The 48,548-nt window shown below is 62.4% G+C and carries 74 protein-coding genes and 2 tRNA genes; 74 read left to right on the top strand and 2 right to left on the bottom strand.

Annotated features, from left to right (window positions below; translation table 11 throughout):
• Positions 1-103: 103 nt before the first annotated feature.
• The 12 genes from ACR652_RS24705 to ACR652_RS24650 all read left to right on the top strand — a co-directional run bounded on the left by ACR652_RS24705 (position 104) and on the right by ACR652_RS24650 (position 9,808).
• Positions 104-1,720, top strand: coding sequence for a hypothetical protein (locus ACR652_RS24705; RefSeq protein WP_434509122.1), 1,617 nt, complete (start codon positions 104-106; stop codon positions 1,718-1,720).
• Positions 1,717-1,950 (top strand): hypothetical protein, encoded by a 234-nt coding sequence (locus ACR652_RS24700; protein ID WP_434509121.1) that lies wholly within the window; start codon positions 1,717-1,719, stop codon positions 1,948-1,950. Before ACR652_RS24705 ends, ACR652_RS24700 begins: the two co-directional genes overlap by 4 nt.
• A complete protein-coding gene (locus tag ACR652_RS24695) occupies positions 1,938-2,666 on the top strand; it encodes a hypothetical protein (protein ID WP_434509120.1) in 729 nt (242 codons plus the stop codon). Before ACR652_RS24700 ends, ACR652_RS24695 begins: the two co-directional genes overlap by 13 nt.
• Positions 2,667-2,731: 65 nt before the next feature.
• Positions 2,732-3,499, top strand: a complete 768-nt coding sequence (locus ACR652_RS24690) for a hypothetical protein (RefSeq protein WP_434509119.1) — start codon at positions 2,732-2,734, stop codon at positions 3,497-3,499.
• Between the two features lie 2 nt (positions 3,500-3,501).
• On the top strand, positions 3,502-4,950 hold the full coding sequence (locus ACR652_RS24685) for a hypothetical protein (protein ID WP_434509118.1): 1,449 nt from the start codon (positions 3,502-3,504) through the stop codon (positions 4,948-4,950).
• The gene (locus ACR652_RS24680) at positions 4,950-6,383 is read left to right on the top strand and encodes a hypothetical protein (protein WP_434509117.1); all 1,434 of its coding nucleotides are present in this window, start codon (positions 4,950-4,952) and stop codon (positions 6,381-6,383) included. Before ACR652_RS24685 ends, ACR652_RS24680 begins: the two co-directional genes overlap by 1 nt.
• Positions 6,380-7,888 (top strand): hypothetical protein, encoded by a 1,509-nt coding sequence (locus ACR652_RS24675; protein WP_434509116.1) that lies wholly within the window; start codon positions 6,380-6,382, stop codon positions 7,886-7,888. The genes ACR652_RS24680 and ACR652_RS24675 overlap by 4 nt, the downstream gene beginning before the upstream one ends.
• Entirely contained in the window at positions 7,885-8,181 is a 297-nt protein-coding gene (locus tag ACR652_RS24670; RefSeq protein WP_434509115.1) for a hypothetical protein, read from the top strand. Before ACR652_RS24675 ends, ACR652_RS24670 begins: the two co-directional genes overlap by 4 nt.
• Before the next feature lie 13 nt (positions 8,182-8,194).
• Entirely contained in the window at positions 8,195-8,374 is a 180-nt protein-coding gene (locus ACR652_RS24665; protein ID WP_434509114.1) for a Thivi_2564 family membrane protein, read from the top strand.
• Positions 8,374-8,832 carry a hypothetical protein gene (locus ACR652_RS24660; protein ID WP_434509113.1) on the top strand — a complete coding sequence of 153 codons (459 nt, stop codon included), beginning with the start codon at positions 8,374-8,376 and terminating at the stop codon, positions 8,830-8,832. Before ACR652_RS24665 ends, ACR652_RS24660 begins: the two co-directional genes overlap by 1 nt.
• Positions 8,829-9,311: a hypothetical protein gene (locus ACR652_RS24655; RefSeq protein ID WP_434509112.1), complete on the top strand. Its 483-nt coding sequence runs from the start codon at positions 8,829-8,831 to the stop codon at positions 9,309-9,311. The genes ACR652_RS24660 and ACR652_RS24655 overlap by 4 nt, the downstream gene beginning before the upstream one ends.
• Complete coding sequence (locus tag ACR652_RS24650; RefSeq protein ID WP_434509111.1) at positions 9,308-9,808, top strand: hypothetical protein; 501 nt, start codon at positions 9,308-9,310, stop codon at positions 9,806-9,808. The genes ACR652_RS24655 and ACR652_RS24650 overlap by 4 nt, the downstream gene beginning before the upstream one ends.
• Positions 9,809-10,352: 544 nt before the next feature.
• Here ACR652_RS24650 and ACR652_RS24645 read toward each other — a convergent pair.
• Together ACR652_RS24645 and ACR652_RS24640 are read right to left on the bottom strand one after the other, a co-directional pair.
• Entirely contained in the window at positions 10,353-10,850 is a 498-nt protein-coding gene (locus ACR652_RS24645) for a hypothetical protein (protein ID WP_434509110.1), read from the bottom strand.
• Positions 10,847-11,347 carry a hypothetical protein gene (locus ACR652_RS24640; RefSeq protein ID WP_434509109.1) on the bottom strand — a complete coding sequence of 167 codons (501 nt, stop codon included), beginning with the start codon at positions 11,345-11,347 and terminating at the stop codon, positions 10,847-10,849. Before ACR652_RS24640 ends, ACR652_RS24645 begins: the two co-directional genes overlap by 4 nt.
• A 476-nt stretch (positions 11,348-11,823) precedes the next feature.
• Between ACR652_RS24640 and ACR652_RS24635 the strand changes: the two genes are divergently transcribed.
• The 62 genes from ACR652_RS24635 (at position 11,824) to ACR652_RS24330 (ending at position 48,511) form a co-directional block, all read left to right on the top strand.
• Entirely contained in the window at positions 11,824-11,979 is a 156-nt protein-coding gene (locus tag ACR652_RS24635; RefSeq protein WP_434509108.1) for a ribbon-helix-helix domain-containing protein, read from the top strand.
• A gap of 216 nt (positions 11,980-12,195) precedes the next feature.
• Entirely contained in the window at positions 12,196-12,435 is a 240-nt protein-coding gene (locus ACR652_RS24630; protein ID WP_434509107.1) for a hypothetical protein, read from the top strand.
• A gap of 150 nt (positions 12,436-12,585) precedes the next feature.
• Entirely contained in the window at positions 12,586-12,996 is a 411-nt protein-coding gene (locus ACR652_RS24625) for a DUF7448 domain-containing protein (protein WP_434509106.1), read from the top strand.
• Between the two features lie 32 nt (positions 12,997-13,028).
• The gene (locus ACR652_RS24620; RefSeq protein WP_434509105.1) at positions 13,029-13,331 is read left to right on the top strand and encodes a hypothetical protein; all 303 of its coding nucleotides are present in this window, start codon (positions 13,029-13,031) and stop codon (positions 13,329-13,331) included.
• A complete protein-coding gene (locus tag ACR652_RS24615; RefSeq protein WP_434509104.1) occupies positions 13,328-14,017 on the top strand; it encodes a PD-(D/E)XK nuclease family protein in 690 nt (229 codons plus the stop codon). The genes ACR652_RS24620 and ACR652_RS24615 overlap by 4 nt, the downstream gene beginning before the upstream one ends.
• A gap of 224 nt (positions 14,018-14,241) precedes the next feature.
• Positions 14,242-14,442: a hypothetical protein gene (locus ACR652_RS24610; protein ID WP_434509103.1), complete on the top strand. Its 201-nt coding sequence runs from the start codon at positions 14,242-14,244 to the stop codon at positions 14,440-14,442.
• A gap of 46 nt (positions 14,443-14,488) precedes the next feature.
• Positions 14,489-14,776, top strand: a complete 288-nt coding sequence (locus ACR652_RS24605; RefSeq protein WP_434509102.1) for a hypothetical protein — start codon at positions 14,489-14,491, stop codon at positions 14,774-14,776.
• Between the two features lie 119 nt (positions 14,777-14,895).
• A complete protein-coding gene (locus ACR652_RS24600) occupies positions 14,896-15,168 on the top strand; it encodes a hypothetical protein (RefSeq protein ID WP_434509101.1) in 273 nt (90 codons plus the stop codon).
• A complete protein-coding gene (locus ACR652_RS24595; RefSeq protein WP_434509100.1) occupies positions 15,165-15,524 on the top strand; it encodes a hypothetical protein in 360 nt (119 codons plus the stop codon). The genes ACR652_RS24600 and ACR652_RS24595 overlap by 4 nt, the downstream gene beginning before the upstream one ends.
• A complete protein-coding gene (locus ACR652_RS24590) occupies positions 15,521-15,895 on the top strand; it encodes a hypothetical protein (RefSeq protein ID WP_434509099.1) in 375 nt (124 codons plus the stop codon). Before ACR652_RS24595 ends, ACR652_RS24590 begins: the two co-directional genes overlap by 4 nt.
• Entirely contained in the window at positions 15,895-16,104 is a 210-nt protein-coding gene (locus ACR652_RS24585) for a hypothetical protein (RefSeq protein WP_434509098.1), read from the top strand. Before ACR652_RS24590 ends, ACR652_RS24585 begins: the two co-directional genes overlap by 1 nt.
• Entirely contained in the window at positions 16,101-16,604 is a 504-nt protein-coding gene (locus ACR652_RS24580) for a hypothetical protein (protein ID WP_434509097.1), read from the top strand. The genes ACR652_RS24585 and ACR652_RS24580 overlap by 4 nt, the downstream gene beginning before the upstream one ends.
• A 187-nt stretch (positions 16,605-16,791) precedes the next feature.
• Positions 16,792-17,307 (top strand): DNA N-6-adenine-methyltransferase, encoded by a 516-nt coding sequence (locus tag ACR652_RS24575; RefSeq protein WP_434509096.1) that lies wholly within the window; start codon positions 16,792-16,794, stop codon positions 17,305-17,307.
• Between the two features lie 47 nt (positions 17,308-17,354).
• Positions 17,355-17,428 (top strand) — tRNA-Met (locus ACR652_RS24570).
• Between the two features lie 143 nt (positions 17,429-17,571).
• Positions 17,572-18,087: a DUF1376 domain-containing protein gene (locus tag ACR652_RS24565; protein WP_434509095.1), complete on the top strand. Its 516-nt coding sequence runs from the start codon at positions 17,572-17,574 to the stop codon at positions 18,085-18,087.
• Positions 18,088-18,127: 40 nt separating this feature from the next.
• Positions 18,128-18,343: a helix-turn-helix domain-containing protein gene (locus ACR652_RS24560; RefSeq protein ID WP_434509094.1), complete on the top strand. Its 216-nt coding sequence runs from the start codon at positions 18,128-18,130 to the stop codon at positions 18,341-18,343.
• A tRNA-His gene (locus tag ACR652_RS24555) sits at positions 18,344-18,416 on the top strand.
• A 47-nt stretch (positions 18,417-18,463) separates the two neighbouring features.
• A complete protein-coding gene (locus ACR652_RS24550) occupies positions 18,464-18,634 on the top strand; it encodes a hypothetical protein (protein WP_434509093.1) in 171 nt (56 codons plus the stop codon).
• A gap of 160 nt (positions 18,635-18,794) precedes the next feature.
• On the top strand, positions 18,795-19,364 hold the full coding sequence (locus tag ACR652_RS24545) for an HNH endonuclease signature motif containing protein (protein ID WP_434509092.1): 570 nt from the start codon (positions 18,795-18,797) through the stop codon (positions 19,362-19,364).
• A 247-nt stretch (positions 19,365-19,611) separates the two neighbouring features.
• Positions 19,612-19,863 carry a hypothetical protein gene (locus ACR652_RS24540; protein WP_434509091.1) on the top strand — a complete coding sequence of 84 codons (252 nt, stop codon included), beginning with the start codon at positions 19,612-19,614 and terminating at the stop codon, positions 19,861-19,863.
• A 232-nt stretch (positions 19,864-20,095) separates the two neighbouring features.
• On the top strand, positions 20,096-20,458 hold the full coding sequence (locus tag ACR652_RS24535) for a DUF1064 domain-containing protein (protein WP_434509090.1): 363 nt from the start codon (positions 20,096-20,098) through the stop codon (positions 20,456-20,458).
• Positions 20,458-21,177, top strand: coding sequence for a DUF5131 family protein (locus tag ACR652_RS24530; protein WP_434509089.1), 720 nt, complete (start codon positions 20,458-20,460; stop codon positions 21,175-21,177). Before ACR652_RS24535 ends, ACR652_RS24530 begins: the two co-directional genes overlap by 1 nt.
• Before the next feature lie 235 nt (positions 21,178-21,412).
• A complete protein-coding gene (locus ACR652_RS24525) occupies positions 21,413-21,652 on the top strand; it encodes a hypothetical protein (RefSeq protein ID WP_434509088.1) in 240 nt (79 codons plus the stop codon).
• Entirely contained in the window at positions 21,649-21,861 is a 213-nt protein-coding gene (locus ACR652_RS24520) for a hypothetical protein (protein WP_434509087.1), read from the top strand. The genes ACR652_RS24525 and ACR652_RS24520 overlap by 4 nt, the downstream gene beginning before the upstream one ends.
• The gene (locus ACR652_RS24515; RefSeq protein WP_434509086.1) at positions 21,862-22,119 is read left to right on the top strand and encodes a hypothetical protein; all 258 of its coding nucleotides are present in this window, start codon (positions 21,862-21,864) and stop codon (positions 22,117-22,119) included. It begins immediately after the preceding gene.
• Positions 22,112-22,741: a hypothetical protein gene (locus ACR652_RS24510; RefSeq protein ID WP_434509085.1), complete on the top strand. Its 630-nt coding sequence runs from the start codon at positions 22,112-22,114 to the stop codon at positions 22,739-22,741. The genes ACR652_RS24515 and ACR652_RS24510 overlap by 8 nt, the downstream gene beginning before the upstream one ends.
• The gene (locus tag ACR652_RS24505) at positions 22,738-23,046 is read left to right on the top strand and encodes a cyclic-phosphate processing receiver domain-containing protein (protein WP_434509084.1); all 309 of its coding nucleotides are present in this window, start codon (positions 22,738-22,740) and stop codon (positions 23,044-23,046) included. Before ACR652_RS24510 ends, ACR652_RS24505 begins: the two co-directional genes overlap by 4 nt.
• The gene (locus tag ACR652_RS24500; protein ID WP_434509083.1) at positions 23,039-23,293 is read left to right on the top strand and encodes a hypothetical protein; all 255 of its coding nucleotides are present in this window, start codon (positions 23,039-23,041) and stop codon (positions 23,291-23,293) included. Before ACR652_RS24505 ends, ACR652_RS24500 begins: the two co-directional genes overlap by 8 nt.
• A complete protein-coding gene (locus ACR652_RS24495; RefSeq protein ID WP_434509082.1) occupies positions 23,286-23,717 on the top strand; it encodes a hypothetical protein in 432 nt (143 codons plus the stop codon). Before ACR652_RS24500 ends, ACR652_RS24495 begins: the two co-directional genes overlap by 8 nt.
• Positions 23,714-24,058, top strand: a complete 345-nt coding sequence (locus ACR652_RS24490; protein ID WP_434509081.1) for a hypothetical protein — start codon at positions 23,714-23,716, stop codon at positions 24,056-24,058. Before ACR652_RS24495 ends, ACR652_RS24490 begins: the two co-directional genes overlap by 4 nt.
• 49 nt (positions 24,059-24,107) lie before the next feature.
• A complete protein-coding gene (locus tag ACR652_RS24485; protein ID WP_434509080.1) occupies positions 24,108-24,617 on the top strand; it encodes an SIS domain-containing protein in 510 nt (169 codons plus the stop codon).
• Between the two features lie 12 nt (positions 24,618-24,629).
• Positions 24,630-25,157, top strand: coding sequence for a hypothetical protein (locus tag ACR652_RS24480; protein ID WP_434509079.1), 528 nt, complete (start codon positions 24,630-24,632; stop codon positions 25,155-25,157).
• Positions 25,158-25,590: 433 nt separating this feature from the next.
• Positions 25,591-26,958, top strand: a complete 1,368-nt coding sequence (locus ACR652_RS24475) for an adenylyltransferase/cytidyltransferase family protein (protein WP_434509078.1) — start codon at positions 25,591-25,593, stop codon at positions 26,956-26,958.
• Positions 26,959-27,292: 334 nt separating this feature from the next.
• Positions 27,293-27,865 (top strand): thiamine pyrophosphate-dependent enzyme, encoded by a 573-nt coding sequence (locus ACR652_RS24470; RefSeq protein WP_434509077.1) that lies wholly within the window; start codon positions 27,293-27,295, stop codon positions 27,863-27,865.
• Position 27,866: 1 nt separating this feature from the next.
• Positions 27,867-28,175: a hypothetical protein gene (locus ACR652_RS24465; RefSeq protein ID WP_434509076.1), complete on the top strand. Its 309-nt coding sequence runs from the start codon at positions 27,867-27,869 to the stop codon at positions 28,173-28,175.
• Entirely contained in the window at positions 28,165-28,425 is a 261-nt protein-coding gene (locus ACR652_RS24460) for a hypothetical protein (protein ID WP_434509075.1), read from the top strand. The genes ACR652_RS24465 and ACR652_RS24460 overlap by 11 nt, the downstream gene beginning before the upstream one ends.
• A complete protein-coding gene (locus ACR652_RS24455) occupies positions 28,422-28,931 on the top strand; it encodes a hypothetical protein (RefSeq protein WP_434509074.1) in 510 nt (169 codons plus the stop codon). Before ACR652_RS24460 ends, ACR652_RS24455 begins: the two co-directional genes overlap by 4 nt.
• Entirely contained in the window at positions 28,928-29,062 is a 135-nt protein-coding gene (locus ACR652_RS24450) for a hypothetical protein (protein WP_434509073.1), read from the top strand. The genes ACR652_RS24455 and ACR652_RS24450 overlap by 4 nt, the downstream gene beginning before the upstream one ends.
• A gap of 241 nt (positions 29,063-29,303) precedes the next feature.
• Positions 29,304-29,528: a hypothetical protein gene (locus ACR652_RS24445; RefSeq protein WP_434509072.1), complete on the top strand. Its 225-nt coding sequence runs from the start codon at positions 29,304-29,306 to the stop codon at positions 29,526-29,528.
• Positions 29,525-30,640: an NAD-dependent epimerase/dehydratase family protein gene (locus tag ACR652_RS24440; protein WP_434509071.1), complete on the top strand. Its 1,116-nt coding sequence runs from the start codon at positions 29,525-29,527 to the stop codon at positions 30,638-30,640. Before ACR652_RS24445 ends, ACR652_RS24440 begins: the two co-directional genes overlap by 4 nt.
• A complete protein-coding gene (locus ACR652_RS24435) occupies positions 30,637-30,840 on the top strand; it encodes a helix-turn-helix domain-containing protein (protein WP_434509070.1) in 204 nt (67 codons plus the stop codon). The genes ACR652_RS24440 and ACR652_RS24435 overlap by 4 nt, the downstream gene beginning before the upstream one ends.
• Before the next feature lie 169 nt (positions 30,841-31,009).
• On the top strand, positions 31,010-31,249 hold the full coding sequence (locus tag ACR652_RS24430; protein ID WP_434509069.1) for a hypothetical protein: 240 nt from the start codon (positions 31,010-31,012) through the stop codon (positions 31,247-31,249).
• Positions 31,222-31,731 (top strand): helix-turn-helix domain-containing protein, encoded by a 510-nt coding sequence (locus ACR652_RS24425; RefSeq protein ID WP_434509068.1) that lies wholly within the window; start codon positions 31,222-31,224, stop codon positions 31,729-31,731. Before ACR652_RS24430 ends, ACR652_RS24425 begins: the two co-directional genes overlap by 28 nt.
• Positions 31,728-33,323, top strand: coding sequence for a hypothetical protein (locus tag ACR652_RS24420; RefSeq protein WP_434509067.1), 1,596 nt, complete (start codon positions 31,728-31,730; stop codon positions 33,321-33,323). The genes ACR652_RS24425 and ACR652_RS24420 overlap by 4 nt, the downstream gene beginning before the upstream one ends.
• Positions 33,323-33,589, top strand: a complete 267-nt coding sequence (locus ACR652_RS24415) for a hypothetical protein (RefSeq protein WP_434509066.1) — start codon at positions 33,323-33,325, stop codon at positions 33,587-33,589. The genes ACR652_RS24420 and ACR652_RS24415 overlap by 1 nt, the downstream gene beginning before the upstream one ends.
• Positions 33,586-35,355: a hypothetical protein gene (locus tag ACR652_RS24410; protein WP_434509065.1), complete on the top strand. Its 1,770-nt coding sequence runs from the start codon at positions 33,586-33,588 to the stop codon at positions 35,353-35,355. Before ACR652_RS24415 ends, ACR652_RS24410 begins: the two co-directional genes overlap by 4 nt.
• 3 nt (positions 35,356-35,358) lie before the next feature.
• A complete protein-coding gene (locus tag ACR652_RS24405; RefSeq protein WP_434509064.1) occupies positions 35,359-35,751 on the top strand; it encodes a hypothetical protein in 393 nt (130 codons plus the stop codon).
• Entirely contained in the window at positions 35,748-36,722 is a 975-nt protein-coding gene (locus tag ACR652_RS24400) for a hypothetical protein (protein ID WP_434509063.1), read from the top strand. The genes ACR652_RS24405 and ACR652_RS24400 overlap by 4 nt, the downstream gene beginning before the upstream one ends.
• A 22-nt stretch (positions 36,723-36,744) precedes the next feature.
• The gene (locus ACR652_RS24395; RefSeq protein ID WP_434509062.1) at positions 36,745-37,293 is read left to right on the top strand and encodes a hypothetical protein; all 549 of its coding nucleotides are present in this window, start codon (positions 36,745-36,747) and stop codon (positions 37,291-37,293) included.
• Positions 37,294-37,301: 8 nt separating this feature from the next.
• On the top strand, positions 37,302-37,610 hold the full coding sequence (locus ACR652_RS24390) for a hypothetical protein (protein ID WP_434509061.1): 309 nt from the start codon (positions 37,302-37,304) through the stop codon (positions 37,608-37,610).
• Between the two features lie 199 nt (positions 37,611-37,809).
• Complete coding sequence (locus ACR652_RS24385) at positions 37,810-39,171, top strand: glycosyltransferase family 9 protein (protein ID WP_434509060.1); 1,362 nt, start codon at positions 37,810-37,812, stop codon at positions 39,169-39,171.
• On the top strand, positions 39,168-39,461 hold the full coding sequence (locus ACR652_RS24380) for a hypothetical protein (protein WP_434509059.1): 294 nt from the start codon (positions 39,168-39,170) through the stop codon (positions 39,459-39,461). The genes ACR652_RS24385 and ACR652_RS24380 overlap by 4 nt, the downstream gene beginning before the upstream one ends.
• Positions 39,458-39,826 carry a hypothetical protein gene (locus ACR652_RS24375; RefSeq protein WP_434509058.1) on the top strand — a complete coding sequence of 123 codons (369 nt, stop codon included), beginning with the start codon at positions 39,458-39,460 and terminating at the stop codon, positions 39,824-39,826. The genes ACR652_RS24380 and ACR652_RS24375 overlap by 4 nt, the downstream gene beginning before the upstream one ends.
• Positions 39,823-42,318: a hypothetical protein gene (locus ACR652_RS24370; protein ID WP_434509057.1), complete on the top strand. Its 2,496-nt coding sequence runs from the start codon at positions 39,823-39,825 to the stop codon at positions 42,316-42,318. Before ACR652_RS24375 ends, ACR652_RS24370 begins: the two co-directional genes overlap by 4 nt.
• Positions 42,315-43,136, top strand: a complete 822-nt coding sequence (locus tag ACR652_RS24365; RefSeq protein ID WP_434509056.1) for an FkbM family methyltransferase — start codon at positions 42,315-42,317, stop codon at positions 43,134-43,136. Before ACR652_RS24370 ends, ACR652_RS24365 begins: the two co-directional genes overlap by 4 nt.
• Positions 43,133-44,275, top strand: coding sequence for a hypothetical protein (locus ACR652_RS24360; protein WP_434509055.1), 1,143 nt, complete (start codon positions 43,133-43,135; stop codon positions 44,273-44,275). The genes ACR652_RS24365 and ACR652_RS24360 overlap by 4 nt, the downstream gene beginning before the upstream one ends.
• Before the next feature lie 74 nt (positions 44,276-44,349).
• Positions 44,350-45,657: a hypothetical protein gene (locus ACR652_RS24355; protein ID WP_434509054.1), complete on the top strand. Its 1,308-nt coding sequence runs from the start codon at positions 44,350-44,352 to the stop codon at positions 45,655-45,657.
• 66 nt (positions 45,658-45,723) lie between these two features.
• A complete protein-coding gene (locus ACR652_RS24350; protein ID WP_434509053.1) occupies positions 45,724-46,350 on the top strand; it encodes a hypothetical protein in 627 nt (208 codons plus the stop codon).
• 70 nt (positions 46,351-46,420) lie between these two features.
• Complete coding sequence (locus ACR652_RS24345) at positions 46,421-46,882, top strand: hypothetical protein (RefSeq protein ID WP_434509052.1); 462 nt, start codon at positions 46,421-46,423, stop codon at positions 46,880-46,882.
• 63 nt (positions 46,883-46,945) lie between these two features.
• The gene (locus tag ACR652_RS24340) at positions 46,946-47,170 is read left to right on the top strand and encodes a hypothetical protein (RefSeq protein ID WP_434509051.1); all 225 of its coding nucleotides are present in this window, start codon (positions 46,946-46,948) and stop codon (positions 47,168-47,170) included.
• Positions 47,167-47,802: a hypothetical protein gene (locus ACR652_RS24335; protein WP_434509050.1), complete on the top strand. Its 636-nt coding sequence runs from the start codon at positions 47,167-47,169 to the stop codon at positions 47,800-47,802. The genes ACR652_RS24340 and ACR652_RS24335 overlap by 4 nt, the downstream gene beginning before the upstream one ends.
• A gap of 1 nt (position 47,803) precedes the next feature.
• Complete coding sequence (locus ACR652_RS24330; protein ID WP_434509049.1) at positions 47,804-48,511, top strand: hypothetical protein; 708 nt, start codon at positions 47,804-47,806, stop codon at positions 48,509-48,511.
• The last annotated feature ends 37 nt before the right edge of the window (positions 48,512-48,548 follow it).

The raw sequence follows: 48,548 nt of genomic DNA, 5'->3' as shown, positions 1-48,548 counted from the left end.
AGTTGGAAGCGGAGATGTTGCAGGACTTGGCCCGCGTGTCGATTGAGCCGACGCGGATCGCGTACCCCGATAGCGCGGCCGACTGGGGGTCCTCACTCTACTGATGCCTGACCGTCGTGTAAGGGATTTCCAGAACGGGTTTGCGGGTGGCGCGAACCCGATGGCAGGCTCAGGCATCGCCCCGTTGGATCAGTACGCGAGCGTGACGAACATGCGGCTGATCCGGAACCAGGAGTTGGCGAAGCGGCCGGGATTGCGCTCGCTCGGGACGACGGTCGCAAACCATGTGCTCTATCCGTGGTGGGGGGTCACTGGGGTTGCTGCCGCAACGCCGGCCATTCTTGATCTGGGGAGTGATTCGGGAAGCATTACCCCGAAGGGCCGAACGATGGGGTACGGAACGCCGACACGGACCCCGGTTCTGGCCACGACGAGCACGCTTACTGCGACAACCGGCACACCCGATGTGTCCATTTACGCCGCGAGTTTCCGCGACGGCTCCAGCGACTGCATGTATATCGGCTGTCGCACTTATGGAATGCTGAAGTGGAACGGCACGACCATCACGGAGAACGTCGGCACGACTCTCACGGCTGGCATGGGTCAGCTCTGGGTCTACAACCAGCGCTTGTTCGGATGCAAGGGCGGGTGGCGGGCGAGCGCCGTCAGTGGGGAGCGCACTCCAACGCTCTACTGGTCGGGCCTCAACAACGGCGATTCGCTGAACGATGTGTCTGCCGGTGGTGGTTCGGCCAACATCCGGGCGTATGGTCGGCAGATGAACATTGCCGGCGGGTTTGCGCTTGGGGGATCGAATTACATCCTGCAAGAGGGCGCGATCAGCGTTTTTCGCGGGACGACGTTCGATGACATCAACATCACGGCTGGTGCGGTCGGTGTCTCCCCGAACATCGGCCTCCCTTTTGTCTGGGAAGTCATTGATGACACGGCCTACATCGTCACCTCGGAGGGCCTATACCTCCTGACGGAAGCTGGTGGGGTCACGCCAGCGGGCACCCCAGAGTACCCTGACCCCCTTGCACAGGCGATGCTGGAGTTTTCAGACCTATATAGTCGCACCAACAACCAAGTGGCACCGTGGTTCATTCTCGACAACGCACGGCGTCGGGAGGTCTGGATAGTCGCATCTTTCTACCAACCCGTCGCAAACACATTCACGTCCAAGCTGTTCATCTACAACACACAACTCGGGCGATTCACCGGGACTGGCCAGTTCGGCTTTCACGTTGAGTTCGCCACCACGGTTCCGTTGGAGTTTCAGCCGTCTGTTAGTGACATGCTGTTCGTGAACGGGTCAAATGTCTACGGCACGGATTTCTTCTTCCAGGCGCAGAACGTCTTTACGGACAACGGCAGCAACTACGAGTCAGCGGTCCAGTTCCGCCGGATGTACACCGTGGATGATCCCGCCTCGATCAAGTCATGGCGTCAGGCCACCGTGCAGATGGGATCAGGTGCTGGCATCACACCCCTGACCGCTGGCGCAGCCACGGGTGCGGTCGCGAAGTACGTCACGAATATTGGCGGCACCGTTACGGCATCTGCCTCACTGGTCGCGCAGACGGCTGGGCTGGTGCAACTCTCTGGTCAGGGGCCGTTTGTCGATCTGACCGTCACCGACAACGGGACGATCAGTGTCGGGTGGAGCATCCTGCGAGCCGAAGCAGAAGGCTATGCCTACACACGGCGGAACGGATGAGACTTCTCCTGCTGGCCGTGGTGCTGGTGGCGTGCGTGAGTGCTACCGCACCGCGCCCATACTGCGTTGCCAAGGGCGATACGACCGGACTCGGGCCGCTCTATCAGTCGAAAGATTCCGTCATCGTCGCGTGCCTCTTTCTCACCGAGCCCGCAGGGCGCTGCTTCGACACGCCGCCCCATCGGTTCACGGCGCGTGATTGTGTGGTCGGAGACAAATGGAAAGGCTGACCGACCCGAAAGCAGAGGCCCAGTTCAAGCAGATGCAGCGGGCCTTGCAGGGGCAACTCGTCCCGCGAACGGTGACGGCAGCGGCCACGCTCCAGTTGACGGACTACCTCGTCGCCTGCGATGCGACCAGCGCGGGGTTCACGCTGTCGCTGCCTCCCGTCATTCAGGCCAAGGGGATGACGTTCCTGGTGGTCAAGGTGGATTCGAGCGCGAACGCGGTGACGCTGGACGGGAACGGCTCGGAGACGATCAACGGGGCGACGACGCAAGCCCTCTCCGCGCAATGGGCGCAAGCCCAACTCTACTGCGACGGGTCCCAGTGGATCGCGTTTCTGATCGGGACGGCAGCAGCGCAGCCGTACACGCCGAGCACGTGGACACCGACCGACGCGAGTGGCGCGGGGCTGACGTTCACGACGCCAGCGGGCACGTACGAGAAGATTGGGCGGCTCGTGATCGCCCGATTCGCGCTCACATATCCGGCGACTGCAGACGCAACGGCCGCGCAGATCGGCGGCCTGCCCTTCACGGTCGCCAACAATAACGCGGCACGGCAAGGCTTCGTCTCAACGACGGACGAGGCCACGCTCGCCTCGCTCCAACCGCAGGCGAACGGCACGACGTTTTTTCCGATCACCAGTACCGGCGGGACGATCACGAACGCCACGCTGAGCGGTAACGTGATTTTCGGAACACTGATCTACCCCGCCGCCTAACCCCACCCTCTGACACTCCCCACAGGGCTCCGCACTCGCGGGGCCTTTTGCTTTAGGAGCACTCTATGTCATCATGGCTTGCCAACGCGACAGGCGTTCACATCTCGCCGCACAAGAGCTACATCGATCGCAAGCAACTTGGCAGCGCGGTCGGGCATCTCGCGCCACTCGCGGCAGCATTCATCCCCGGACTGCAACCGCTGGCGATCGCGGGGATCGGGGCCGCAGGAGCCGCCGCAGGGAAAGCCATCCAGCCGGGCTCCAACTTCGGGGACATTCTTGGGGCAGGGGCGCGCGGTGGGGCAACGAGCTACGCTGGTGCGAAGATCGCCAAAGCGCTCGGGTATGGCGGGACCGACGCGGCCAACCAAGCGTCCTCCACCGCGACTGATGCGGCCGGCGATGTCGGGGAAGAAGCGATCGGAGCGGCCGAACGCTTCGGCACGCAAGGCACAAAAGCCCTTGATGCCGTGCACCCGATGGCGGGGCTCAAGCAGCAACTCGCGTCGATGCCCTTCGCGGACAAGCTCGCGCTGGGCTCAACGGCATTACAGGGCATCGGTGGCGTCGCTGGCGGAATCGCACAGGGTCAGCAGGCGCAATTCGAGCGCGACAAGTACAACGAGATGGCCCCGATCCGACAGCAGGCGATGCAGCAGTTGGGTGGTCAGATGCAGGCCCCGACACCGTTCCAGTTCCAGAGCCCGTTCGCGCAGCAGCAACCACAGTCCATGCCGGGCGCACCGCAGGGGCAAGGGCTTGATCCGGCCTCACAGTGGGCCGCGATCCTCAAAGCCCGTGGGTTGCCGGGCCTCTCGCCGGGAGGGCGCTGACCATGCCGATGCAGACCAGACGCCCCCGAGCTCCGACCGACCCGAACGCGCCGCAGGGCGACCCCGCGCAGGCTCCGCAACAGCCGCCGCAGATCCATCAGGCCCCGACCTTCTCGCAGTTGCAATCGCAAGGGTACGCCCGCCCTGCTCCTCAGCAGCAGCCACGCCCTGACGCCAACTACCTCGCACAAGCGAGAGCGCAGGAGGCAGCCCACCCCGGTTCAGTCTCGAAGGATTTCCTGCCCGGCGGAAGCATGGCAGGGCCGCAGATCGGACAGGCTCCGCAAGGCGGTGCGATGATGTCGATGCACAAGGACCCGACGCTGGACGGGGACGTTCCGACGTTCGATCAGCCGACCGACGACTCGCAGGTCACTTCGCACACGACCACCGGCACCGGCAACCCGCCGACGAACACGGGGACCAAACCAACCGACCCGACGAAGCCGACGCCCTTCAACCCGCAGGGCCAGCAGTTCGCGCAGACGTTGCAGTCAATGTTCGGCAACTGGAAGCCACAGGGCCAGTTCGAGGGCCAATCACAACAGACCCAAGCCCCGACATTCACGCCGGGCGCCAATCCGTTCACCCCGCAGGGCTTCCAAGGCTCGTATCAGGCGCAGCAGGCACCGGGCGCTCAATTCACGCCGCAGTTCCAAGGCCCGAACAACCCGCTCGCGAACCAGACGACCGGCGCGGTCCAGAGCTTCTTGCAGAACCCGAACGGCTTCAACTCGGATGCGGTGAAGCAGAGTTACGGCTACCTCTCGGGGCAGATCGATCAGGACTTCAACCAAGGTCAACTCGCACTCCGCGACGAGATGGCGAAGCGCGGGCTGAGTGAATCCTCGATCAACGGCGAGCGGTCGAACATCTTGCTTGGCAACCGTCGCTCGGCACAAGAGGATCTGGCCTCGAGACTGCTCACGCAGCAGGCGGAATCACAGACAGGGGCGCAGCAGGCCGCGATCCAAGCGGCACTCGGGTACGGCAACCAGAACTTCAATCAGGGGCTGGGCGCCTATCAGGCGAACGCCGGCACGAACAACCAGAACTTCCAGCAAGCCTTGGCCACCGCCGCGTTTCAGGGCGACCAGAACGCGATGGCGATCATGCAGAACATGGGGATTCAGGGCTTCAACAACGCCGCAGGCCAGCAGGGCTATCAGAACCAGCAGACGCAACAGAACCAGAATTTTCAGAACCAGATGCAGTCGGCGGGCTTCAACGCCGGCCAGAACCAGCAGGGGTTCCAGAACGCACTGGCAGGCTACGGGGCGAACCTTCAGGGCCAGCAGCAGGGCTTCAACCAGCAGCAGCAGCTCCTGAGTCAGTTGCTGGGCTATGAGCAGCAGGGCTTCCAGAACCAGTTGGGGACCGCGCAACTCAACGCGCAGCAACAGCAGTGGTATCAGCAGTATCTGGCGCAACTCGCACAGGCAGGTAAGTGATGCCACTCAACGGATTGTCGGCCCTTTTGGGACTCTCGGGCGGCGCACAGGGAGTCGCGCAGGGGCTGAACCAGTGGGGCGCGTCGAGGCAGCGTCAGTCCGAGCAGACGTTGCAGCGTGACCAGATGGCGCAGCAGTTGGAGATCGCCAAAGCAAACTTGGCCGCGCAGATGGCGCAAAGCGGCTTCGTGGCCCAGCCCCCGAATGTTCCACGTGGAACATCGAATGCCACGCCAAGCGCCTCGAACAATCCGCAGTTCGTGGACATGCACGCCCACGCCCCACCGGCACCAGCAGCGCCGAGCGTGCCGGAGATCACCAACGAGCAATTCGGCTACTCCCCGACGCTGGACGTACCGGAACAGCAACCAGCCACGATCCCGCCAGTTCAGCAACAGATTGCGCCAACCCCCAGCGCAAGCGCGATTCCTAGCGCCACTACCGGGGCTCCTCCAACCTTCGCACAGCCCCAAACAGTCTCGGCGCTCGGGCAGCAGTTCACGCGACCAGCAGATTACGAGTCGCCTGAAATGCAGCGCCTGAAGCTCGCGGAGCAGTTCCGGATCAACGCTGAAGCGCGGGCGGCTGCCGCCAAGGTGCCGACGAAGGTGAAGGTGGTCCAGCCGGACGGCACGGTCGTCTTTGTCGATCCGAACGCCCCGCCGGCAGGGCTCAAGGAACGCGGACCCGCTGGCGCCCAGCCGGCCATGCACGAAGTTACGAACCCAGACGGGAGCAAGACGCTGCAACCCGTGCAGGCAGGAATGCAGATCGCCCCGCCCTCGAAGGTGGCCGTGAAGCCACTCGCCGCGCCGATCGCAGCGAAGGTCGGCCAGTTCGGGGAGATGCTCAAGAAGTACGAGGACCTGACCAAGAGCATGGAATCGCTGGACGTAGGGGTCGGAAACACGGCAGCTAGGGATCTCTCGGAGCATGGGCTTCATGTCCCGCTATTCGGCACCATTCCCGGCACGAAGGGCATCGGGTCGGCGCTGATGAACCACACGCCGGAATACGCACGGTATCAGGCGGCGCTCTCTCCGTTCTATCTCGCTGCGGCGCACGCGCTGTCTGGCGCACGCATCAACCAGGATCAGGTGGAGCAGATCCGGAAGTCCATCGAGATCGCACCGGGAGATTTTGCGAACAAGGAAGTTCGGGCGCAGAAAGAGAAGAACATCATCGACCTCATCAACTCCATCGGTGGGTCGCTACCGGAAGATGCGATCGCGGATCAAGAGAACCAGATGAGCCCTGAAGCGATCGCCATGATTACCGAGCGTGGGTACAAGCCCCGCAAGAAGGGGACTGCCACCCCAGCGTCGAGCAATAGTTCGGTGAGCGATGCCGACTTTGCGCGTGCGTGGGCCGCAGGGAAGCGCACAGAGGCCGATATTGCCGCGTGGGTCAAAGCCAACCCGAAAACGCCATGAGCGAAACACCCGAAGAACGCGCCAAACGGCTGGGCCTGACGGGAGCTACGTCTGAGACTCCCGAAGCACGAGCGAAACGACTTGGGTTGACGGATGATGCTGAACCGGAAGCGAACTACGCCCAGCAGGCACTTGGCGGTATCGCGGCCTTGGGTCGTCATATCGCGCCAGAACTCCAAACAGCCGCCCGCGCCCTGACACGGGAAGGTGGATTGCGCGAACTCGTGGGCCAGATCGGGAGTGCTCCCCCATCGATCGGTGACGCGCTCCGGTACGCCATCAATCCCACCAGCGTGCTCTCGGACCTGCAAGGCAGGATGGAGCAGACCCCGAGTTATGCCCGCGCTCAATCGGACATTCAACGCGCTGAGGATAGCAACCCCGTGAGTGGGGCTAATAGCGTCATCGGAGCTGTCGTGAACGCGGCACCGCTGGCGGAAGCGGGGCTGTCCGGCCTGAAGCAATTGGTACTGTCGCCGGAAGGCGGGCTGTCAAAGACTCGCGTGGTCGGGAAGCCCATCGCAGCCGCGAAGCGTGGACTGGCGAGCATGTACCGCAATTCCCTTGGTATAGAGGAGCCTATCGCGAGCGCCATGCAGGGTTCGCGGGGCCAGTTGGCCTTGGTTCCACGAAGCGCCGGACCAACAGCATTAGCACCCGCCGAGCAGACGAACGTCGAGGGATTTCTCGGCAACAGCATGGACAATCTGGCAAACGTCATCCCCAGCGAAGCGGAAAGCGGGCAAGCCCTCAAGCGGCTGCTGACGCTGGAGTCAGACGCCGCACCAGCCTCAACACTGGCCGAAGTCGCGACCCAGCCCGAGGGCCAGCCCTACAGACCCAAGTGGGGCAACCCAACCAAGGCGCAACTGGAATGGCGTCAGAAGAACGTCGTGGAGCCAGCCAAGGCGAGAGCCGCCGCACCCGCTGATATCTCGAACGTCTCGGAACTCGGGCTGGACGATCTGCTGGCGCTCTCCGTTGACTCGCGTCAGAAGGGCGTGCCGATGCAGAAGTTGAACACGCTCCGGTCGATGTTCTTTGGGGATGCTGCAGAAGGCGGGGCCGTCAAAGGCGCGGGCCGTTCGGGCAAGCCGGGGATCGGTGAAACGCTGGCGGATTCGGTGATTGCGAAAGGGGCGAAGGGACTGACCCGCGACGAGTTCTTGGGTTCGCCCAAAATCACATCGACACGCAACGCCGACGCACTGCGACCAAAACTGCTCAGGTCTACAGAGGCCGCACCGCCCGAGCCGTTCATCCACGGCCTCACTGCCAAGGTATCGCCGGACGGGATCGCGGTGCTTGATGGAGACAAGGTTGTCGGGAGTTACAACTTCGGCGAAACGCTGGTGGTTGATCCCGCATACCGGAAGCGGGGAATCGCAGAGGAGATGGTCTATCAGTGGCGGTCGCGTCACCCGCAAGCCCCACCAGCCGACGCCAGAACTAAGGTCGCGCAGCACATCCAAGAAAACGTCTGGAATCGCCTTCAACGCAAATGACCCTCGCCGCGCAACTCCTCGAGACGGCGAAGCAGCCGGAAGTCTCACTGAGCATGTCCGTGGCCGCGATCGTCGCACTCGGAAAAGTTTGGGACAAGTGGATCGGCTCGAAGCGGGACCATGAGTTCCGGCGGTATCGCCAAGAGCAGTCGAAGCGGTTCGATGAGCATGTCGAAGCTGACCAGACCGCGTTCGCCAAAATCAATACGTCGCTGGCCGTGCTTGAGGTCGGGGTCGGGACATTGCAGAAGGAAGTGAGCAAAGTGCACGACCGCATGTTCGACCAACGCTAACCGGGAGTCTCCTATGAGCATTATCACCATCCTCATCGTTCTCGTAATCGCAGGCGTTTTGCTCTACCTGCTGAACGTGCTGATCCCGCTGGACCCGAAGATTCGGACGGTCATTAACGTGCTCGTGGGGCTGGTCCTGTTCCTGTGGATCGTCGGACTACTGACGGGCCATCAGTTCATCAAGCTCCGCTGATGGCAGACTCCGAGAAGAAGCCCGACCTCTCCGCCACGCTGGTCGCCGGGAAGGTCGCGGAGATCCTTCGCAAAGAACGCGACTCTCGGCCCTCGGAGGGCAGTATCCAGCGGGAGGAGCGCACATGGCGGGAGCACATCCGCTTTGCCGTCGTGCCGCTCTTGCTATTCGGGTTTGCCCTGATGGGTCGTGAGGTCTGGGAGATCGTCGCGTGCCCGCGTACCGAGACCTGCCACGTCCACATGAGCACGATGGCGTGGGGCATCGGGCTGGTGGTGCTCGCGTTGCTGATCTGGCAGCAGGGCAATGTCTCGAAAAGCATCACGGAAGCCGTAGCGGCCGGCGCGGACATCCGGGCGCGGTGGTTCACCCGTCCGGGACGTGAAAGCGATACACCAGGGACCAAGGTCACGACCGTGATTGAGGAACCCCCACCGGACAAGGAGCCCGGCACATGACCCGCGACGAGGAAGTCGTCTATCTGGCCGGCAAGCTGCATTTCGTTCGCGAGTATGGCGGCCAGAACAAAGGGGTGTGGGTCAACACGATCCAGAAGGTGACCGGGAATGGCGACGGGGATAGCTGGTGCGCCTCGTTCGTCTCCCTTGTGCTGGGAATCGTGTTCGAGGGCAAGAGCCCCATGCCCCGCTCGGCGAGTTGCGATGTGCTCCTCGAACACGCCAGAGGGAAGGGCTGGTTGACCGAGACGCCATCAGTCGGGGACGTGTTCCTGATCCTGAACAGCCCGACCGACGCGCATCACACGGGGTTTGTGTTTCGCGTACTGCCGGATCGCGTCGAGACCATCGAAGGCAACAGCAACGATGACGGGTCCAGTAATGGGGATGGCGTTTACGTTCGTGAGGGAGCGCACGCCCGCAAGCTCAACCCGGCGAAGATGCTGTTTGTTCACTACCCCCGCGAAACCGTCGCGTGATCCTGCTGCTCAAGTGGTGGCGGGAAGCGGCCATCGTCCTGTTGGCGCTCGGGCTAATCGCCTACTGCCAAGGCCGTGACCGGGCCAAGGTTCGGGAGGGCATTGCACAGGAACGCTACCGCATTGCCGACAGTACGCTCGCCGTCTTGAAGGTCGCCCAGCGAAAGATCGACTCGGTGTTCGTCCGGGACACCCTGCGGTTCACCCGCTGGCGGGACTCTGTGACTATCCGCCACGATACGGTACTCGCCCATCTCACCGACACGATCCGCGTGAAGGAACTGATCCAGGTACAGGACTCCGCGATCGCCACCTGCACCAATCTCTTGTCGAGTTGTAGCGCCCGCGTGCTGAACTTGCAGGACCAGTTGACGCAGGAACGCGCCAAGGTCGCAGCCATCCCACTGGCCACTCCCCGCTCATGCACCTCGACGGGCGCTGTGTCAGGGCTGGTCGGGCTGGGGCTCGGTTTCCTCGGTGGGCGCTTGGCGAAGTAGCAGGGCGTACTCGAAGGTCCCCGGCCCCCGTCGTCTCCGCTCGACGGTGTGACTGCCGAAACGCGCTTTCCTGAGATCCCGAAGTCGCGCCGAGATTGAGGCTTGGGGGAATCCGGTCGCGGCTTCGATCTCTGCGAGGGTATGCCACGCGCCCCCGGCCATGAAGTCGCGAACTCTGGCCATCTGAGCCGCGAGGCGGGAGTGGTCCTGAGGCTCTAGCGTGGAGCCGTCAGCGAAGAACGGCTGGCTAAAGAGGTCGGGAAGTGTGGTCACGGGCGTCGGCGGTCTGCGTGCGTTCCGTAGAGGCCGTGCGCGGGGTACGGCGGTCCTGCTGCGAGACGCAGTTGCCGGAGTGCATTCTGTCCCCACACCAAACGAAGCATTCGCGCCGACAGGATGTGAGGTGAACGAAACTGTCGAAGGTCGCTCTCTGATGGAGCTCGTCCTAGGGCTGCCGACAGTTCACGCAAAGACTCCACGGCTGCAACGCGCAAACTGATGCACTCGGGGAGATCGCACGATGCTGGCGACGAGTACTCCGCGTTCATGTCAGGCCAAATCTCACGCAGATATTCTCGTGACGTTTCCATCCGTACATTCCGGCACAGTGACGGCACGACGTTGGGCCGAGCCCGCCCTCTTCTCTGGCCTCTAGTTCTACAATAACGCTGCGACGCTTTGGGTAGACGAGCGCAATGAGCGGGAGAACGGCGTCTAGAAGGTCCTGCATCATTGAGTCGTCTTGGGCCTGAGCCATCACGCCTCGCATATAGAGTAGCGGAAGCGGCGTTGCCGCATACATAGCGGCCCGAAAACGATCGTTGAGCGGCAGACACCTCACCGTCCGGTACTGATCAAAATCACGGTACGGCTCGCGGAGTTGATAGCCCGAAGTCACGGTCAAGGAGTGTGCGGCACGGATGAAACTCAGTGCGGTGGTCTTCGAGTGACCCGTTTTCTGTGCCGCATCACGCAACGAGACCAAGGGCGATGCGACAGTCCATAACAAGGACTCCCGCTGGAAATCAGAAAGCACGTTCACGCAACCGCCTTGGCAGCGAGCTTCACCATTGCCGCCATTGCGGAACCCGTGACGGTGGCGCTGTCGATCACGGCCACCCCGTTGATCCAGTTGGTAACAACAGCGTCCTTCCAGCGATCTTCTGGCGGTCTATCATCCCACTGGATGCGATGAGCCTTCACCCGGTTGCGATAGTAGAACGAACGGGCTGGCTGCTCGACAAACTCAGGCGCCACAGCGGTGTCGGTGAACATGCCCTGACGGATTCGCGGGACGACACGCTCGCCGCCACAAGCGCCACAGATTTCGATCACGGACATGTCCGAAGTGACAGCGACGGAAATGCGAAGATGCCCGACTATGCCACACATCACACAGTCCTCGAACGGCAATGTTTCTGTTGCCATCCATTGATCGAACTGCTCGTCGGAATCCGACCACGGGCTGTCAGAGAAATCAAACCGTCGTTGCTCGAAGTCCTCTTGCCAACGCATCTCGTCGCGGTACCAGTCGCTCATGTTGCCACCTTGAGTACAACAATCTCGACGAGGCGATCATCTGGGAGCATGAGTTGTGCGGCGAAGGTCCCAAGGAGGGAGATGTAGTCTGGTGCAATTCGCTTCGCGTCCACCTTGGCACAAACCCGATCTATCAGTTCTGCTGGTAGGACATGGTCAGGCCGCCACGGGAAGGCAGCCACATCTAGGTCTGACCCGTCCCGTTCAAGAACGGACCCGTACAGTGCGACGATGTAACCGAGTCGTCGCGCCAGAGGGGTAATGGTGCGAAAGAACGGAACCGCGTCGGCACGGGTCCAACGGCGGCGAGCAACTACCGAACGGCCCGGGGATTTAACCCGAGTGCTTTTTATGGTACTGCCGTCAAGCGGCAGGGTACCACCTTCTCGTTCGGTAGCGCTCTCCAATTCGTTGTTCATGGACCGAAGAATACCGACCCTCTTGACATTACGCAAGTATGCGGTAAGATGCGCAACATGAGAAAAGCACGCATGGACTGCCGGGTCCACTTGGTCCTCTCGGCCACCCTCTATAACAGGCTGGTCGCCAAGAGCGAACGAACGGGCGTCAGCATGTCAGAACTGATCCGCCGGGCGATTGCCGCAACGCTTGAGAAAGAGAAGGCGGCGTAACGTGGTCCTCCCGCCCTCCCCACGAGAGTTGATCGAACTCGACCTAAAGCTGGCCCGCCAGAGCAAGGGCTACCGAGGGTGGGACTTTGAAACGCGAGTCCAGAACGCATTGCGAAATGTGAAGCTTTGTGTCTTGCGGTGGGTCCGAGAGCGGCAGCGCAAGCAGGGCGTGAAACCGATGTGGCAGCAGAAACTCGAACAATCGTGGAGGAGGAAATGAGCGAGCAGCATGTGAAGGATCGCGCAGGCTCGGAGAAGATTTTCGGAAAGCGGGGCGAGTTTCTCGGCTATCGCTTCATCAATCCGGCGCGACGGGCGAAGAAGGCGACGGGCCTGAAGGGCCGCCAGTGGGTGAAGCATCGCAAGGCGACGAGGCGAGCGGAGAGGGTTGCCGCAAAGCTCGCAGAGATGCGGGCCTACGCAAAGGAGCACGGCCTCGACGAGTTCGCAGCGTAGCGGGAAATCCGGGAGGCGGTACCGGGCTCTCAGATCGGGAGCGAACACCGCAGTGTGAAAGATTGAGATGGGTGCGCGAAGGGGCAGCGGTGTGGGGCAATCCGAGGTTCAACTCCTCGGCGCGCAATGCAGGACTAACAGGAGATAGCGATGGGCAATCTTGGATTTGGCGTGATGCTTGGAATGCTTGGCGGCAACGAGAAGTCCGTCAAGGCGTACAAGCGGGCCGAGGGTCAGACTATCACGGCCCTCGCGCTACGTGACGATGCGCTGCATTTCAAGTTCGCGGACGGCTTCAAGATGCGAATCTCCGATGAAGGCCAGTCGTGTTGCGAATCGCGTTACATGTGCTGCGACGACGACCTTGCGTATCACATCGGCGCGAAGCTGGTGAAGATCGAACTGCGGGAAGCCGCGCCGATTTCTGACGAAGATGACTACGGCGTCCACGAAGTGCAGTTCTGCGACATCACCACGGATCGCGGGCTCATTCAACTAGCCACGCACAACGAGCATAACGGCTACTACGGCGGATTCTGGATTCTACTGACAGCGGAATAGCAGCAGGGGGGCACTCCACAGGAGACAGGCGAATGACGCAAGCAGACGGATACGAAGGGGCTATCTGCCCCGAATGCGAAGGGACTGGCGAAGTTCGCGTGATCGTCGGGGATGAGGAGGGCGCCGATCCCTGCCCGTCGTGTGGCGGGTCGGGTCATCTTGACTTGCGGCTTGTCGATGAGCCTGAGGATCAGCCGTCGTTCGCCAACCATGCCGACGAAATCGCGTGGCACCTGAGCCAGCAGGTCAACAAGCTGACGACGATGGCCGCAGAGCAGGCAGCCTGGATCGACGCGCAGGAACTGGCCGGCGTTCGCAACCTGAGGACCACATGAGCAAAGCAGTCATCGCAGACAACGGGAAGTACAAGATCGACTTCCTCAAGAGCCACACGGTCTACAAGAACGCGGCAGGGAAAAGACTCCCCGGCGTCACGACCGTGCTGGGAATGCTCTCGAAGCCCGCATTGCTTCGCTGGGCTTGGGACTTGGGAAAGTCGGGGATCGACATGGAAGCGTCCCGGCAAGGGGCGGCCGACATCGGGACCATTGCTCATGCGCTCTGCGAAGCCCACTTACGGGAGATGGAACTCGACACGGACAACATCGCCCCCGAGCAACTGGCCAAGGCGCAGAACGGCTTCCGCCGGTTCATGGAGTTCTGGACGAAAGAGCAACTGGTGGTCATTGCCACCGAGTTGTCGATGATCTCCGAACGGATGCAGGTTGGGGGGACGCTGGACATCGTGGCCATGCGACCCAACGGGGCCTTCGTGCTGGTGGACCTGAAAAGCTCCAAGGGCATCTATGACGAGATGCTGGTGCAGGCCGCGACCTACGCCGCGATGTACGAGGAAACGACCAACGGCACGATCGCAGAGGTGTTCGTGGTCCGGATCGGGAAAGAGGACGCGGACGATCTCGAGGTCCGGCCTGTAGGTCAAAGGGTTGAACGGGTAGCAGCGTTTGCGGCGTTGGCAGAGGCCCGCCGCCTTCTCCAAGCAGCCGGAGTGCGCGTATGAATTGTCCAACCTGCGGGGGCGAATGCTACGACAACCGAGAGAAGGTTGCCGGCGGCTGGCGGGGTCCTTTGTTCAAATGCCGGGACACGAACTGCGCGTGGACGAAATGGCCCCCCAAAGGCCAGCGAGCGCAGGGAGGGGGGAACGGTCGCCCTCAGGGTGGATCGCCAGCCAGCGGGGCAGCCAAGCGGCCTCTTGGCCCCCTGTACTACGAGTGCCTGAAGGTGGCAAAGGCCTGTGTTGAGAAGGAGTTCAAGAACGCACTGCCGGCGGACATCATCGCTGCGACCGCAACCCTCTTTATCGCCGCCACGCGAGACGGGACGCCCTTGGCAGCGCCCAAGCCAAAGCCAGCCCCCGAGCCAGAGTACGATGAGGCTGAGTACCAGTACGCCGACGATTCTGACGGCCCGCTGCCCTTCTGATCCTCCGTCCCTGAGCCGATGCCTCACCCAAACCCTTTTCTGACAAATGTCTGAGACTCTTGAACAGCGCGAAGCGAGTGGTGCGGCGGACGGGATTTCGTTCGAGGTGGCCGTGAGTCTGCTGCCGGAAGGCGATTACGTCCACACCTTCCTCGGCTTCATCGGCGCGGATTGGAAGCGCGAGAAGGTCATCGACGCGCTGCTCGCCTCGCCCGACATTCGCCCGACTGGTCCGATGGCGCAGGCAATGGGACACGGCCTCGCGATCAAACATCCCGACCGCGACTCGGTGCTGTTCGTGGCGACGACTCGCCGCACCGACGAACCCGCGTGAGCCGTGCCTCAATACCCTGAGCCGCCAAACATGACTGCTTTTCAAGGGCCGTCGCGTTCTCGTCCGAGAGCCCCGAGCAGCAAAAAAGTTTCTAAACGACGCGATGCGGGTGGTGCGCGATGAAAGCGATTTTCCGAGAGACGGGGCTGCGGTTCGGGATGGAGACACGCGACGAGGATTACGCGTATCGCCTCGGCGTCATCGAGGTCGAACTCGAACGCCTCGCGGCCATGCCCGGCGAGACCACCAAGATCATCACCGAGGCGCTGCTGCTGTATCGCACGCAGATCGGCAACAACATCCGCGACCGCGACAGCAAGCCCAAAGCCGACGCCCCGCCACGCGCTGTTGAAAATCCCTCTCCCGCCCCAATGACCGAACACGACACATGACCACAGACGAAAAGAAGTTTTCGGAGCGGGATTTGATTCTTGCGAAGCGGGAAGCGTTCAAGAACGGCGCGGCGTGGATGAAGGGTGAGGTTGTCTACGGCAGTGCACCGAATGGTGGGTGGGCCGACGCTGCGAACGAACGCTACCCGATGCCGAAAGCCATCAAGCCCCGCGTCATCACCGCGAACGGGACCAACTACCGCGTCGTGGACGGCTGGCTCGAAGAACAGTCGGCGTGCATCTCGCCCGCACCAGCATGGAAGCGCGTCGGTGGCTTGCCCTACTACAACGATGGATTGACGCGCCTCGCGGATTTGATCCTCGACCCGACGCGAGAAGTTTCGGAGGCCGAATGACCATTTCTGTTTTGGGGGGCTCCTGGAATGGCGGCGTGCTGGCAACTGCGCTTTGCGTGATGCTGTTGCTGACGGTTGCAATCGCCGCGGGCTACCGTCGTGAATCGCATCAGTGGAAGGCGAAGGCGCAGCATTTCTTCGACCTGTCGCGAGAGCACGAAGCCGACTGCGACTACTACCGCTCGCTGCTGGGGTGGCTGAACAAGCACGGCCAAGCGCCAGCGCCCCGCTATGACCTGCCGATGAATCTTCCCATCTCGACGCCGGGCAATCCGCTGAAGCTGACGCGGGTGCTGGACTCCTCGCTTGACGATACGGCGACCACTTCGACGCTTGAAGACTTGGTGCGCTCATCAGGCGGGAGGCTCTGATGTTCTACGAGGATCCGTGGTACGGCACCGACGAGGACCGCTACTGCTACTGGTGCGACTCAGACCCATGCCGCTGCGACAGTTCGCCAGACGATGATGACGATGATGCGGACTACTACCGCGCCGAATGGCTGCCCGCCAGCGAAGGCCCATCCGACCTACTCCCCGATGAAGCGACGACAGACTCTGACGGCGAGGCGAAACCGTGAAGTCCATCACCGACAAGCAGCGAGCGAAGCGACTGGCGAACGGCGAAAAGTTCATCTCGTCCACGATTGCGAGGAAATCCGCAAAGCGAAGTGCTGTCGTGGTGGCGTTTCGGAAGTCCGAGAAACAGCGCAAAACGCGGGTGAAGCGGCAAGAGAACGAGAGGAAGTACGGGCCGCAGCTCTTTCGGGAGTTCCTGCACGCGAGCCAGTGCCTCGGATGCGGGACGCGTCAGAATATCCAGCAGGCGCATCGCTTCACCGGGGGAATGGGGAGGAAGGGCAACTGGCAGGACACGATCCCTCTCTGCGGCCCGCAGCTCGTGCGCCCCAACGTTCACGACCGGCATGAGGACTACACCGTCCCCGGCTGTCACGCGAGCTACGACGCCGCGAAACAATCGTGGAGCCGTGAGCACAACCTTCCCGCTCGCGCCGCGTTCTTCTGGACGAATTGGGAGCGTCATCGCGTGTTCGTTCAGAAGCTCCGGAGCGCCGAATGAGTGACACGACCGGCGTCAACACGAAGCACTCGATGTGGCCGCACGCGCCCGGGAACTATCGCTGCATCTACTGCGGCTGTCGTGCGCTCTCGCCCGAGTGGTACGCGGAATGTCCTCGCCCGCTCACCCCGAAAAGCGCAGTTCCCACCAGCCCTTCCCCCGAACAGCCGCCTGCTGAGGGAGACGAATGAGCCTCATGAACTTCCGCGCCCAGAATCATCCACAGCAAGAGACGCGGGACGAGGTGGACGACAGGGCGATTCTGCCGGAGTACTTCGAGCCCCTTCACGCGGAGTTCGGGTTCACGATCGACGCGGCGGCCAGCGAGAGCAATGCGGTGCTGCCGACCTTCTGGACGCGAGAGGACGACGCGCTGGGCCAGCGGTGGGTGTCGCATCGCGTGTGGTGCAATCCGCCGTATTCGGACTTGAGGCCGTGGGTTCGCAAGGCGTGGAGCGAGATGAATCGGGGTTGCGCCCTGATCGTGATGCTGGTTCCCGCGAATCGCTGTGAGCAAGGCTGGTGGCAAGAGGAAGTCGAGCCCTTCCGCGACGGGAAGTCGTCCCTGCTCTCGAGCCGCCTGACGACCCGCTTCCTGCCAACCCGCTGGCGCTTCAAATGGCCTGCCTCGCGTGTCGTGCCGATCAAAGGTGACCGCCCCCCATTCGGCTGCGTGCTGCTCATCTGGGAACGCGAAAAATGAGTTGGGGGGTGTCTTGCGGATGGGAGGACCCGGCCACAGATTTCAGGAGCGCGGTAGAGCAGCCCGGTAGCTCGTCAGCCTCATAAGCTGAAGGTCGTGGGTTCAAATCCCATCTGCGCCATTCACAACTGAAATATCGCACGGCGTTCAGAAGCGTCGAAGGCGACAACAATCTGCACTGGCCGTATCACTTGGTGCCTCAGTCTCCGCTTACGCGGGGGTGGGGATTCTGCCCAAGCCGATACGGCCTTTGCTTTTCCCACCATGACGGATCGCTTCCCGTGGTTCCCCTTCTACGCCGCTGATTGGCTCACTTCCCCTGCCGTGCTCGCCATGTCGCTTGAGCAGCAGGGGGCGTATCTCCGGCTTCTAGCCATCGCCTGGAACGCGGGGCGTGATGAGCCAGCCCTTCCGGCTGCGCCAGCCGAATTGGCGCGAATGCTCGGCCTTTCGCTCAAACGGTGGACGACGATCAGCCGGCCGATTCTCGGGTGCTTCGAGCGGCGCGGCGACCTGCTCTACAACGCCAAGCTCACGCAAGTGTGGGAGATCCAGCGGGCCAAATACAACATCGCGGCAATGGCGGGTCGGGCCAGCGGCGAGGCACGAAGAAAGCAACGGTCGTCCAACGGACGTTCAACGGGCGTTGCCATTCCGTTGCAACCGAAAGGCAACCATACAGACGCAGATACAAACAGAACTAAAAGCAGTTCTGGGCCGACCGCGATTCGCGCTTTGACAGATGGCGCTCTCGCGTCGGCCCGAAAGGGGAGAACATGAATATCCCCCGGGTTTGCGGTGAGGCGGGATAGATATTACTATGCGTCCTATGGCTACGACGATTGGAAGCAACATCGCGACGGTGCGGGAGGCGCTTGGGTATAGCCAATCGTCCTTTGCCCGAAAGATCAACGCCTCGCAGAGCGCAGTGTCGCAGATCGAGAACGGTGAGCGAAACCCCAGCTTTGACATGCTGCTTCGCATCAAGCGAGCGCTCGGGGTCACATGGGTCGGGCTGCTCAAGGGGATCGAATGACAGGGGGTAGCTCAACTGGTCAGAGCATCGGGTTGTGGCTCCGAGGAATGGGGTTCGAGTCCCCACTCCCTGATTCTGGCGGGTCGCGGGTCATCACCTACGAGGAAGCATGAGCGCAAGATGAGAAATCTCATCCGCCTGAGGAAGGTCGTCCAGTTCCAGATGCGCCACACGACGCTGTACGTGCTGCTGAGCGATGGGACGCTGTGGCGTGGGCTGCTGCTTGAAGGCGGCGGGTATCAGTGGCACCAGATAGGGCTAGAAGGCATCCCGCTTGAGGTGCCCGCGTGAAGCCCTCCTACAAGGACCGCTACCGCCAAGTGCGATGGGACCGACAGGTCGAGATCAAGGTGCAGGGCTATCTCCCCTACCCGAACCGCTACGCCGTCTCCCCGAAACGGGCCGAAGAAATCAAGGCCGAGTGGAGACGCCTTGCTGCTGAGGCCAAGCCATGCCCGTAACGCTTCCGATCTTCGGAGCCACGATCCACGGGCCTGACGGATTGCAGTTCCTGCCGGTCAAACGCGGACGGGGGCCTGACCGTCGCCCTCGGCGTCGCAAACCAACGCGATCCCCTGAGGTTCGTTTTTGGGAGAAGGTGATAAGGGGGGACGGGTGTTGGGAATGGACAGCAGCCAAGAGCGTCAGAGGGTACGGCACATTCGGACTGCGAAAAGGGAAAATGGTTCCTGCCCACCGAATGTCGTGGGAGCTTACCTATGGAAAAATCCCCGATGGGCTAATCGTCTGCCACCACTGCGACAATCCTGAGTGCGTTCGTCCCGACCATCTGTTCCTGGGAACGTACAGCGACAACACCCAAGACATGATTCGGAAGGGGCGTGGCGGCATCCAAAAGCACCTTGCTCGCAAGGGCCTCCGGCGAAACGGGACACCAGTAGCGGTTTGCAAGCGAGGTCACCCGTCCGTGCCTGAGAACAGGACCCCGAGCGGCAACTGTCGTCCTTGTTCCAAGATTCACGAGCAACGCAGGCCGCCGCGCCGAAAGGGGGCCTCATGACAGTCACACTCGTTGCGTTCGGGGATATTATCGCCACGGCTGACGGCGATAAGCAGATGGTTGTTCGTCATTGCGGGCACGGCGAGTCTCGAGCCATGTACTGCGCGACGTGCAAGTATTCCGCACCCAACCCTCAAGCGATGCGGGACCACTGTCGGGGAGAGGGGGAGCATGAGGTGGTGAGCTTTTGCCAAAAACACAGGATCTACGAGACCGTGATCGCGAAGATCACCACGGAGACAGCCGCGTGAGCGACTTCCCAAGAGCGGCGCTGGAATCTGTCGCGGAGTACATGCGCCTGCGTGCCGACACGACAGGCGACAAGGAGGGTGAGACTGGCTGGCGCTTCCAGCGGGCCGCGATTCTCGCAGCAATCAAGGCATACGACGAGCTAGCAGACCGCTGCGTCGAGGACAACACGAAACATTCTCTCGCTAGGGCCGAACTCCGCGCTCAGATCGAAGAAATGCGAAGCGGCTACAGCAACAAAACCCGATGAGCCAACGCCAGAACCCCAACTTCCGCTGCGGCTGCCCGAAACTCGACAACACCATCCAGGTCGGGGGCGTCGATCGCTGCCGGCGGTGCTACCGAGACTACCAAAACCGCTATGCCCGCGAACACTACAGGCCCGTGCCACGCTTCGAGCTCGTGGAAGTGAAGCCCATCAGCGAATCCCTCGCCGGGCGTAGTTATCAACTTGCGCCGCGTCGGAGCGCTTGAGTCCCCCCATGGCACCCCCGACCGAGAAAGTTTTGCAACAGCGCCCAGCGGTAGCAGCGAGTGTCGATTTGTTCTTAGGGATGAATCAGACCGAGAAGCGCCGAGCGATCGAACTCGAAGCGATGAAACGCAACCACCAGATCGCGTCGTGGCGGTACGAAGCGGTGACGCTGAAGCTCGCGAATGACTGCCGCTACACGCCGGACTTTCTCGTGATCAACCTGCTGGGGCAGATGACGTTTGAAGAAGTAAAGGGGCACTGGCGCGACGACGCCCGCGTGAAGATCCGAGTAGCCGCCGCGAAATTTCCCGAGTTCGCTTTTGTCGCACTGCGCCTAGAAAAGGGCCAGTGGTGCATGGAGGTATTCTGATGGGCGAGACGACCGCGATTGGCTGGACGCAGGCCACCTGGAATCCGTGGTACGGCTGCACGAAGGTGAGTGCGGGCTGCGATCACTGCTACATGTTCCGCGACATGAAGCGCTACGGGCGCGATCCGGAAGTGGTGACGCGCTCCAAGACGCGCTTCTCTGATCCGCTCAAGTGGAAAGAGCCGAAGGTCATCTTCACCTGTTCGTGGTCGGACTGGTTCCACAAGGACGCGGACGCATGGCGCGACGAAGCGTGGGAGATCGTCCGAAAGACGCCCCAGCACACGTATCAAATCCTCACGAAGCGCCCCGGCCGCATCGCTCGGCATCTGCCGGCGGATTGGGGCGAAGGCTACGCGAACGTGTGGCTCGGCACCTCCATCGAGCATGAGGACACGGCGTTCCGGCTCGGGCAACTGCTGGACATTCCCGCTCGCGTGCGCTTCGTGAGTTCCGAGCCGCTAATCGGCCCTTGGTCCGTCGCCGACACGATGGGCGAGAGCAGCGCCAGCGGCGTATTGCATTGGCTCATCGACGGTGGCGAATCCGGCGCAGAGCATCGCCCCGCTGATCCGAACTGGTTTCGCCAGCATCGCGACGAATGCGAAGAACTGGAAATCGCGTACTTCCTGAAACAACTCGGAGGCCACCCCGACGCTCGCGCCCACGACAAAGCGCTGTTAGACGGTCGCACGCATACCGACATGCCCACCCGCTGACCCTCTGACGCCGGGGTCGCCCTCGGACCCACCACCTCATGAGCGACCACATCACAATTTGCGGAGCGCGTGGCTCACTCTCGTCAGAGGCTCGGGCCGAGATTGAAGATTTCGCCGCGCATCTTCGCGAGCATCACGCGACTAAGCAGTACGTTCCCGACTCCTGCCGCTTCTGCGCCGAACGTGCGAAACGAGGCGCTGTCGTTGCGGTCCTCCCCTCTCGGGAGAGACAGCCGTGAGCCGCGACAGACGCTATCAAATGCCGGTCAACGGCGTCAGCCCCGAAGAACTACCCGCGAAGATGCGAACCGCTGTCGATTCCGTCGGCAAGCTATTCCCGCCGCAGACTGGCGTCTGTGTGTTCGTGTTCGACTTCGGGCAGGGTGGCGGGATGTCCTACATCTCGAACGCCGAGCGGGCCGATGTGATCAACGCCCTTCAAGAATGGATACGCCACCAAAGAAGCCTGTCATGAACACCGATACCCGAGAAGTACGCGACCTCAAAGACATCACGCCCGCCGAGATGGCGACCGGCAAGTGGGTGAAGGTGCCGAAAGGCTACACGCCAAAGAATCCCGCGACGGACGAGGACTATCGCCGCATCATGGCCGCTGACGCTCGGCGAAAGTTGCGGGCCGCGAAAAGGCTTGCCGCCGCCCCTTCCTCACCGGAGAAGTCCTGAATGAGCGCGAAGAAAGCATCGACCGTGACGCTGGGCTGGGTCGGTTGGGAGTATGACGACGGCTGTCAGTCGGTTCACGTCGCAATGCCGTCAGAGTTCAACGAAACCGTCCGTCGCGTTCCGGCTCATCTGTTCCGCGAATACAACGAGGCGCACGAGCGGGCCGAAGCTGCCGAGAAGGCCCTCCTCGATGCATGGAGCGCCGCGAAAGAAATCCGCAATCCCAACTACGAGCCTGAGCCGCCCGCCAATGACTGATCGCGCCGACTCCTCTTCCATCGCCCCGTCGGAATGCGACGAGATGCAAGGCCCGTGGTGCTGCACGTTGGCGAAGGGCCACAGCGGCGACCACATCGCGTCAACGGGCGAAAACGGCTCGGGGCAAATCTGCGCTCAGTGGCCCCGAGCGGAAGGACCGCCGCCACCAACTCCTAGCGAAGTACCAGTTTCTCCCAAGTTAGGAGTTGCGACCGCAGAGACACCGACGCCCGCCGAGAAAACCGCTGGTCAGAAGTGGCGCATTCGCCTCGTCAACGCCATCGAAATGTTCGACCAGTTAGGGTGGGAGGACGGGAAGTCGCTGAGCAAACTTCTCGACCAATGCGAGCGTGACCGTGATGCGGTCGCCTCCCTCCAAGCAGAGAACGAGAGACTGCGGACGGAGCTTGAACTCCGAAAGCACGCGGCCATGATGGAGGCTCGCGCTGTTGAGCAGCTAATCGCCGACCGTGACCGCCGAGCGGCAGAAGTGGAAGCATTGCCAAAGTGGCTCGCGTTCCAGACCGAGGCGCAATCGGACGACCTGCGTACAACTCTCTGGGTCAAACGCCGCGACGTGCTCGCCCTGCTCGGCCCCATCCCAGCACCGGAGAAGCCATGAGCGGATCGCTGTGGGTGGATGACTGCAAGCCAGCGCCGGACGGTTGCGCGGTCGCTCGCAACTACGACGACGCATTGCGGTTGCTGCGCCGCTTCGACTACGACACGCTGTATCTGGATCACGACTTGGGCGACCACCACCGCCCCGAGCGCACCGGCTACGACCTGCTGAAGCAACTCATCGCGGACAATCGCGTTCCTGCTCGCGTCGAGTGCATTTCGTGGAACCCGGTCGGCGTGAAGCGCATCAACAATCTACTCGCGCAATTCCGGCCCATCCCAGCACCGGAGAAAGACAATGGCTGACATGCTACTGGAAAATCGCGTCGCAGGACTCGCCGAGCGGATCGACCGAGGCGACTACATGTCCCGCGACCTGCTGCGTGATCTCGCCTACACCACTCGCGTACTCTTTGCCCAGCGCCGCGTGCTCGCCAAGCTGGCCGCTGAGACGCCGCAGTTCAGCAACCCACTGGAAGTCTACGCCGCCCAAGAACTTCGCGACGAAATACTTGCGCCCATCCCAGCACCAACCGAGGACGCCAATGGCTGACCCCAGAGAGACGACGGCCCCGCATGACCGTGATTTAGTGCGACGGCTCGACGCTGTGCTGGCCCTGAACCGCCACGACCCCGTGTGCCACGTGCCCCGCGACTTGCTGATGGAACTGCGAGCGCGTGTCTTGTGGGAAATCGTATCCGCCGACACCCCCATCCCGGTCTCTACGACCCCGCCCCCTCATCGCATTGAACTTGACGACGGCTGCACGATGGACGACACCGAGCCAATGGTGGATGAAGTCGCGGGCTTCGGTGACTACCACGCCGAGATGCTGTCCGACTCGACGATGTACCTGCTGCTTGGCCCGAGCACGTTCACGATCTGGGCGAAGCGCGGGGAGCTCTACTTCCGCCACGACTTCACCGAAAAAGCAAACGAACCGGCGGGCATCTCGCGGCAGAGGACCCCTGAATGAGCGACCGCACGAAAGATGGCCAGACGATTCACGACGGGACGATCTACGGGCCGGCGCGAATCTGCCCGCGTGGGCTAACGGAGTGCTCGCCGCTCTCGCGCTGTGCATCGCCGAACTTCGCCAGCTACTTCTGCGTGGGCGAGACGGACGCCGCGCCGGTGCCGACCGACCGACTGCGCTTCTGCGTGTTCTCGTCGCACGACAACAAGCCCGTGGACGTGATGGTCAACTTCGACGAACGCGATGCAACCGATGCGGCCTATACCCTGCTCGGTGGCCTGTCGGCCTTCGCGTGCGACCGCGCCAACGGCATCGACCCCTACACCCCGAAAAAGCGATGACCGACGAACTTTCCTCACCGAGTGCCCCCGAACCAACGCTGGACGCAAAATGATCGTTGCCTTTTTCCTCGCAGCGTGCCTAAATTGGGGGCCAGTGGATACCCCCGCCGAGCAGGATCTCCTAGCCGCCGTCCGAGGGGCGCACCACGTCTGGCTGATCGGGAACGGAGGCTCCGCTTCTATCGCCTCCCACGCCGCCGTTGACTTGCTGACAGCCGGCGAACGGGCCTCGGTCCTGACCGACCCGGCCCTCACGACCTGCGTAGCGAACGACTTCGGCTATGACCAGGTGTACGCCTACCCCCTGCAACGCTTGATGGAGCGGTGGGACTTGCTGATCGCGATCTCGAGCTCAGGGCAATCCCCGAACATCCTGAACGGGGCGAAGGCCGCGAAAGCCGTGGGGGCCACGGTGGTGACGCTGAGTGGGTTCAAGCCAGACAACCCGCTGCGGGCGTTGGGGGATGTGAACCTGTGGGTGGATTCCACGGATTACGGAGTGGTGGAGTTAGAGCACGCGGCGATCCTGCACAGGCTGACGGACAAACTACGTACCTAACCAAGGAGGCACATGCTGGGCTTTTTCATCGGGATTATTCTCACCATTCTGGTCGTCGCCGGGTTGTCGGTGCAGGCGTTGCGCCGCTGGTCACAGCGGTTGTTCGGGGATTTGCTGGTCGCTGCCCTCACGAACGTTGAGACGGAACTCTCGTCTATCAAGTCCATGTCGGACCTGTCGGCCAAGGTCAAGGAGTTGCGCGAGGAACTGGAAGCGTTGCAGGCAGCGACCGCTCGGAAGCAGGAGGAGTTTGACCGCCGTGAGCGGGACGTGGAACACAAGATCGGATTGGAGCGCAAGCGGCAGGAACTGGAACAGCAGAAGCAGCAACTGGAACTGACCGCCTCCAAGCGTGAGGCTATCGTGCAGTTGCGCGAGGAGAATCTGGCGGCGGATCGTAAGCGGTTCGCGGAGCAGATGGAGTTCCACGACCAGCGGTTTACGCAGGAAGTGACGTACCTCAAGGAGATCATCGGCGACATCGCCAAGCGGTTGCCGAGCGCCGAGATTTACGCCAACCTCTCGAATGACAAGAAATGAGCGCGGGGGCGTTCGGGTCTTTGGTCAGCCAACTAGAGGCAAAGACTGGCATCACTTGTCGGTGCGACCCAGCCCGAGACGCCTACACTTTCTCGTATTGTGGGCGTAGCGTATCGGTTGAAGCACAGGCGTTGATGAACATCTCCCCGGCGGACCTCAGTGGTATGCTCCGAAACATTTACAAGGAACTTATGGCGACAGGGTACAGCACCGGCCTCGGTGGAACGATCGGGAACAGCCTTGGGCAGGCTCTGGCGGGCTACCAGCAACATTTGGCGGGTCAAGGGTTATTGCAGCAGCAAGCCAACCTTCAGGCGCTGCTCGGTGCTCAGCAGCAATACCAGCCATGGGGTGGGACCTTTTCGCCGCCCATCTCCCAAGCCCCGCCAAAGGCCCCGCCAAAGGCCGCGGCTCGGCCTGAGACGAACCAAGCGTGGCTGGACCGTCGCGTGAACGAGATACGGGTGCGCCTCGCGTGACAAAAACAGTCCTCTGCCATGGTTGCTGGGATGGACTGCACATCGGCCATATCCGACACTTAGAAGCAGCCCGAGCGTTGGGGGATAGGCTGGTGGTGTCCGTGACCAGCGACCGCTTTGTGAACAAAGGGCCGGGGCGTCCACGTTTCCCACTAGAGCAGCGCATGGAAGCACTCAAGGCGTTGCGGTGCGTGGACGAAGTGATCGCGTCGGACTACCAGACGGGGGCGGAATCGATCGTTGCCAAGGCGCCAGCGATTTACGTGAAAGGCGAGGACTACGGCAGTGGCATCGCGGACGAGGAAGCCACGGCGCTCGCCATGTTCAACGGCCGGCTGGAAATCGTCGGGGAGAAGCTAGGCAGCTCCAGCGCCACCTTCCGCCATGAAGATCCCTTCCTGGAGCACTGCCGCGCGACCTACACCCCCAAGGACTTCTCGGACGCGATTGAATCGCTGGCAACACTCAAGGTCGGAGTGATCGGGGATGGGATCTTCGACCGATACACCTATGTCGAGCCGCAGGGATTGACGGCGAAGTCGCAGACGCTGAGCCTCAAGATTGATGAGGGGCCACTAAGCCAAGAGGGTGGCGCGTTGGCGGTGTGGCGACACGCGGAAGCGCTGGGGGTGTCGCTCGGCTATCGCCATACGCCGGTAGTGGCGATCAAGCACCGCTATCTAGGGCGCGACGGGCGTCGGTATTTCACGGCCGAGTCGTACACCCCCGTTGAATACGCGGCCCCTGTTCCATCCTCAGCTACCGACGTGCTGCTGGTGGCGGACTTCGGCCACGGCGTGATGACGCCCGAACTGAAACGGGCCGTGCTGGACGCGAAGTATCTGGCGCTCAACGTCCAGACGAACAGCGCCAATTTCGGGTTCAACCTCATCACGCAGTACGAGCGGTGTGACATGTTCTCGCTGGATCGGACAGAACTGCAACTGGCGATCAGACAGCGCGTTGACGTGGACGGCGGACACCTCAGTCGTGTCGGCTACCCACTGCTCGCCAAGCGGGGGTTCCTGACGCGAGGCGGTGACGACACGATCGCGTGGGAACGGCGGACTCCAGTGGAGCGAAAGGATCAGGATGTCAGGCATACCTGCCCCGCGTTGGAGCCCAACCCCGTCGATCCCGTAGGGGCTGGGGATGCGTTCTTTGTGGCCGCAGCACTCTGCTCCGCGAAAGGCGTCCCGCTGGACTTGACGTTGCTGATCGCGCAGATCGCTGGGGCACAGTTGACGAAGGTCATCGGGAACGCGGAGCCGTTGAACAAGGCGAAGCTGTTGGCGGCGGGGAAGGCCATACTCGCCCGATGACAGAACGCGGCAGCGTGTCGGAGCTATTCGCACCCGGCGATTTGCCGTGGGACCCGAAGGGGCTCGCTGACCTTGCGGCGTTGCATCCCGGCTCGTCGCAGTGGGAGAGCACGCCGACATATCCGCAGTGGCTACCGATCTCACCGCCTGCCACCCCACAGCCTCCATCCGAGGCGGACATCTGGGCACTCATGAAGAAGGTCGCGGACGCGAGCGGTTATCAGAAGCAGATTGAGAAACTCCAAATACCCTGCTTGCAATGCGGCAGCTATTCATGCCCCGGCGCTCCCGACAAGAAAGGCCTCTGCACCGGCAAGATTTGGAAGCCGAAGCCATGAGCGCGTACACCGTCACCGACCTCCAAGACTTCGAGCGGGAAGTCGCCGACGCCTTCGAGGCGAGGCGCATCCACGCCCCCGTCCATCTCTCCGATGGCAATGAGGCGCAACTCATAGAAATCTTCCGCGAGATCCCGTCAACGGCGTGGGTGTTCTCAAACTGGCGCAGTCATTATCACGCGCTGTTGCACGGCGTGCCGCGTGAGTTGGTGATGTCGGAGATCCTCGCCGGCCGTTCGATGATGCTGCACTTCCCCGAGTACCGATTCTTCACGAGTGCCATCGTCGGGGGGATACTCCCGATTGCGTGCGGCGTGGCGAAAGCGGGATTTGAGACATTCTGCTTCGTCGGAGATATGTGCGCGAGCATAGGCGCCTTCCACGATGCGGAGCAGTACGCGAGCGGGCATGAACTCCCGCTGACGCTGGTGGTTGAGGACAACAGCCTCAGCACAAATACACCGACGAAAGAGGTGTGGGGGCGTGGTCGGAAGTTGGTGACCATGAAGTACAAGTACCGGCGCGGGAAATACCCGCACGTTGGCAGCGGCGTCTTCGTGCCGTTTTGATATGGCTCGCTTCTACACCAACCCATTCGTGAAGGACGCGCCGATGGTCGCAGCCGTCAGCGCCACCGAGCCGCGCTTCTCGGGCTACACCGTTCTGCCGACAGGCGTGTTCGCGGAGTACACGCGCGATGTGACCTACAGCGACGGCACGGTGCGGAACGAACTGGTGGAGAGTCGGCCCTCTGGCTTCTTGCTCGACAAGACGATGGGGGAAGTCTACGAGGACTATCCCGCGAAGCCGCCGAAGTGGGGCGCTCGCGTCTACTATCCCGGCATCGTTCCCATGTCGAGGCGCGTGCATGGCCGCTGACGTACTAGCCAAGATGCAGCACTTCGCGAACGTGATGTACACCAAGACGGGCGTGCGTCCGCGTCTGCTTACCGTCGCGCCGGATGTCTATGACGATCTGTGCGCGGAGATCATCGAAGCGCGGATGTATAATACGATGCCGTCAGACCGCCGCGTGCCATTTCGTGTTGCTGGGCTGGATTTTCTGATCTCCGAGGACGAGGACGCCGCGCCCGGCCATGCGTACTTCCTGACGAGCGACGGAATGTGAGCGACTTCAGTGTAGCCGTGAACGAGGCCATGCGGATGCTGGCCACCGACGAGCGCACGATCTTCGTCGGCCAGTCCGTCTGCTACGATGGTGCAGCGATCTTCAACTCACTCGACGGCGTGCCGATGGACAAGCGCATCGAGTTGCCGGTGATCGAGGACTTCCAGGTGGGGTTCTGCATCGGGCTCGCTCTGACTGGAAAGATCCCGGTCTGCATCTTCCCGCGCATGGACTTCATGCTGTTGGCCGCGAACCAGATCGTGAACCATCTGGACAAACTGCCGCATAACGGGTGGGACGCGAAGGTGATTCTCAGGACCGTGGTGGGCCAGAAGCAGCCGCTGGACGCCGGGCCGCAGCACACGCAGAACCACACGACCGCGTTCCGCTGCATGGCGCCATCGCTGCACATCGCGGAAGTGGACCGCGCCAGTGAAGTGATGCCCGCCTATCGCTACGCGCTGGACAAGGACGGGTCGAGTCTCATCGTGGAGAATCCGAGATGAACCCTTACCAAGAAGGCCAGAAGCCAGATGCACTAGACATCGCCATTGGCGTGGTAGTGCTGCTGCTCATGTGCGTTCTCGTCTATGCGTTCGGAACAGCGATGGATCGCGGCTACTTTCCGGTACGCTGAGTGGAGAATCCGAGATGACATGGATGACGGGCGAGAAATGGGCGTATCTGACCGGGCTTGTTGTCGGTGCTGGCACTGGCGGCGTTATCGCATTCCGGCACGGGTACGAGCGCGGATACTGTCTTTGCGAGCGGAGAGTCGATCAGTTGCAACGACACTATGACGAATTGGCCGCTGGATCACAGAAGTTGTGCGAGAGTATTCGATTGCTTGCGAAAGAGACGTTGGGCTCGGACCAAACATGACAACTTTCATGAAGGATGGCAGCAAGATCGCGCTGAACCGTACTGACCTTCCGCTTGAACTGCGGCGCATCATCACGGAGGCATTCCACGCGAACGGAGACTTTGCTCGCGCTGACGAACGGGGCGACGAAGCCGCGCCAGTGTACTGCCGTCACGCCATTGCTGCCGAAGCAAAAATGTGTGATGCCATCGCTGCTGCTCTTGCCGCCAAAACCGAATGAAAGTCCTTGTAACCGGGGGAAGCGGATTCGTCGGCTCCATCCTCTGCCCGATGCTCGCAGAAGCGGGGCATGAGGTCACGATCCTGGATCGCATGTGGTTCGGGGCGCACACAGAGGGCGCCCGGCACATCTGCTACGGGGATATTCGCAACCCCGAGCACCTGCGGAAGCACATGCAAGGCCGTGACGCGGTGATCCATCTCGCGTGCTTGTCGAACGACGAAAGCTGTGACGCTGATCGACAGGTTTCCGAGGAAATCAACTTCACCTCATTCCCCCCGATGGTGAAGCTGGCGAAAGAGTTAGGCGTCCAGCGCTTCATCTACGCCAGCACCAGCGCCGTCTACGGCCCCTCGCCCACCCCGAGAAAGGAAACCGACCCACTCAACCCGATGTTCAGCTATGCCAAGTGGAAAGCGGCCTGCGAGCCGATCCTGCTTGAGCAAGCCAGCAACGACTTCATCTGCACGGTCCTCCGACCCGCGGCCTTGATGGGCTACGCCCCGAGAATGAGACTCGATCTCGCAGTGAACATCTTGACGAACTGGGCGGTGAACAAAGGCAGAATTGAGGTGTGGGGCGGTGAGCAGATGCGGAGCACCCTGCACGTCTGGGATATGGCGCGGGCCTACCTGCAACTGCTTGACGCACCAGCGGAGCAGATCAACGGCGAAGTGTTCAATGTTGGCGGCTACAACTACTCGCTTTCCGAACTCGGGCGAATCATCGCCAGCGAGTTCGAGGCAGACCTTGAATACAAGGCGGCTCGGGATGACCGGAGTTACCAACTCGACTCATCGAAGTGGAGCAGCACGTTCGAGTGGTATCCGCGGTCGTTCGTGGAGTTCGCCGCGCTTGAGATGGCCGACGCCCACCGACAAGGCCGAATCCCCGAGCCCTTCGACAACTCCATCTACTACAACGCCAAGCACCTGGCCTCGCTGGACCTGAGCTACACCCCACCCAAGGCCGGGGAAGCCGACCTGCTGGCCCTGACCACGCACCCCATCGCATCGCGCATTCCCGGTGGCTCCGCACCACCGCCTAGCGACCCTGTTGAACGCGAGAAGTGGTACGACCGCTGGCGTCAGGTCGGTGGGTTGCCACGATGACCCTCTCGCCGCGACAGATGGAGATCGCCCGCCTCGTCGCGGATGACCTGAGCGACAAGGAGATCGCCAACATCCTGCGAATCTCTGAGCGCACGGTGCAGTCCCACCTCGAACGCATTGCCATGCGACTCAACGCCTGCGACTCTGCGCTCTCGCGTCGGCGGTTCATCGCTCGCTACGTTGAAGGTCACGGTGCTTAGGTAGTTTTGCGGACTGCTACGTCCCGCTTGAAATGGTCAAAGTCAAGGGGTGAAAACGATAGGGTCCCGCATTGGGTCCGCGCCCGCCTTCATTGCGTTCTGCTGGATGTGTCGGCGCGAGATTCTTCCCAAGGACACTGGCAACCACCTCCGAGGCACGCATCGGGGAGTGAACGCGATCACCAGAGGCCGAAAGCCCGACCCCGCCGCTGAGAAGATACGACTCCGCAAGGAACGCAAGGCCCGCGACAGGCAGCGCCTCCACGATCGAGCCATCCTGACGGCGATCCGCACCAATGATCTGAGCGCCGCTCAGCACATCCTCCTCAAGATCAAAGGCGTGACGCCGCCGCCAGTATCGTTCGATGAGGAGTGCCCCGTATGCCTGAAACGGCAGAACGCGGCCTGATGCCAGGCGGTCGGCCCACCGAGTACCGAGTCGAGTACGCGAAGGAAGCCAAAAAGCTCTGTATGCTCGGCGCGACGGATAAGGAACTCGCTGACTTCTTTGAAGTTACCGAGCAGACGATCAACAACTGGAAGCAGTCCCAGCCGAAATTTTTTGAGTCCATAAAGGCTGGCAAGGTGAAGGCAGACGCCAATGTCGCCGCTCGCCTGTACTGCCGCGCCATCGGCTACCAGCACGACGCGGTGAAGATCCTGACCGTGGCTCGGGGCGGGAACGCCGGCTCGGATGTCGTGCAAGAGCCCTATATCGAGCATTATCCGCCCGACACTGCCGCCGCAATCTTCTGGCTGAAGAACCGCCAGCCTGATAAGTGGCGCGAGAAGCAGACCGTCGAAGTCACTGACGCACTGACGCCGGCTGAACGTGAGGCCCGCGTGCTCGAGCTCCTGACCATCGCGAAGCAGCGACAAGCCTCCGGGTGACCGCGAAAGTCCAGGAGTTATACGACTTCCTGCTCCCCGATGAGCGGAAGGAACTCGACGCGCACTTGATCGCACTCAAGGACACGCCCAAGCCCGACGAAGCGTACCAGAAGGACCCGATCGGCTGGATGCGGGATAAGCTCGGCATCCCCGAGGAGCAGATCCGCTGGTCGAAGCTTCCTGAGTACGCCTTCCACATCTGGGACGGTACGGTAGACCCGCTGGCCGTCGTCTGCGAGGCAATCGCGGAGGGGCGGGACTGCGGCGTGGAATCGGCGACCGGAACGGGCAAGACGTATCTCGCCGCGGCGCTCTGCCTCTGGTTCGTCGCCTGTTTCTCGGACGCGTTGGTGGTCACCACGGCCCCGAAAGAGGGCCAGCTTACCGCGCAGCTCTGGAAGGAAATCGGACGCCAGTGGCCTCGGTTCGAGGCTGCGTATCCGTGGGCCACCAAGGTCACGCTCCGCGTCCGGCTCAAGGAAGGGGCGGGCGAGCAGGAGACATGGGCCATCATCGGCTGGGCCTGCGGCGTCGGCTCGGTCGAGGAATCGGCGACCAAGGCGCAGGGCTTCCATGCCGCCCACATGCTGGTCGTGACCGAGGAAACCCCCGGTATTGATCCAGCCGTGATGACGGCGTTCAAGAACACCAGCGTGGGTGAGCACAACGTCCGGTTGGCGCTCGGCAACCCCGACCACCGCAGCGACTCCCTGCACCGCTTCTGTGGCGAGAAGGACGTAGTGCCAGTGCGGATATCGGCTTACGACCACCCGAACGTAGTGTGTGGCCGTGAGGTCATCCCCGGCGCGGTCAGCCGCAAGTCGATCGCGTCCAAGCGAGAGGACTATGGCAGTGACGATCACCCGATGTTCAAGTCCCGCGTCCGCGGCCTCTGCCCCGAGGAGGGCACGGTGCCTTTCCCGCGAGCGATGGTCGAGCGATGCGACACGCCGCTGTCTGACGACACTGCCGTGGTTTGGGGCTGGGATCTGGCTCGAGCGCAGGACGAGACGGTGGGTGTGCCGCTCGACAAGGCAGGGGTCGTCACGAAAGCATGGCAGCGCTGGGCGCTGATTGACTGGCCGGAACAGGTCAAGCGCATCCAGGCGATGATGCAGCAGACGCCGGCCACTGTGGACTCAACGGGCGTCGGTGACCCGATCGTCCAGTTCCTCCAAGAGCGGTCGCGCTTCGCCACGGGCTACGCCTTCACGGATCGATCGCGGCAGGAACTGCTCGAGCGGTTGCAGGGCGCGCTACAGAACCAAGAGGTGCGCGGCCCGTTCAAGGAAGGCGGCAAGCTCGCGTGGGTCACGCAACAGCTTGAATCCTTTGAGTTTATCTACACGGCCAGCGGCGTGAGATTCAGGGCTCCGGACGATCAGCTGGACGACGGCGTTATGGCCTTGGCGCTCGCCGTGTACACCTTCGACCAGTACGGCTACTTAGCGAAGCTCCGGACACCCGCCCAGCAGCCGCAGGTCAAGGTCATCCGCGACGACACCGACCTGACGCCGGACGAGGAAGTGTACGCGGGGCCACCGAGTACCGGATCGGGTTCCATGAACTGGTTGCCGGGAGAGGACTGGTAGTGGCGGCACCGGCCAAGATCCTCGCCGATGTCGCGCAGCGGGTCGATCAGATCAATGACCCCCGGCTCTCACGAGACTTCGATGTCCTGCGGAAGCACTACGCCTCGCTCGTCTCGCGCAACAAGCGGCTCGAAGAACAGCGGATCGCACTGGAAACCAACCACGCCCGAGCGATTGCACGCGAGCAGGCTTACGAGAAGGAAGTCTTGGCCGTCGCGGAAGAACTGATCCAACTCAAACGCGAGACGGGGCGGATCGGACTGTGACGGCGTACACCTCCTCGCAGGCCGGGAACTGGAACACCGCAGCGACGTGGGGCGGTGGCGGGTTCCCGATCGCGGGCGACACCTGTGAGATCCGCCACGCGGTGGACATGACGGTCGCGGGGTCGGTCGGCACCTCACCCGGCGACAGCACGACCTTCGACTGTGTGATCAACGGCGCGTTCGCTGCGGCACGGCTCACGATCAAGGCGGGCATCACGTTCACGCCCAAAACCAACGTGAAGATCGCGGGTGATGGATTCCTGGTGAACCGCTTCATCCGCGAAGCCGGGTCCGTCGTGGAGTTCGATGTGCCGGGCGGTGTCACCTATGTCTGCCAGTACGGCTCCGGTGTTGGTGAGAAAGCAGCGGGGCAGTCCACCGGCACCTTCGCTAATCCGGCGTACTTTCGCTCGAAATCCGGTGGTGGCAAGGTCGCGCTGACCCGGGTGACAGGTTCAGGGGATCAGAACGACACCTACACCGAGTACCGCGATGTCGAGAACGCCTCGCATGAGATGTGGGCGAGCACGCCGTCCCAGTGCATCACCACCGCCACCGGGTGTCAGTACGTCAACTGCGGCACATGGATGGCCGACTCCGGGGTAGAGGACGGCACAATCCCCACGAACCGCCGGTTCACAAGCTGCTCGTGGAGCGGCACCACCGGCACCCGTCCGCTCAACGCGCTGTGGACCGGCGGCGCGACGGGCGACAAGTACGTCCAAGGCTGCGTCTTCGACAAGACGCCCTTGTTCTCCGGCATGGAAGGCATGAGTGCCACGCTCTCGGGGAACGTCTTTCTCCAGCGCTACACCGCCACTGGCAGCACAACGAAATCGCCGAACATCCAGGCGAATTTCATCCGCCAGATCGATGAGAACGGCATCATCGCCACGGGGGATGTCGTCGGGAACTACTTCCTCACCGACGTAGACATTTTCAATCCGCACTGGATTGAACTGTGCTCGACCGATTCGTCCAAGGACTCGACGGACAACGTGTTCGACCACAACGGCTCGTTCCAGAGTGGTGACTGCCACTCGACGGGCACCGGCACGGCGGGCACGCGGACCTACAACATCAAGCGGAACATCTCGCTCCCTTCGACCCTCAACGGGACGAGCGAGTGCGGCACGATGCTGACGCTCTTGGGCAACGACAAGATCTCGTTCGTCGTCGAGCACAACACCTGCTTCCAGAGCCATCAAGGCTCGGTGTCGATCGGCGAGACCTACGCAGGCTACGTGGATATCGTCACGAGTTGCAAAAGCAATATCACCTGGTGCGATCAGGGCGTTGGCGACGGGACGTTCAAGGCGTGGGGGCAGGGCTACGGGATGACGAACAACGCCCTGTCTGCCGCGAACGCCGACTACAACGGTGGCTACAACGTCACCGCGGGGACGAAAGGCAACGGCTACGACATCACCTGTGACGGCTCGCCCGGCGCGCACGATGTCACAGGCAACCCCGGCTTCGTCGATCCGCGGCGCAACATCAAGAAGTGGGACCAGAGCTTGGGCGGTGCGAACACCGTGGCGAATGCCGTCGCTGAACTGGCGAAGAAGAACGACTTCACGGGCTACAACTCCGCGTACTCGATCTCGGCGCTCCTGACCTACGTCAAGGCGGGCTTTGCGCCAACCAGCGTCCTCTATCACAACACCGCCCACGACGGCACCGACATCGGTGCGGTCGCGTGGCAAGCCTCCTCCTCGGGTGGCGTGCTCCAGATGTCCACCCTCCAACGCATCGGCGATGACTGACCTATGAATCGCGAACAAATGCTCGCCAGCCCCACCTATGTGAAGTGCGGGTTTGGCACCAATACCGCCGTCACGCTCACCATCGCGGCACCGACGAAGAACGGCAGCACCAACTACCTCCAGAGCATCATGTACTCGGCCACCGCGGCCCCGACACTCACCTCGAGAGTCACGATCGCCGGCCCACAGACTGATCCGACGAACGGCACGCTGGGCGTAGTGGCGCAGACCTTGGGTTTCCAAGTCCCGGCGTCCGCTTTCGCCCCGGTGGTCAGGGATTGGGGCACCCACCCGGTCTATATCACACCGGGCGTAGACCTGGTGGTAATCCTGCCCGCGTTCGGGGCTGGCGTGGTCGGTGAGGTGGTCGTCGGCTACTCGGTCGGTAGCGCATGACGAAGCTGCTTCTGTCCACTTTGTGCTACGGCCCCGAGTACGCGGGGCTTTTTGTTGGCCCCTACTGCACGGCATTGCTGCATCCGTCGAACCTGCCGGCCGTCAAGGACCGGGTGGCGTTCGAGTTGTACACGGACCAGCAGACGCTGGACGATTTGCGACAGTCCATGCAGTTCCGGAAGATCCAGCAGCTAGTCGAGACGACGGTGTACGTGATCCAGCCCTCGCAATACGAGGAGCGCTATCAGCGCCAAGCGGAGACGCTCTTGCCTGCCTTGAAGCACGCGGCGGCGATGGATGCGGCCTTGATGTCGTTCAACGCCGACCAGTGCATGAGCATTGGCCTGCTCCCGAAGATCCTCAAGGCGCTGGACGATGGTCATGGGGCGATTGCGGCGATGCCCTTCCGCACGACCGCTGAGCAGATCCACCGGCAGTTAGCGGAAGCGGCCAAGACGCCCGACGAGCTGTTCGAGCTGGCGTTCCCGGCGATGCACCCGATCCTGATCGCGAACCACTGGGAAAGCGCCACATTCAGCAACGTGCCGTATCAGTTGGTGTGGTCCGACGCCGAGCAGTTCGTCCTTCGCATGACCTCCGTCAACCTCTTGGCGGTCAAGCCGACGCCCGCGATGCTCACTGCTACGGGTTGTCCCGACATGGTGCTCTGGCAGCACGCCGAAAACGTGCTCTTTGCCACGGACTGGGCGGATTTCCCGGTCGTGGCGGTTGAGCCGCTGCATTGCTTCTGGCCCGCGTGGACGATCGGCAAACGTGCCTCGCCGCACAACTGGCTGGACTTCGCTCGCACGGCGGGATTGACGGACGCTTTGGCCAACCTCAACACGGCGTGGGTCTTTCGTCACCCGACGAAGCGCACGGACCCCGCCGCACTCATCGACCAGAGCCAGACCGTGGTCGATGCCATCACTCGCGTGTCTGTCGGGGCGACAATCGCCCTGACTGCGTAAACCCTTTTGCAGGAGTAACGATATGTCTGCTGGAACATGGACCGCCCACGGTGACCAGTTGGTGGCGTTCAACGCGCTCATCAATCAGGCCATCAACTCGGGCTACGGCACGATCGACCCCGACTTGGGCGAGAAAGGACTCGTCGCCTCGATCCTCGCCAACCTGATGACGAACGTCGTCTCGGATTCGCTGCAAGCCACGACCACCAACGGCGCACTGACCTTGCAGGGCAACGGCACAAACGGCGTGGTCCTCGGTGCCGGTACACCGATCACCCGCCTCTCGATCTACCTCCAGACGCTGACCCCGACCCCGACCACGGCGGCTGTGGCCTGCGTGCAGGAGCAGTTGTTCACCACGGGAGCCCTGTCCAATCTGGCCACGGGCGACGTCATCATCGGCATCAACAAACCGACGCAGACCGGCACGCTCATGGGCGTTGCCCAAGGCCGTGTCGCGGGTGCTGGCACGCTCGGCATCTCGTTCGTGCTGGGCATCGGCTCGGTCACGCCGGGCGCAGAAGTCTACGCGATCTCCGTCCTCCGTCACACCACGCTCGTCGCTACCTAAGAGGATCTATGATTCAGTCCGTCACGCTGTCCCCCGCCGAAGCCTTCCTCTTGAAGATCGAGGAGGAGCGGCACAAGCGGGCCATCAACGACTCGATGCAGCAACTCAATCTGGCCTTGAAGTCCATCTACGATGCACACGGATGGATCTGGGGCGTCACGAAAGGGCAGTTGCAGCGCGACCCGCTGGAATCGTCCGTCGTGCGGTTCGTCTACGACGACGGGCAGCCGATGCCACTGCAAACGGCAGAGGTGATTTCGAGTGGACCGGACGGCGTGCCGGAACTGAAGATCGTCCCGATCGAGGCGGCGGGATGAACCATACAGTCTTGTCCAGAACTCGCGTGCTCTGCGAGAACTGCGGGTCATGGTTTTATACGCCCGATGACGACGCAGTGCACGGGTTTGGGTTCTGCGAACGGGCTCCCACATCGCGCTGTGCGAATTGTGGAAAGGAAACCCCGAAGGACCAGCAGTTTGTCGGCTCGAAGCACGACTGTCGTCGGGACTCTATAGCGTGCTGACGCAGGTCGGTGCGTCCTACGGGGACGCGATCAAGCTGTTGCAGATGAACAAGCACGAAGCGGCCCTCTCAGCACTGCATATCGTGCTGGGGGGGCTGCATCACAATCCTGACCCACGAGCGATTGCTACGCGGGCGGACGCGTGGTCTACGGCTGGAACCATCTACGACGCGATGGGCAAGAAGGACCAAGCCAAAACCGCGTACCGGCTGGCGATCGGTCTGAATCCTCGCTGCCCGGAGGCCCTGCACAACCTTGGGGCGGCAGCGTGCGGGATGCACGACGGCGAAGCCGCGGTCCAGTGGTTCACGGCGGCGGCAGAAGCGAAAGGCGACATTGAGCACTCCAAGTCGGGATTGGTCGGAGCCTTTGTGGAGCTCGCCAACTTCCGCAAGGCCATCGAGATCGCGGACGAAGCGCTGGCGATTGATCCCACGCATACCTCGACACACTGGAACCTGACGCTTGCCTTGCTCGGCGCGGGCCAGTGGGACCGGGGCTTGAAAGAGCACGAATGGAGAAAACGCCTGAGCGGCTTCATGGAGCTCCGGCCCTACAATCCCGTCACGCCCGAGTGGAACGGCGGCTCGCTCGAGGGAGTCCGGTTGCTGGTTCTTGCCGAGCAGGGCTTTGGCGACATGGTGATGTGGGCAAGGTTCTTACCGGCGCTGGCCGAAATGGGCGCGGAGATCGTGCTGGAATGCCACAAGCCGCTGATGAACATCTTCCGGTGGATGCCGTGCATCTCGGAGTTAACGGAGTTCGGGAAGCCGCTGCCGCCGCACGACCAGCACATCTTCATCGGCTCGCTGGCGTTGCACCTTGGGGTGACCTCGGAGTCGATCGCGGGGAAGCCGTACCTGACGGTCCCGCCCGTTGAGATCCTGCCCGCAGGCAAAGAACCACGGGTGGCGATCGCATGGCAGGGCCGAGCGGACCACGGGAACGACCACAACCGGAGCCTGACGCCTGACGCGGTGCAAGCGTTGGTAAACATCCCCGGTATCCGCTGGGTCAGCTTGCAGTTCGACGCTACGCCGCCCGTGAGCAGCATTCTGGACTGCCGGGACCGGATCAAGGACAACGTGGGGGCAACCGCCGCGATCATGGCGGGCTGTGATCTCGTGATCTCGGTCGATTCAGGGCTGGCGCATCTCGCAGGCGCGATGGGTCTACCCGTCTGGCTCTTGGGTCCGAACCCGCCTGAGTGGCGCTGGTGTCTCGGGAGGCCCTACGACCAAAAGACGCCGTGGTATGATTCGATGACGATGTTCCGGCAGGCGAAGCCCGGCGATTGGCGCGGGGTGTTCGCAGAGATCCACAAGACCCTGAACGAGATGAAAGCCACGCTATGAGCATCCCCGTCCGCATGAACGGCAAGAACTTGACGCTCCAGCCACGCAAAGCGGAGGGCATCCTCGACGCGAACGGCGTGGTGACGCAGAAATCGATCTTTACCTCGGTCGATCTGGAGAACTTGGCGTCGATCATGGTCTACGTGACCAAGAACGCGAGCGAGGCTGGGCACGAGGAGGACGCGGAGCAGATTTCCGCCGTGCTCAACGACATCATGATCCGCATGGGCAAGCTGTTGCCGCCGTGGGAACTGGAGAAGGTGAAGCTGATCGCGGAGGGTGGCGGGTGAACTGGCCCTCCGTCGTCTTTCTGGCCCTCCTCTTGGGGGGCTTTTTCATGTTCGGTAAAGCCGTCAAGCCACTTGCCTTGCGCCTCATCGCAGTATTCGAGCAGCGTGGGCAAGCCGCTGTCACGACCGCGAACGCTGCCATCGTCGCTGCAACACCAGCCCCGCTGCCCGAGCCGACGAAACGCGACAAGCTCCCGCTCCAGATCCGGCAGATCGCGGAGCAGTGGAAAGATCCGTGGGCCTGTGAGCAGACGATGGACTACTACTGCGAGATTTACGACCAGACGCAGAGCTGGGATCAGGTCATGGGCGCAGCACTGGCCGATCAGGCCCGCTACCTCAAGGCGAAGGGTGAACTGAGTTGACCGCGCCCATTCTGTCGCCCTACCCGACGCCGATGGCTCCCCCGGCCAACCCCGGTGTCCCGCAATGGCAGCAGCAATGGCCGCAGTCACCCGCTGAAGCGTTGCCGATCGCAGGGCAGCCACTCGACGCGCAGACACAGGACTCGCTGGAAGCGCTCCACGACTTGCTCGGCTTCGAGCGCCCCGCGTTCTCTCTGGACCGTGCCGTCGTCCCAACGCTCGCCATGCAAGGCCAGCAGCCGAACGGACTGAGTGGACCCGCGCAGCCGCCAGAGCCGACGATGCCCGAGGATCTGGGGCTGGGTGACACGCAGGACCCGGAAGTCGCCCGAGCGTTGCGCGCGATGTACGGCAACGAGTTCCCGCTGGCCGGCGACGAGAACACCGACCCGCGCAGCGACCAGTGGGCAAGCTGGGCGTCGAACCTCTGGCGCTTCCACTCGGCGGGCGTCAACATCCGCCTCCACTTGGTAGAACGGAACCGCCTGTTCCGGCGAGGCGTGCAGTGGGTCAGTGCCATCGGCATAGGCCCGTGGCGTGAGCCGCCCAAGCCAAGGGATTCCGCCCGCGTCGTAGACAACATGATCGCGCCCGCGCTGGACCAGCGGGTGCAGATTCTTGCCGAACAGCGTCCCGGTTTCCGCTGCCGTCCGGAGAACCAGGACCAGAAGAACCTCAAGAAAGCGGAAGCGCAGCAGGTCGCGCTGGAATACCAGTACGACCAGCAGTCGATGCGGAAGGTGATGATGGAGCTCGCCTACTGGGCGGGCACCGATGGCGTGAGTTTTGGCGAAACGTACTGGGACCCCGACGCCGGACCGTGGGACCAACTCTTTCTCCCCGCAACGGACCACAACGGGCAGCCGCTGTACGACCAGAACGGCGTGATGCAGTTGCAGTCCACGGGGCAGATGCCGCTGGGAGAGGTCAAGACGCGATGCCGGCGGATGGATCAGGTCCGCGTCTCAAGCAACGCCTCAGCGACGACCAAGCCCTACTACTGGGTGATCCGTGACGCCATTCCTGAAAGCGTGGCAGTGCAGGAGTACGGGCCGGAAGTGCTGGCCGACATGGAGCATGGGGGCGCTCAGGACTCTGCCATTGATTCCTCGCCCGCGATGCGGATGGGCTACCAGTTCCCGACGCCGGATGAGTTGCTCCGGAACATCCCCACCGTCGATCGCTTCACGGTCTACTGCGACAAGTCCGACGCGTTGAAGGGCGGCCTCTACATGGTGGTGGTGGGGCGGAAGGTCGTGGTGCAGCCGACGCCGCTGCTCTGGGGCTGTGTCCCTGTGTTCAGGTGGACGGATGGCTCTACGGACCCGTCGTTCTACCCGCAAGCCATCATGGAAGGCTGGGTGGACTCGCAGATGCGGGTCAACGTCCTCAAGTCCAAGTGGGTGGAATCCATCCGCCTCAACACGGGCGGGAAAGTACTGGCCCGAGAGAACACGCTCTCCACCGAAACGCTGGTCGGCGGCACCACCACCGTGATCGGGGTCAAGGGTCCGGCCTCGCATTCGATCGGGGACATGGTGCAGCCCTTCCCCGCCTTCTCGATTGGCGAGGATGTGAAGGAATTGCTGGAAACCGAGAAAGGTGTGTTTGAAGCCCTGTCAGGTTGGAACAGCACCTCACGCGGGCAGTTCGAGTCCACGGAGAGCGGCAGAGCCCTGCTCGTCATCCGCGAGCAGATCGAACGCATCTTCGCGCCGATGGTCAACGCCGCCGCCGAGTCGATGGAGGAGTGGGCCAAGATCACGATTGCCGCCATGCGGTGGGGCTACGACACCCAGCGGTCACTGGCGGTCGAAGGCCACGGCAGACCGGACCTCGCACGTGCAGTTACAAGCGATGACTTCGATGGCGTGGCGAACGTGCTGATCGAGCCTGAGACGCTGATGCCACTCCCGCGTGCTCTGAGGCTGTTCATGCTGGACGATATGTACTCCAAGGGCCTGATGACCCAGCAGGAGTACCGCCGCCGACTGCCGTTCGCGTTCACGCAGAACATCGACACGCCGGACACCGACCACTACGCCCGCGCCCAGCGTGCGGTCGAAGCGCTCCGCAATCAGATGCAGCAGATCATGCAGGCCGGGCCGATGGGGATGATGATGCCGCCGAACCCCAATCCGCCGGAGTGCCCGATCCTCTGGCAGGACAACGAAGCCATCCATCAGGACGCGCTGGAGCGGCAGTTGATTCTGCCGGACGACCCGCAGGAGAACCCGCCGATGCTCAGGAGCTTGGCCTTCGAGCGGTGGATGATGCTGGCCCAGCAGTCCGCGATGAAAGCCGCAGGCATGGCCCCCTCAATGGGTGTTCCAGCCGGACCGCCGCAAGGTGGCCAGCCGAGCCAGCCGCCGAGCGCCCGCCCGATCCAAGGCACGAACCCCGGCACGGATGCTGGGAACGCGCACATGATGGCGGGGAACGACCAAGCCGTGAACGCCGCGCAGCACGACACCGCGAGCCGACAGCCGTGACATTCAACACGGTAGTCGAGGGTCGGCATGGTCAGTTCATCGTCAACACCAACGACGATTACGTGGGCAAGTCGCTGATCGAGATGGGGGAATTTTCACGCGGAGAAGCCAAGCTGTTTGCCGAGATCATTCAGCCCGACTGGCATGTGATCGAGGTCGGCGCGAACTGTGGCGCCCATACCGTGCAACTCGCGAAACTCGCCCGGAAGGTCACGGCCTACGAGCCGCAGCGCATTGCATTTCAAGCCCTGTGCGGCACGATCGCCCTGAACGGGCTGACGAATGTCTGGGCGTATCAAGCGGCGTGCGGGATTCACACCGGAGTCGTGGAGTGCCCGTACCTCGATCCGAACGCAGCAGGCAACTTCGGCGGCGTCTCGCTGGTGGACCATCCCACGGGACCGACTGAATCCGTGCCTATCGTCAGACTGGACCAGCAACCGCCGTGCGATTTCCTGAAACTGGACTGCGAAGGCATGGAGCTCCAAGTGCTGAACGGGATGGGGACGATGCGCCCCGTGATCTATCTGGAGGTCGAGCGCCCCGCGCAGCAGCAGACCATCCCCGACTGGCTCATGGCCGCCAAGTTCGAGTGCTGGTGGCACATGCCGCCTTTGTATGCGCCGGACAATTACCGCCAGAACACGGAGAACCCGTTCGGCGGGCTCTGTTCGATCAACCTGTTGTGCGTGCCGGTCGAGCGATCGGTGCGGTTCGACCCTGCCGCGTTTGACATGCTCCCGCTGGTGGACTGGCGGGTGCGGACGCGGGGACCTCAAACGTCAGGTAGCACTGACAAGGAACTGGTATCCGCATGACCGCGCCAGCCGTGACTGCTCCAGCCGCTGAACCGACCCCCACCGCCCAATCGCAGATCCGGGCCGACGACTCCGCGTTCATGAAGCAGTTCGGCATGGAGTCGTTCCTCGAAAAAGCGGACGATGCGACGGAAGCCCCAGCGCCGGTCGAAGCAGCGCGGAAGCCCAAGGCCAAGCCGGCTGAAGCGCCTCCCGCCGAGACCCCCGCCGAAGTGCCAGCGGAGACGCCGCCCGCAGAGGAAGTGCCGGTCGAAACTCCTCCCGCAGAAGCGCCGGCAGAAGTGCCCGCGGCTGAGGTCAAGCCCAAGGACTACAAGGCGTTCGACGCGGCCGGTGAGATCGAAGTGCCGGACCTGACGCTGACCTTCACCGCCAACGGGAAGGAGCAGAAGAAGTCGCTGGACCAGGTCATCGCACTGGCGCAGCGCGGTTTCTACAACGAGGAGCGCGAAGCGCAGGTCACGCAGACCCGCGCCGAAGCCCAGCGCATCCAGCAGGAAAACGCCGCACTTTCGGAGCACGTCCAGAACATCCAGCGCGACATCACGGCGATGCTGTCGGACCCGCAGGACGCGCTCTATCTCGACTTGAAGGCCAAGTACGCCCAAGCGAACACGCCAGAGGCGCAACTCCAGCGCACGCGGCAGCAGCTTGAAACGCTCCAGACCTCGCAGCAGGAAGCCGCGATGATGGCGCAGGTCAACGCCTTCGCCGCCCCGTTGCAGGAATATCTGAGCGGGCTCCCCAAGCAGTATCCAACGGTCTCCAACGAAGAAATCATCGGACGCTTTACGGTCCTCACGGCTCCCTTACTTCAGGCCGGTCGTGTGCCGCCGTCAAAGTTCCAGCAGGTCGCGCAACTCGTGGACAACGAACTGACCCCGTGGGTGCAGCACACCCATGACAGCCGGTCCGCCGCGAAAGCGCAGCAGCAGGCTACCACGCAGGAACAGATCAAACGCGAAACGCAGGTCGCCACGTCCAGAGCCGTCATCGCCAAGCGCCAGTTGACTCGAGCGCTCCCGAACACGGCCGGCACGTCACCGACTCCGCTCCGCGACACCCCGAAGGCGCCGAAGTACGAAAAGGCCGGCGACATCCTGAACGACATCGGCAGGCTGGTCCAGCAGGCCGGATAAACTCACCACTCAAGTAGAAACTCAGCGGCTCCCAGCGATGGGGGCTGTTTGCGTTTCGGAGGTTCTGAAACCGAATGGCGGATACCCCGCAACTCATCACGGACGCCACCATTTCCGGCGTCCTCAAGAACGTGTACGCGGCGTTCCGGGAAAACACCTTCCCGATCGCTACGCCGCTCTTGGCGCAGTTGAAGAAAGGCAAGCCCGGTGGCCCCGAACGGATGCAGTGGGGCGGCAATGGCGTGTACTGGGACGTGAAGCTCACGCGCCCGGTCGGCATGAACGGCTCGCAGTTGGGCTACTTCCCGCCGCACGCTGTGGTCACGGAGCAGCAAGCGAACGTCGGCATCAAGCGGACCTATGTCACCCGGCAGATCGATGCCTTGGCTGACTCAGGCACGCAGTCCCGTGAGGCCGCGTTCGTCAACATCACGCGCAAGATCGTGGAGGAAGCGCTGGATGCGGCCCGTCTGGGCCAGCAGGAAATCCTCCACGGCGACGGTCTGGGCATCAAGGGCGTCACGACCACCGTCTCGTCCTCGACCTCAGTCGTGGTCACCAAGCCCTATGGCATCGCCTCCTCTGGTCAGGGCGGTCTCCTGATCGATGTCGGCATGTACGTGGCCGTCGTTGACTCCACAGGTGCAACCGTGCGTGGTCGTTCCACGATCAGCGCGGTTTCCAACTCTGGCGATTCCGCGACGGTGACGTTTGCCACCGCGATCGCCGGTATGCTGACCACGGACCTCGTGGTCGCAGCCTCGACCTCGGACACCAGCTACAACCAGGTGCCGAACGGGCTGACGAACATGCTGAACCGAGGGGGTTCGTACAACAACCTCCACGGCATCGACGCCGGCACGTATGCGCGCTGGGACGGTATCCGCCTCACGGCGGGCACCGACACCGACGACGCTTCGCAGCCGACCGAGATGGATGTCTGGAAGCTCATCCGCGTCGTGGCGGGCAAGTCGGGCAAGGATGCCCAGATGACGCCGAGCGAGTTCCTGCTTCTGACCACGCCGGGCCTCGTCAAGAAGATCGGCGAGACCTTCCTCGGTCAACGCCGCTGGGACATGGGCATGAGGACCTTGCAGGGCGGGTTCGGTGCGCTGGAGCTGTGCGGACTGCCGGTGATCTCCGATTACTGGTGCCCGGCCGGTACCATCTACCTGATCCACACGCCGTCCTTGTCGTGGGTGGACAAGATGGACTGGACGAAGCTGGTGTTCGAGGGCGCGGGTCCGTGGCGCTTCATCGCGGGCCGGGATGCGTACGAGGTGGACTTCGGCGCGTACTGGAACACCTGCGTGCTGAACCGCATCTGCAACGGAATGCTGGTCGGCTACACGGACACGCAGAGGTTCTCACACGTTGTCTGACAAGGTTTACCTGTACAGGTATGAGAAACCATGTAGTTTTATGGTATCTCTTTCATGGACGGGTTCATGGCGTCGTTCACGTGCAAGTACTGCGGGGCGGTCAAGGATGAGGGTGAGTTCTACAAGCAGTCTCGGCAGCGTTGTAAGAAGTGTCACAACGCTCGCAACCGGGAGTGCTACAATCGCCTCTATCGGACGAAGCTGCGTGCCGCACGCAGGGAAAGGGATTTTGCTCGGAAAAATGTTCCTCTCGTCATCTCGCAGATCGACTTGGCGTATGCCGCCGGTCTGTTGGATGGCGAGGGGTGTATTCGCATCACGAAGCGCGGAAGAATGGGAGGGGTTGGCTTGCGCGTCGGACAATGCACGCTCACGGTGGAAGTCACCAACACCGACGAAGGAATGTTGCGATGGCTCCGCGACAAGTTCGCGGGCAGTGTCGCGTTCACGCCGGAGAATCGCGAGCACAATCGCAGGGCCGTGTGGCATTGGCACTGCACCTCGAACAAAGCACTTCGGTTACTTGATGCAGTCTATCCATTCCTTCGCACCAAGCGCCGACAGGCCAAGTTGGCCCGCCGTTTCCAGCGATACGTACAGGTCACAGGTCGCGCCATGACGCCACGCATTCAGGCGTTGCAGGATCGCTTTCACTCAGAAATCGCGACTCTGAACAAACGCGGGGTGCGATGACCAACCCTTTACAGACGGAACCGTCCGGGCGCCTTGATCGGCGCCCTTCGTGTTTCTAGGAGAAAAGAAAATGTCATACTGGTTCAGACGGCCCAAGCCGGATGCCTTTGGGACTTCCCCGGTCATCCTGTCGGTTGGCCCGCTCGGTGGGTCGAACCTGCTGTACTCGACTGGTGTTTTGGTCACGCAGGGCTCGATCACGTTCACGATCCCGACGCCGTACCGGAAGCTGGCCGTCCGGGCGGCGAGCACGCACGCCAGCACGCTGGTGAGCACGCACGGCACGACGGTGGCCACGCTCAGAAAGCGGGTCGCTGGCACCACCGTCGCCACGATTACGTCGGCGCTCAATCTCGCAACGGGCACGGCGAAGGTCTCCAACCCGTTCGTGATCGGCTCGCACAGTACGGTCGAAGCGGACCGGATTTGCCAGCCTGCTGACGTGCTGGAGGTCGTGGTGGTCAACACCGGCACGCTCGTGACAGAGCCGGTGGAGCTGTACTTCAACGTCGAAGCGAACATCATCGACTAGCAGGACCGATTACCCCCGTCAGTCAGCAATGGCTGGCGGGGTTCCTTTTTCCCTGAGGGAGTGATGTTCAAGAAAGCGACCCCCGAGAAAGTGACCGCGCATAACAAGGCGGTCGATCCCAAGACGCTGGCCAAGCACGGCGCGTCCAAAGAGTCCGCTGTGCCCCCGACGAAAGCACCCGTCAGGATGACGACACCGGGCAGCGCGAAAGCGCACAAGCACAAGGTCCCGAGCCGTGGTGAGACCATCAAGACGCCGAACTTGCTTGGCAACTGGAGCGCCCGATGAACAGCCCTCTGCCTCTCGGCCATCACGTCCCCGCGCCTGAACACGTCGGCGTGGCGGATCTGGTTCTTCCTCCCGGCGTGCAGGCCACCAATCTTCGCTTGGTCACTAACGACGGCGAGCCAATCGCGCCGAGCGAAGTACAGGAATTTCTCCGGGCGATCGACCACCGCTTGTTTCTCCGAGCCTTCCCGTTCGCCCAGCGTGGGCGTTGGGAGTGGGCGCTCTGTGAGACGTGGAGCGCGAACGATCGCAGACGGGCATGGATCCAGAGCGGGGAAACTCCACCCGACCGAGACTTCGACGTGGTGGGATTCCCGCCGGCTGAACTGAAGCTCACGACCGCGAAGGACACGGCGGACTATCTCTTGACCTGCCTCAAGTCGCAGGTCCAGTCCCGCCCCGAGTGGGCTAAGTATCTGGCGCGGATCGACGCCTACAACGAACGCCAGACGCAGCGCAACCAGCAGCCCGTCGTGGACTACGCCATGGAGCTCGCCGAGTCGAGCGCCGGCCACCTGTCGGGTGAGCAGGGCAAGACGCGGGTCTTTCAGTCCGACGACAACCAGACCTCTGGAAAGAAGCGCACGAAGGGCATTGATGCGGTGATCCCGGCCCCGCAGGTAGGCGACTGAGATGGGCCTGACGCGGCTGGTCTACCGGACTCGCGCCCAGCAGATGGCGGACGCCTCTGGCTCCCAACGATGGGATAGCACGGCTGGCGCAGCGGGCGAAATCGACCAGTTCTTAGGTGACGAGTTCGATCGGTCGTGGCGCAGAATCCTGAACGCTTCCCCGTTCTATCGCGTGGCTCAACGGACGGCGACAAGCGATGCCACGGGACGTTATGCGATCGCAGACCTGACCAACACGACGACGGCCAACGCCCAGCAAAGGCTCTACCGAGTCTTACGGGTGGCGATCAACAACATCACCTACCAGTTCCAGCCGCGGAGCGAGCAGGAGTTTCTGGCGGCGAGCCTCGGACTGTACCGCGGCTATTACTGGTACTTGGAAGGGCTGTTCCTGACGGCCATGCCGATCAGTGCCTCGACCGTGGCGACAGGGATTTGGGTCAATTACATCCCGACGCGGATCGACAACCTGAGCGCCGACACGATCACGGTCGATTACCCGGACGGGTACGAGCGGATCATCTCATTGAGGACCGCAGCGGCCATGCTGAACAAAGGCGGCGCGGAAGCAGAAGGGGCGCGGTACCTGATCGCGCAAGCCGACCAGTTGGAAGCGGAGATGTTGCAGGACTTGGCCCGCGTGTCGATTGAGCCGACGCGGATCGCGTACCCCGATAGCGCGGCCGACTGGGGGTCCTCACTCTACTGATGCCTGACCGTCGTGTAAGGGATTTCCAGAACGGGTT

The sequence above is a fragment of the Methylocystis sp. genome (genome assembly GCF_051061225.1).
Lineage (GTDB): Bacteria > Pseudomonadota > Alphaproteobacteria > Rhizobiales > Beijerinckiaceae > Methylocystis.
This window is presented reverse-complemented; position numbering and strand designations above follow the sequence as displayed.

Excerpts from the sequence above, each read along its gene's own strand:
- ACR652_RS24705 (WP_434509122.1), top strand. The coding sequence starts at position 104 with ATGCCTGACCGTCGTGTAAGGGATTTCCAGAACGGGTTTGCGGGTGGC.
- ACR652_RS24700 (WP_434509121.1), top strand. The coding sequence starts at position 1,717 with ATGAGACTTCTCCTGCTGGCCGTGGTGCTGGTGGCGTGCGTGAGTGCT.
- ACR652_RS24695 (WP_434509120.1), top strand. The coding sequence starts at position 1,938 with ATGGAAAGGCTGACCGACCCGAAAGCAGAGGCCCAGTTCAAGCAGATG.
- ACR652_RS24690 (WP_434509119.1), top strand. The coding sequence starts at position 2,732 with ATGTCATCATGGCTTGCCAACGCGACAGGCGTTCACATCTCGCCGCAC.
- ACR652_RS24685 (WP_434509118.1), top strand. The coding sequence starts at position 3,502 with ATGCCGATGCAGACCAGACGCCCCCGAGCTCCGACCGACCCGAACGCG.
- ACR652_RS24680 (WP_434509117.1), top strand. The coding sequence starts at position 4,950 with ATGCCACTCAACGGATTGTCGGCCCTTTTGGGACTCTCGGGCGGCGCA.
- ACR652_RS24675 (WP_434509116.1), top strand. The coding sequence starts at position 6,380 with ATGAGCGAAACACCCGAAGAACGCGCCAAACGGCTGGGCCTGACGGGA.
- ACR652_RS24670 (WP_434509115.1), top strand. The coding sequence starts at position 7,885 with ATGACCCTCGCCGCGCAACTCCTCGAGACGGCGAAGCAGCCGGAAGTC.
- ACR652_RS24665 (WP_434509114.1), top strand. The coding sequence starts at position 8,195 with ATGAGCATTATCACCATCCTCATCGTTCTCGTAATCGCAGGCGTTTTG.
- ACR652_RS24660 (WP_434509113.1), top strand. The coding sequence starts at position 8,374 with ATGGCAGACTCCGAGAAGAAGCCCGACCTCTCCGCCACGCTGGTCGCC.
- ACR652_RS24655 (WP_434509112.1), top strand. The coding sequence starts at position 8,829 with ATGACCCGCGACGAGGAAGTCGTCTATCTGGCCGGCAAGCTGCATTTC.
- ACR652_RS24640 (WP_434509109.1), bottom strand. The coding sequence starts at position 11,347 with ATGAGCGACTGGTACCGCGACGAGATGCGTTGGCAAGAGGACTTCGAG.
- ACR652_RS24635 (WP_434509108.1), top strand. The coding sequence starts at position 11,824 with ATGAGAAAAGCACGCATGGACTGCCGGGTCCACTTGGTCCTCTCGGCC.
- ACR652_RS24630 (WP_434509107.1), top strand. The coding sequence starts at position 12,196 with ATGAGCGAGCAGCATGTGAAGGATCGCGCAGGCTCGGAGAAGATTTTC.
- ACR652_RS24625 (WP_434509106.1), top strand. The coding sequence starts at position 12,586 with ATGGGCAATCTTGGATTTGGCGTGATGCTTGGAATGCTTGGCGGCAAC.
- ACR652_RS24620 (WP_434509105.1), top strand. The coding sequence starts at position 13,029 with ATGACGCAAGCAGACGGATACGAAGGGGCTATCTGCCCCGAATGCGAA.
- ACR652_RS24615 (WP_434509104.1), top strand. The coding sequence starts at position 13,328 with ATGAGCAAAGCAGTCATCGCAGACAACGGGAAGTACAAGATCGACTTC.
- ACR652_RS24605 (WP_434509102.1), top strand. The coding sequence starts at position 14,489 with ATGTCTGAGACTCTTGAACAGCGCGAAGCGAGTGGTGCGGCGGACGGG.
- ACR652_RS24600 (WP_434509101.1), top strand. The coding sequence starts at position 14,896 with ATGAAAGCGATTTTCCGAGAGACGGGGCTGCGGTTCGGGATGGAGACA.
- ACR652_RS24595 (WP_434509100.1), top strand. The coding sequence starts at position 15,165 with ATGACCACAGACGAAAAGAAGTTTTCGGAGCGGGATTTGATTCTTGCG.
- ACR652_RS24590 (WP_434509099.1), top strand. The coding sequence starts at position 15,521 with ATGACCATTTCTGTTTTGGGGGGCTCCTGGAATGGCGGCGTGCTGGCA.
- ACR652_RS24585 (WP_434509098.1), top strand. The coding sequence starts at position 15,895 with ATGTTCTACGAGGATCCGTGGTACGGCACCGACGAGGACCGCTACTGC.
- ACR652_RS24575 (WP_434509096.1), top strand. The coding sequence starts at position 16,792 with ATGAGCCTCATGAACTTCCGCGCCCAGAATCATCCACAGCAAGAGACG.
- ACR652_RS24565 (WP_434509095.1), top strand. The coding sequence starts at position 17,572 with ATGACGGATCGCTTCCCGTGGTTCCCCTTCTACGCCGCTGATTGGCTC.
- ACR652_RS24560 (WP_434509094.1), top strand. The coding sequence starts at position 18,128 with ATGCGTCCTATGGCTACGACGATTGGAAGCAACATCGCGACGGTGCGG.
- ACR652_RS24550 (WP_434509093.1), top strand. The coding sequence starts at position 18,464 with ATGAGAAATCTCATCCGCCTGAGGAAGGTCGTCCAGTTCCAGATGCGC.
- ACR652_RS24545 (WP_434509092.1), top strand. The coding sequence starts at position 18,795 with ATGCCCGTAACGCTTCCGATCTTCGGAGCCACGATCCACGGGCCTGAC.
- ACR652_RS24535 (WP_434509090.1), top strand. The coding sequence starts at position 20,096 with ATGGCACCCCCGACCGAGAAAGTTTTGCAACAGCGCCCAGCGGTAGCA.
- ACR652_RS24530 (WP_434509089.1), top strand. The coding sequence starts at position 20,458 with ATGGGCGAGACGACCGCGATTGGCTGGACGCAGGCCACCTGGAATCCG.
- ACR652_RS24520 (WP_434509087.1), top strand. The coding sequence starts at position 21,649 with ATGAACACCGATACCCGAGAAGTACGCGACCTCAAAGACATCACGCCC.
- ACR652_RS24515 (WP_434509086.1), top strand. The coding sequence starts at position 21,862 with ATGAGCGCGAAGAAAGCATCGACCGTGACGCTGGGCTGGGTCGGTTGG.
- ACR652_RS24510 (WP_434509085.1), top strand. The coding sequence starts at position 22,112 with ATGACTGATCGCGCCGACTCCTCTTCCATCGCCCCGTCGGAATGCGAC.
- ACR652_RS24505 (WP_434509084.1), top strand. The coding sequence starts at position 22,738 with ATGAGCGGATCGCTGTGGGTGGATGACTGCAAGCCAGCGCCGGACGGT.
- ACR652_RS24500 (WP_434509083.1), top strand. The coding sequence starts at position 23,039 with ATGGCTGACATGCTACTGGAAAATCGCGTCGCAGGACTCGCCGAGCGG.
- ACR652_RS24495 (WP_434509082.1), top strand. The coding sequence starts at position 23,286 with ATGGCTGACCCCAGAGAGACGACGGCCCCGCATGACCGTGATTTAGTG.
- ACR652_RS24490 (WP_434509081.1), top strand. The coding sequence starts at position 23,714 with ATGAGCGACCGCACGAAAGATGGCCAGACGATTCACGACGGGACGATC.
- ACR652_RS24485 (WP_434509080.1), top strand. The coding sequence starts at position 24,108 with ATGATCGTTGCCTTTTTCCTCGCAGCGTGCCTAAATTGGGGGCCAGTG.
- ACR652_RS24480 (WP_434509079.1), top strand. The coding sequence starts at position 24,630 with ATGCTGGGCTTTTTCATCGGGATTATTCTCACCATTCTGGTCGTCGCC.
- ACR652_RS24470 (WP_434509077.1), top strand. The coding sequence starts at position 27,293 with ATGAGCGCGTACACCGTCACCGACCTCCAAGACTTCGAGCGGGAAGTC.
- ACR652_RS24465 (WP_434509076.1), top strand. The coding sequence starts at position 27,867 with ATGGCTCGCTTCTACACCAACCCATTCGTGAAGGACGCGCCGATGGTC.
- ACR652_RS24460 (WP_434509075.1), top strand. The coding sequence starts at position 28,165 with ATGGCCGCTGACGTACTAGCCAAGATGCAGCACTTCGCGAACGTGATG.
- ACR652_RS24450 (WP_434509073.1), top strand. The coding sequence starts at position 28,928 with ATGAACCCTTACCAAGAAGGCCAGAAGCCAGATGCACTAGACATCGCC.
- ACR652_RS24445 (WP_434509072.1), top strand. The coding sequence starts at position 29,304 with ATGACAACTTTCATGAAGGATGGCAGCAAGATCGCGCTGAACCGTACT.
- ACR652_RS24440 (WP_434509071.1), top strand. The coding sequence starts at position 29,525 with ATGAAAGTCCTTGTAACCGGGGGAAGCGGATTCGTCGGCTCCATCCTC.
- ACR652_RS24435 (WP_434509070.1), top strand. The coding sequence starts at position 30,637 with ATGACCCTCTCGCCGCGACAGATGGAGATCGCCCGCCTCGTCGCGGAT.
- ACR652_RS24425 (WP_434509068.1), top strand. The coding sequence starts at position 31,222 with ATGCCTGAAACGGCAGAACGCGGCCTGATGCCAGGCGGTCGGCCCACC.
- ACR652_RS24405 (WP_434509064.1), top strand. The coding sequence starts at position 35,359 with ATGAATCGCGAACAAATGCTCGCCAGCCCCACCTATGTGAAGTGCGGG.
- ACR652_RS24400 (WP_434509063.1), top strand. The coding sequence starts at position 35,748 with ATGACGAAGCTGCTTCTGTCCACTTTGTGCTACGGCCCCGAGTACGCG.
- ACR652_RS24395 (WP_434509062.1), top strand. The coding sequence starts at position 36,745 with ATGTCTGCTGGAACATGGACCGCCCACGGTGACCAGTTGGTGGCGTTC.
- ACR652_RS24390 (WP_434509061.1), top strand. The coding sequence starts at position 37,302 with ATGATTCAGTCCGTCACGCTGTCCCCCGCCGAAGCCTTCCTCTTGAAG.
- ACR652_RS24380 (WP_434509059.1), top strand. The coding sequence starts at position 39,168 with ATGAGCATCCCCGTCCGCATGAACGGCAAGAACTTGACGCTCCAGCCA.
- ACR652_RS24360 (WP_434509055.1), top strand. The coding sequence starts at position 43,133 with ATGACCGCGCCAGCCGTGACTGCTCCAGCCGCTGAACCGACCCCCACC.
- ACR652_RS24355 (WP_434509054.1), top strand. The coding sequence starts at position 44,350 with ATGGCGGATACCCCGCAACTCATCACGGACGCCACCATTTCCGGCGTC.
- ACR652_RS24350 (WP_434509053.1), top strand. The coding sequence starts at position 45,724 with ATGGCGTCGTTCACGTGCAAGTACTGCGGGGCGGTCAAGGATGAGGGT.
- ACR652_RS24345 (WP_434509052.1), top strand. The coding sequence starts at position 46,421 with ATGTCATACTGGTTCAGACGGCCCAAGCCGGATGCCTTTGGGACTTCC.
- ACR652_RS24340 (WP_434509051.1), top strand. The coding sequence starts at position 46,946 with ATGTTCAAGAAAGCGACCCCCGAGAAAGTGACCGCGCATAACAAGGCG.
- ACR652_RS24335 (WP_434509050.1), top strand. The coding sequence starts at position 47,167 with ATGAACAGCCCTCTGCCTCTCGGCCATCACGTCCCCGCGCCTGAACAC.
- ACR652_RS24330 (WP_434509049.1), top strand. The coding sequence starts at position 47,804 with ATGGGCCTGACGCGGCTGGTCTACCGGACTCGCGCCCAGCAGATGGCG.